Origin of the sequence: Acidovorax lacteus (genome assembly GCF_039540375.1) — a bacterium.
Taxonomy (GTDB): domain Bacteria; phylum Pseudomonadota; class Gammaproteobacteria; order Burkholderiales; family Burkholderiaceae_C; genus Acidovorax_G; species Acidovorax_G lacteus.
In genome coordinates, this window is the sequence record NZ_BAABEX010000029.1 from 1 (window position 1) to 56,814 (window position 56,814).

Genomic DNA, 56,814 nt, shown 5'->3' on the forward strand with positions numbered 1-56,814 from the left:
CGGATTCGCCGATCTGCTCGTAGCTTTTCTTGTTGATCATGATGGCCTCATTCTGGAAGGTGTTGCACTTCAGATTTGAGGGCGCCAAGCACGAGCAGCCCAAAACCCTCAGAGCCCCATGCCCTCCGGCGGCCCGCTCCACAAGTCCAGCGGCGGGTCTGCGGCCACGGCCCGCAGGATGTCGGTGCGTGAGATGAAGCCCGCCAGCACGCCGGCCTCGTCGGTCACGGGCAGGCCGGGCAGGCCGGTGGACAGCAGCACCCCCGCCACCCGGCGCAGCGCGGTGTCGGCCGCCACGGTGGGTACGGGCGAGACCATCACCTCGGACACCGGCCGCCGTGCGAGCGCAATGGCGTCCTTGATGGCCCCCGGTTCGGGCAGCAGGTCGAGCGGGGCCATGTCGGCCCGCAGCAGCAGGCCCACCACGCGGCCCAGGGTGTCCACCACCGGGGCCTGGGCCACGCCGTGTTCGGCCAGCGTCTGCCAGGCGTCGTTCACGCGGATGTCCGGGGGCACGCTCAGCCCGCCCGGGGTCATCACGTCCTGCACCCGCGACAGCGGCTCGCGCCGGGGCGCGGGGCCCGCAAGCGTCTGGGCGTAGGCTTGTACGGCCCCCAGCACGCGGCGGCTGACGGGCACCGGGGCCGCGGGCTCGGCGCTGGCTCCGGGCGCGCTGCGGGGCGGCAGGCCCGGGGCGTGGTGATAGGGCACTGGCGGGTCTTCCTCGGTGGCGCTGCGGGTGCGCAGCGCCTGCGGTCGGCCCGCGCGCCGCACGGGCGCGATCTTGTCGAGGTTTTCGGGCCCGCCCCGGTACATCTGGCCCGAAGGGCCGAAGACAAAGAACATGGCTGCGCCTCCTGATGGGGCCCGGCGGCCCGCTGTGCGTGTGTGGGGCGATGGTAGCGGCAGCCTGCATGCGCGGCCAGCGCCTACACTGCACACGCTCGCGTGCGGGCGTGCCTCCTGTTGTCGTCGGGGCGCGGGTGCGCTGGGCCGTTGCGCTGCGATTGTTTGCCAAGCTTGTTGCCATGACCCTCCAGATTCCAGACCGTACTCTCATCGCCCAGGCCCACCAGCGGCTGCAGGCGCAGCCCGGCTTTTTGCGTACCACCCCGCTGATGGCATTGCCGGGCGCCTTGCTGGGCGCTCCGGGCTGTGAGGTGTGGCTGAAGCTCGAGCACACGCAGGTGGGCGGCAGCTTCAAGGCGCGGGGCATGCTGTACCGCCTGCTTGCGCAGCAGCCGCTGCCGGCCAGCGGGGTCATCGTGGCCTCGGGCGGCAACGCGGGCATTGCCACGGCAGCGGCCGCGCGCGCCCTGGGCGTGCGCTGCGAGGTGTTCGTGCCCGAGGTCTCGCCCGAGGCCAAGCGCGCGCGCCTGCGGGCCCTGGGGGCTGAGGTGGTGGTGACGGGCGCGGTGTACGCCGATGCGCTGGCCGCCTGCCTGGAGCGCCAGCGCGCCACGGGTGCCTTGCTCACCCACGCCTACGACCAGACCGAGGTGGTAGCGGGCGCGGGCACGCTGGCGCTTGAATGCGAAGCCCAGGCGGGCTTCTTGCCGGACCAGTGGCTCGTCAGCGTTGGCGGCGGCGGGTTGATTGGTGGCGTGGCCGCCTGGGTGGACAGCCGCGCCCAGGTGGTGGCGCTGGAGCCCGAGGGCGCGCCCACCTTGCACGCTGCGCGCGCTGCGGGCGCACCGGTGGATGTGGCCGTGGGTGGCATCGCGGCCGATTCGCTGGGCGCACGCCGCATCGGCGACATTGCCTGGGCCGTGGCACAACAGCACGTGCACGCCAGCGTGCTGCTCAGCGATGCTGCCATCCGCCACGCCCAGCGCTGGCTGTGGAGCGAGTTGCACCTGGCTGTGGAGCCTGCCGCAGCGCTGGGCGTGGCCGCGCTGCAGACCGGGGCCGTGCGCCCGGCACAGGGGCAGCGTGTGCTGCTGGTGCTGTGCGGGGCCAATTGCGATCCCGCCAGCCTGGCCTGAGCACCGCCCCTGGCCGTCCAGACCGGCCGACGGAGTGCTGCGCCAACCCCTTGCAGGGTGCGTGCGGGGCGCTCTTCTAAAATCCCGCACCATGCTTGACATCCTTCTCCTCCGCAAAGACCTCGACACCGCCATCGCGCGCCTGGAAACCCGCAAGAAGCCCCAGGCCTTCCTGGACGTGCCCGCCTTCCAGGCGCTGGAGGCCGAGCGCAAAACCCTGCAGACCCGCACGGAGGAGCTGCAAGCGCAGCGCAACCAGCTGTCCAAGCAGATCGGCATGCTCATGGGCAAGGGCGACAAGGACGGCGCCGAGGCCGCCAAGGCGCAGGTGGCTGCGTCCAAGGTGGAGCTGGAGCAATCGGCCGCCCGCCTGGACCAGATCCAGGCGGAGCTTCAGGCCATGCTCGTGGCTGTGCCCAACCTGCCGCACGACAGCGTGCCCGTGGGCGGCGACGACAGCGGCAACGTGGAAGTGCGCCGCTGGGGCACACCGCAGACCTATGCGTTCGAGGTGAAAGACCATGTGGACGTGGGCACGCCGCTGGGGCTGGACTTCGACCTGGGCGTCAAGCTCTCGGGCTCGCGCTTTACCGTGATGAAGGGCCCGATCGCCCGCCTGCACCGTGCGCTCGCGCAATTCATGCTGGACGTGCAGACCCAGGAGCACGGCTACACCGAGTGCTATGTGCCCTATGCCGTCAACGCCGATTCGCTCAAGGGCACGGGCCAGCTGCCCAAGTTTGAAGGCGACCTGTTTGCCGCCAAAAAGGGCGGCCAGGACGGCGAGCCTGTGCCCGACAACGCCGCGCTCTACCTGATCCCGACCAGCGAGGTGCCGCTGACCAACTTCGTGCGCGACCAGGTGCTGGCCGAAGCCGACCTGCCCCTCAAGCTCACGGCCCACACGCCCTGCTTCCGGTCGGAGGCCGGCAGCTACGGCCGCGACACCCGCGGCATGATCCGCCAGCACCAGTTCGACAAGGTCGAGATGGTGCAGATCGTGCACCCCGAGCAGAGCTACGAAGCGCTCGAACAGATGACCGCCCATGCCGAGGCCATCCTGCAGAAACTGGGCCTGCCCTACCGTGTGATGCTGCTGTGCACGGGTGACATGGGCTTTGGCGCGGCCAAGACCTACGACCTCGAAGTCTGGCTGCCCGCGCAGAACACCTACCGCGAGATCAGCTCGGTCAGCAACTGCGAAGCCTTCCAGGCCCGCCGCATGCAGGCCCGCTTCAAGAACGCCCAGGGCAAGAACGAACTCGTGCATACGCTCAACGGCTCGGGCCTGGCCGTGGGCCGCACGCTGGTGGCCGTGCTCGAAAACTACCAGCAGGCCGATGGCAGCGTGGTGGTGCCCGAGGCGCTGCGGCCCTACCTGGGGGGGCTGGAGGTGCTGCGGGCCTGAGCGTGGCAACCCCAGCCGGCCTGCGGACACTGGCGTGCGCTGCACGCCAGGCCCGTACCATCCGCGCTCATCCGTTGTTGTTGGATTGTCTTCCATGCTTTTTCTGCGTCGCCCCTTGCTTGCCGCGTTGCTGACGGCTACCGTTGCTGTCCCAGCCCTGGCCCAGTCGTCCACCTGCCCGGCACCCGACAAGCCCGCGCGCGTCGCGCTTGAGAACGCCTCGTTCAATGTGGGCACCGACGGTGCCCCGGCCCAGTGGGTGGCCAAGGAGCACCGCGTGCGCGGCCACTACGAATTCGTCGCTGACGACAAGGCGCCGCTTACCGCGCCGGCCAGTGCCCGCATCCGCCAGGTCAAGCCCGAAGACTTTGGCGTGCTGGATCAGACACTGAAAGTGGCTCCGTGCTGGCAGGGGCAGCGGGCCCGCTTGTCGGGTCATCTGCGTACCGAAGACGCCAACGGCGTGGGCGCAGGCTTGGTGATGCAGGCCGTCGGCCCCGATGGCGCCATCCAGACCTGGAACCATATGAACGACGCTCGTGTGCGGGGCACCCAGGGCTGGAAGCGCTACCAGATCGAACTGCCCATCCCCGCCAACGCTGAGCGCCTGCGCGTGGGTGTGATGCTGGAGGAGCAGGGCACGCTATGGGCCGACGACCTGGCGCTGGAGATCGTCACAGCTGCGCCCTGAGCGGGGCCGCAGCCACCACTAAAAGCGCGTGGTGATCGCATCCACCACGTCGCCCGCCGCATTGACCACCGGCATCCAGCGCCACTTGTCGAAGGTGGTGCAGGGGTGCGACAGGCCCAGCACCACCCGGTCGCCCACGGCCGGGGGGGCGTCCTGGGCCGCCGGGTCGAAATGGAGGTACGCGTGCTGGTCGTTGAGCGCGCGAATCGTCCACGAGGCGGGTGCTTCCACGGCGTTGTGGGCGCCGCGCGGCAGGTGTCGTAAGGGCATCGGCATTTCGATGTCGTAGGAAATGTCCCGCCGCCCACAGGTCAGCAGCGCCAGACCCGGCTCGGGCACAGACTGCACGTGGGTCCATACCTCCAGCGCTGGCTGAAGGGAGTCTTGCAAGCCCTCGCGCTGTTCCACCTGCTGCAGCAGGCGGCGGTAGTGGCCGTGGTCGTGGGTGATGTAGCAGCCCGATCGCAACACGCCCTGCACCGGTCGGCGCAGCCCCTGCATCTGCAGCAACGGCAGCACCAGATCAAACACTGCGGAACCGCCAGCGCTCAGCATCACCGCACTGTCTTCCCACAGGTCGTGCGCGTCGGCCTCGCGCACCAGGGCCTGCGCGCGGCGTACCAGGTCGCTCACCGCAGCACTGTCGTGGGCGCTGTCGCAGCGTGCCAGGCCGCCTTCGTAGCATTCGACGCCGCCCAGTCGCACATGAGGCGACGCACGCAGCGCCTGCGCCAGGGCCATGGCTTGCTCGTGCGTGCGGCAACCCGTGCGCTGGCCAGCCACGCCCAGCTCCAGCAGCACGTCGAACACGCGCCCCTGGCCTTCGCGTTCGGCCCACTCCTCCACCAGCGCCAGCTGTGCATGTGAATCCACAAGGAACCACAACCGCAGGTCGTTGCGCGCACGCAGCAGGGCGTCCAGCAGGCGAAAGTCGGCATCGGCGACCACCTGATTGGCGATGATGATGCGGCGCGCACCGGCCTCGACCCCGACGCTTGCCTGATAAGCGGTGGCAAACGTTAGCCCCCACGCCCCTGCGGCAAGCTGGCGGGTAAACAGCTCGGGCGACATGGTGGTTTTGCCATGCGGTGCCAGCCACACGCCTTTGCGCCGGGCGTAGGCCTGCATCCACCGCAGGTTGTGGGCCAGTGCTTCCTCATGGAGCACGGCCAACGGCAGCGGCAGATCGCCGCGCAACAGGTTCCAGTCGTGGGGCGGGGCTTGCGGTGCAGGTGCGTGCAGGGCGGTGGCGGGCAGGCCTTTGGATGCAGGATGTGGCAGGGGCACGGCGGGCTGTCCTCGTCGGAATCAAGGACTTTGGAGCATACCGGGCCTTGGAGCCCCGGCCAGCGCGCAGTCGCAGCCTTGCGGATGCGTGGCGATTTGCTGCTACAATCGCAGGCTTCGACACGAATGCAGGAGAGGTGGCAGAGTGGTCGAATGTACCTGACTCGAAATCAGGCGTGGTGGCAACATCACCGTGGGTTCGAATCCCACCCTCTCCGCCAAAACGAAAGCCGCTTTGCAAATGCCTCAGGGCCCTGCAAAGCGGCTTTTTCTTTGGGCCAGGCCGAAGCCCCATCATGAGCTGCTGAAGCCCACCAACCATCGCGCGAAGCGCGCAAAGCCTTCTGCGCCCTCGGGCGCCAGCGTCCACCACCCGAGCGTGAGCGTGCTGCCGGCGCCGTGCACGGTCAGTTCCACATAGGCGCCATCACACACTGGCGGGCTTTCGGGCCATGCCGGCACGCGGCACCTGCGCAATTGCGCCAGATGCCGTTCGACCTCCTGGGCGTCCACGGCCACACGCCGCCGGGCCGGCCGGGGCACCCACGGGCTACGTTCCACGACCACGGCTGCAAAACGCGGGCCTCGCTGTTCCAGCGTGACCGTGGTGCTGGAAGGGCCCATGCCACAGGCCGGGGTCACGCGCAGCCGTGCCAGCACCCGCCGGGTGGGCGTTGCGCCTGGCTCGGCCGTGTCAGGGGCGGCGGTCAGGTGAGGCCTCGCTTACGCATTCAAAGACGATGCGATGTCCTTCGTCGCGAAGCACACGAGGGAAGAGCCCGACCTTGCTGCACTGGCGTTGCGCCGTCGCGTGGGCTTGTGCCTGTTGATTGCCGTACACCGGCACCGAGAACGTGCGGTCCTGGCCCGAGGCCATCGGGTAAGACGGGCGGCCGCTGGCGTTGCACGCGCTGAGCAGGGCGGCGGCGCCCAGCACAGCGGCCAGCAGGAAGGGGGAATGGGTCATGGGGGTCTCCTCGACAGGCACTTGATGTGGGTCGATTGAGTGTACGGCGCTCACCGCGGTGTGCCCACGGGCGCTTCCAGCAGTAGCCGAAAGCCCACGAGCGGATAGCGTGTGGAGGGGCTGTTCCAGTTGCGAAAGCCGCAGCGCGCATAAAACGCCCAGGTGTGCCACGAGCCGCCGCGCCGCACGCGCACGCCGCCGTCGGACGGGCCTTGGGGGTCGGTTCGATCGGCCGTGGTGTAGGCATGGTCGTCGTGCCAGTCCTGCACCCATTCCCAGGCGTTGCCCACCATGTCGTGCAGGCCCCAGGCGTTCGCCGGGTAGCTGCCCACCGGGGCGGTAAAGGCATGGCCGTCGTCGCCGGGCACGGCATGTTGGCGCCAGCGGGGCCACAGCGGGGCTGCGCGCTGGTCAAACAGGTTGGCATGTGCGGCCAGTACGGTGGGGTCGTCGCCATGGGGGTAGCGGCTGCGTGTACGGGCCCGGCAGGCGTATTCCCACTCGGCTTCGGTCGGCAGGCGATAGCGCCGCCCTTCGGTAGCGCTCAACCAGCGCGCCATGGCCTGGGCGTCGTTCCAGCTGACGTTGACGACCGGATGCTGGTCTGTTTGCGCAAAACCCGGATTGCGCCACGAGTAGCGTGGCGACCGGCCTTCGAAGGCGTCGCCGCGTGGCGTGGTGGTAGGGTCGTAGTTGGGGTTGTAGCCATAGCCTCCGGTGCCATCGGCTTCCGATTCGGGCCGGTGTCCAGACTGTTCCAGAAAGCGGCGGAACTGGCCGACCGTGACCTCGTGCTGTCCGAGGTAAAAAGCGCTGCGGATGTGCACCGTGTGTGGGGGGCCTTCGTCCTGTAGCTGCGCAAAGCGGGCGGGTTCCAGGCTGGGGTAGTCGCGGGCCAGTGATTCGGCCGATTCAATGCCCCCCATGGTGAAGCTGCCGGCGGGTACTCGTACAAACACCATACCCAGCGTGTTCGTCCAGTGTTCCGGCGCGGGCGTGCCGGTGGGCCGTGTGGCTGCGCAACCCGCCAGCGCCCACGCCAGGCAGGCCACTCCCGCCGCACGCCAGGACCGCTGAAAGCACAAGCGCATGGCAAGTCTGAACGATGTGTGCGTGCAGCTCAGGCGGCTGCCGCGTCTCGCATGGTCTGCAGTGCGGCCTGCACATCGGTCAGCGATACGCCTTGGCCCAGCGCGAGGCTGGTGGCCATCTCGGCCAGTGCGGCAGGCTCCTGCTGCAGCCGCGCAATGGTCTGGCCAGCGGCTTTGGGCTGTGCGAAGGCACCGCTTTGCAGCAGCACCCGGCCATGGCTGTCCACCAGCTTGAAGTAAAAGGCACCATCGGCTTCGCGGTACTGCTTGAAGCTGGGAAGCGAGGGCTTGCCCGCTTTGGGCGCTGCGGCGGTGGCCGTCCCCTGGCCCAGGTGACGCAGTCCGACCGCACGGCGCAACTCGCGCACAAAAGGCGTGGCGGTCTTGCGGGCGCGGTCTGCCCCCGCCTGCAGCGTGTCTTCAATGCGCTGGGGATGTGCGATCAGGTCCTCATAGCGGGCGCGCAGCGGTGCCATGTCGCGCTCCACACGCTCGAACAGCGCCTGCTTCACGTCGCCCCAGGCCACACCGTCTGCGTAGGCGCGGCGCATCTGCTCGGTTTCCTCAGGCGTGGCGAAGGCCTGGTAGATCTGGAACAGCGCCGAGCCTTCGGTGTCTTTGGCTTCACGCGGGGCACGCGAGTCGGTGAGGATGCCGCCAATGAGCTTGCGCAAACTCTCCCGCGGCGAGAACAGCGGGATGGTGTTGTCGTAGCTCTTGCTCATCTTGCGGCCGTCCAGGCCCGGAAGAATGGCCACATGCTCGTCCACCGCCGCTTCCGGCAGCGTGAAGTGCTCGCCGTACAGATGGTTGAAGCTCGACGCGATGTCGCGCGCCATCTCGATGTGCTGCACTTGGTCGCGGCCCACCGGAACCTTGTGGGCATTGAAGATCAGGATGTCGGCCGCCATCAGCACCGGGTACATGAAAAGCCCGGCGGTCACGCCGTCGTCGGTCTCGCGCCCGGCAGCTGCGTTTTTGTCCTGTGCGGCCTTGTAGGCATGGGCGCGATTGAGCAAGCCCTTGCCAGTGACGCAGGTCAGCAGCCAGGTCAGTTCAGGAATCTCTGGAATGTCGGATTGGCGGTAGAACGTGACATGTTCGGGATCGAGACCGCAGGCGAGCCAGCTGGCCGCAATCTCAAGGGTGGAACGCTGGATGCGTGCAGGGTCTTCACACTTGATGAGCGCGTGGTAGTCGGCCAGAAAGTAGAAGTTCTCAGTGCCTGCGCGGCGGCTGGCTTGCACGGTGGGGCGGATCGCGCCGACGTAGTTGCCCAGGTGAGGCGTGCCGGTGGTGGTGATACCGGTGAGAAATCGGGTGGTGCTCATGAGATCAAGCAAAAAACGGTGCAGCGCGTGGTGCGCAGATCGGTAGAGAGCGGCTCAACCCAGCAGCATGCGCAGCGGGGTGAGCAGCAGGCGGATGACTTCGTAGCCCACGCCCATCAGTGGGCGCAGCCACAGCGCGCCCACGACGCCTGCGATGACCAGGCCCATCACAATGAAAAAGCCATAGGGCTCGATGCGAGACACCCAGTACGCCTGTCGCCAGGGCAGCAGGCCCACCAGGATGCGACCGCCATCGAGTGGCGGCAACGGAAACAGGTTGAACGCCCACATCACCAGGTTGACCAGCACGCCGGCGCGGGCCATTTCCAGGAAGAAGCGTTCCTCCACTCCGACGCCCAGCAACACCAGCAGTAGCACGGCCCAGGCCACGGCCTGCACGAAGTTGGACGCCGGCCCCGCCAGCGCCACCCAGACCATGTCGCGCTTGGGATTGCGCAGGTTACCGAAGTTCACTGGCACCGGCTTCGCATAGCCGAACAGAAACGCGCCAGAGGTGGCGAAATACAGCAGCAGCGGCATCAGGATGGTGCCGACCGGGTCGATGTGCTTGACCGGATTGAGCGTGATGCGTCCCATCATGGAGGCGGTGTGGTCGCCGAATTGGCGAGCCGCATAGCCATGGGCGGCCTCGTGCACCGTGATGGCAAACAACACGGGCAGGGCGTAGATCAGAACGGTCTGGAAGATGTTGGCGAGGTCCACCGCGCCATTGTCTCAGAGCCGGGCGCAGGTCACCGGGCTGCGCGTCGGGGTCAGAGCCCCAGCGCGCTCAGGCTGCCGCGACCTTCTCGCAGCACTTCAGGGTCTCCACCCGTACCCATGGGCGTGAGGTCGAGCACGGTGGTGGGCTCCAGCGGGCATCCGCCAGCGTCGATCACGGCCGCCACGGCGTGCTGGTAGCGTTGGCGGATCTCCTCGGCGTCGTTCAGCGGCTCGGTTTCACCGGCCGGGATCAGTGTGGTGGCCAGCAGGGGTGCACCATGCTGGGCCAGCAGTTCAAGCAGCACCGGATGGTCAGGTACGCGCAGGCCGATCGTCTTGCGCGAGGGGTGGCTGACGCGGCGCGGGACTTCCTTGGTGGCTTCGAGCACGAAGGTGTACGGGCCCGGCGTGGCGAGCTTGAGCAGGCGGTACTGGCGGTTGTCCACGCGGGCGTAGCTGGCCAGCTCCGACAGGTCGCGGCACAGCAGCGTGAGGTGGTGGCGCTCGTCCACCTGACGGATGCGGCGCAATTGCTCTACCGCATCGCGGTCGTCCAGGTGGCAGACTAGCGCATAGCTCGAATCGGTGGGCGTTGCCACGACGCCGCCCTTGTGCAGCAGCGCCACCGCCTGTTTGATCAACCGCGGCTGCGGATTCTCGGGGTGAACTTCGAAGAGCTGCGCCATGCCCGCTCCGCTCAGACGGCCGGTTGGATACGGGCTTCGAGCAAGTCCCACACGGGTGTCAGACCACCCGGCAAGTAGGGCAGTGCGCCCAGGTCGGTGTGCGATTCGTCTGGACTGTGGAAGTCACTGCCGCGCGAGGCAGCCAGGCCGAACTCGCGCGCCATGTCGGCATAGGTCACGTACTCGGCTGCCGTATGGCTGCCGGTCACCACTTCCACTGCCTGGCCACCGTGCTCCTTGAACTCAGAGAACAGCGCGTATTCCTCGGTGGCGGTGAACTTGTAGCGTGCCGGGTGGGCAATCACGGCAATGCCACCCGCCTCTCGGATCCAGCGCACCGCATCGCCCAGCGCCGCCCAACGGTGCGGAACGTAGCCGGGCTTGCCCTCGGTGAGGTACTTGCGAAACACCTCGGGCGTGTCACGGCAGACGCCGCTTTCCACCAGAAAACGCGCAAAGTGGGTGCGGGAGATCAGTTCCGGGTTGCCCACGAATTTCAGTGCGCCCTCGTAGGCGCCGCGAATGCCCACCTGTGCGAGCTGATCGGCAATCTCGCGGGCGCGTTCCTCACGTCCGCCGCGGGTGGCCGCCAGGCCCTGGGCCAGCCGGGTGTCGCCGGCATCAAAACCCAGGCCCACGATGTGCACCGTGGTGTCGGCAAAAGTGACCGAGATCTCAGTGCCCGTCAGGTACGCCAAGCCATGCGTGCGAGCCGCCTGGGCTGCGCGGTGCTGGCCGCCGATCTCGTCATGGTCTGTGAGAGCCCACAGCTCCACCCCGTTGGCGCGGGCCCGGGCGGCCAGTGCTTCAGGTTCCAGCGTGCCATCAGACACAACAGAGTGACAATGGAGGTCTGCGTTGAGGTAAGTGGGCACGAGACCGATTCTACGGGTTTGTCCCATCCGGCGCAGGGCGCATCCTGGTGCCATGCTGGCGTAGGCTTTGGTCTGCGAAGGCTGTGGGCAGATTTCTCGCGGAGCGGGGCATCTTCAGGGTTCGCAGAAAGTCACAAGAGGTCACACCATGCAGTTAGACAATGTCCGCGTCGCCCGCAAGCTCTGGGGGGCATTCATCATCCTGATGATCGCGATGGTCATCCTGTCGGGCTTTGCACAGAACCGGGCCAACACGGCCATGGCAAGTGCCATCGACGAGGTGGTCGAGATTGAAGGCCGTATTTCCACCGCCATCCGTTGGCGCGGCTCTACGGAAACCGCGGTGAACATGGTGGTGGGATCGACCATCACCACCGATGCCGCGCTGGCGCAGCAGTACGACGCGCGGGTTCAGCAGATCATCGCCAGCATCTCCAAACTGCAGGAGCAAGTCACGGCAGCGGCGACCACGCCCGAAGAGAAGGCGGCCATTGAAAAGGTCGCCGCAGAGCGCAAGGCCGTGTTGGCCACCACTGCCAAAACCGGTCAGGTGAAGGCGGCAGGGGATGCCGCCGCCACCCAGCGCTATGTGGACGGCGAACTGATGCCGATGGTGGCGCGCTACCTACAGGCTCAGGACGACTTCGTGAAGGTGCTGGAGCAACGGCGTGAAGCCATTCGCGCCCAGGCAACGGCCAAGCGGGTGGAGTACGCCATCTGGGGCATCGTCACTTCCCTCCTGATCGTAGCGGTGGGATTGTTCATGGCGTGGCGGCTGGTGCACAGCATCAAAGATCCGCTCGACCAAACGGTGGCACTGGCCGAAGCGATCGCGGCCGGAGATCTCACGCGCGAGTTACAGACGGCCCGCAAAGACGAGTTTGGCGACATGCTGCGCGCGCTGGGCGCGATGACGCAGCGGCTGCGCAACGTGGTGACCGAGGTGCGTTCGGGCGTCGATTCGGTGTCCTCGGCGTCGGTCGAGATTGCCAACGGCAACCACGACCTGTCGGCGCGCACCGAGCAAACGGCGTCGAACCTCGAAGAAACCGCCGCCAGCATGGAAGAACTCACGGCCACGGTCACCCAGTCGGCCGACACCGCCCGCCAGGCCAACCAGCTGGCCAGCACCGCCGCCCAGGCGGCCGCGCGCGGCGGCGACGTGGTGGGCCAGGTGGTCACGAGCATGCAGCACATCACCGACAGCTCGCGCAAGATCTCCGACATCATCGGCGTGATCGACGGCATTGCCTTCCAGACCAACATCCTGGCCCTGAACGCCGCGGTGGAAGCGGCCCGCGCAGGCGAACAGGGCCGCGGCTTTGCCGTGGTGGCGGGCGAGGTGCGCACGCTCGCACAGCGCAGCGCCGAGGCCGCCAAGGAGATCAAGACGCTGATCAGCAAGTCGGTCGAGAACGTGGACTCGGGCTCGGCCCAGGTCGCCCAGGCCGGCCAGGCGATGGAAGAGATCGTCTCCAGCGTGCGCCGCGTGAGCGACCTGATCGGCGAGATCACCGCCTCGTCGGTGGAGCAGCGCGACGGCATTGCCCAGGTCAACCAGGCGGTGTCGCACCTCGACCAGATGACACAGCAGAACGCCGCGCTGGTGGAAGAATCCACCGCCGCCGCAGCCTCGATGCGCGACCAGGCGCAGCGCCTGGCTGAAGTGGTGTCCATGTTCAACGTGGGGGCCGCGGCCGCAGCCCCGCGTCCGGAGGCCGCGCCGCGTCCGGCGCAGCGTGCTGCTGCTCCAGCCGCCTTGCGTGCTTCCGCTCCGGCTCCGGCCCGTAGCCCGGCTGCTGCGCCCGCCGCCCGCATCGGTCAGTCGGCCTCTGCACCCCGACCTGCGCCTGCGCCCGCCCCCAAGGGCGGCGACGATGAGTGGGAGAGCTTCTGAGGCCCTGCCTCAGAGTGCCTGAACCAGGCCTGCTGTGTCACAACCCTCAACAGGGCCCTCACGGGCCCTTTTCCTTTTCGGGGCAGGCGGTCCGGTCAGCACGGCGAACACCCGCTGTCCACAGTGCGATGGTGTGCATCCAGCCTTCTGTCTGGGGCGTCATCGGAAATGGGTCGCACCGAGCACACCCTGAGGAATGCCGCGGTCCGCTCACGTGGGGGGCGGTCCGGCGCCGGGGCCGCAGCCGTAGCCGTTCCAGTGGATGGGCAGCGCGCGCAGGCGCGGGTTGCGATGCCTCCGCTCCTTGTCTGGGGCCCGGTCAGTCCGGTGAACCCATGGCACCGCAGTCGCGGATCAGACTGTTTTTTTGCCCGCCGGATGGAGATATCGGGCTCCGAACACCCGCGCGAAGGGTTCAGGAGATCCTGAAAGCGGAAACTGCCACACCGAGCTTTTCGGCGTTGTGCTGAAGGCTCTCCGAGGCCGCGGCGCTGCGCTCCACCAGGGCTGTGTTCTGAGCGGTGTCCTGATCGATCTTCGCCAGCGCAGCGCTGGCCATATCAATACTACGGGTTTGCGCGTCGCCGTTGTTGCTCATGTCAGAGAGCATCTGACTGACCATGTGCACCTGGCGCACGATTTCTTCCATGCGCTGTCCAGCGTCTTTCACCAGCTGATCTCCGTCGTCGATCTTGCTCACGCTCGCTGCGATCAGGGATCTGATTTCACGTGAGGCCTCTGCGCTTCGCTGTGCAAGAGCACGAACCTCCGATGCGACCACTGCGAAGCCCCGGCCCGCTTCGCCCGCCCGGGCTGCCTCCACCGCTGCGTTGAGCGCCAGGATGTTGGTCTGGAACGCGATGCTGTCGATGGTGCCGGTGATGTCGCTGATCTGCCGACTGCTGCCCTGGATTTCGCCCATGGTTGAGACAACCTTGCCCACGACCTCGCCACCGGCTTCCGCGGCCGCGCTGGCGGTCGCCGCCATCTCTACGGCATGCCGGGCGCTTTCGGAATTGGCGCGCACCGACTGTGTGATCTGCGCCATGGTGCTGGCAATCTGCTGCAAGCTGGCCGCCTGTCGCTCGGTGCGCAGGGCTAGATCCGCATTGCCCGAGGCGATCTGCCCAGAGGCGGAGGTGACGCTGTCCACTTCTGCATGCACGCTGGCGACCAGGCCCGTGAGGCCCTGTTGCATGGCGGCCAGCGCAGCCATGACGCTGCGCGTGTCCCCCGCACGCACAGGCACTTGCTGGACCAGGTTGCCGGCCGCGATCGCCTGCACGGCCTCCACGGCATCTCCAGGTTCACCGCCCAGCAAGCGCGCCAGATGCCGCGAAAATGCGAGTGCCAGCCCAATGCCCAGCAATGCCGTCAGAACGGCCACCACCAGAACCAGCCACTCGGTACGCGCACCGGTCGTCAGCGCCTTGGCATTGGAGGTCAGGAGCAGCTCCCGTTGCCATTCGCGCTGGTGCTCAATGGCCCCGAGAAACGCATTGCGTGCCGGGATGACCTTGTTGGTGAGCATGTCCACCGCTGGATCGACCTGACCCGCTCTGATCAGGGGGATGATTTGGCCTGCAGCCGCGAGGAACCCCTCTTTGCTGCGCTTGACGGCGTCTAACCGTTGTTTGCCTTCGGCGGTGCTCAGGTCGCGCTCCATGTCCGCGATGAGCTGCTCGGCCCGCTGAACCAGCCGATCAATCTCGGCAAGCGTTGCCTCTCGCTCCTGCGGGGTGCGCATCAGCATCGCGTGCCGTGTTTCAAGCGAGGCGCGGACGATGGTGACTTCCAGTTGACCGATGCGCTCCACCTGGGGGAACAGACGATCCGAGGCGTAGCGCAAGGAGTTGTCCATGCCACTGACGCTGAACCACACAACGGCTGCTTCCAGCAGCGTGATCAGACTGATGAGGCCAAAGCCCAGCAAAAGCTGGCGGGCGACCGGCATACGAGCGAGCATCCTGACTCCCTTCGCGTGGTACTGGGTGGCCACCTGTGCAGCTCCCATCGCACACCCATTCTGCGGGATATACCGGGGTCGGCCAATGCCTATACGTCCAATTCACCCACTCTGCGTCGGCACATGCCCAAGCGGGCAGCAAGCTAGCTACGCTCCCGCTGCGACCGCACCTTCCACCAGAAACTGCACTTTGCGCTCGCCACGCCATTCGTTCACGTCCAGCCGCCAGGCCAGCAGCACGCGGCCGGGCAGCGGGTCGGTGTGGCCGAACCAGATGGCGTCCACGGGTTGGCCCTGGTGCAGCAGCTTGAGCTGCAGGTGGTTGCGCCCTTCGCCCACCACGCGCTGGCTCAGCACCTCCACCTCGTCGCTGAAGGTGGGCGGCGCAAAGCCCTGGCCCCAGACCTCGCGGTGCAGCGTGTCCACCACCTCGGTGCGGCAGTACTCGGGCGGCAGCGGGCCGTCGGTTTCGATGCGGCGCGTGAGTGTGGCCGCATCCAGCCATTCGCGCGCGACCTGGGCCAGTCCTTGGGCAAACACCTCGAACTGCTCGCGTGCCACCGTGCAGCCCGCGGCCATGGCGTGCCCGCCAAACTTGAGCAGCACCCCCGGGTGGCGCTTGGCCACCAGGTCCAGCGCGTCGCGCAGATGAAAGCCCGGAATCGACCGGCCTGAGCCCTTGATCTCGTGCGCCTTGCCTGGCGCGCTGCTGGCCGCAAACACAAAGGCTGGGCGGTGCAGCCGGTCCTTGATGCGGCTGGCCACGATGCCCACCACGCCTTCGTGGAAGTCGGGGTCGAATACGCAGACGGCCGGCGGCGCGCTGGCTTCGTCCTCGAACAAATGCTCGGCCAGCGCAAAGGCCTGCTCGCGCATGCCGCCTTCGATGTCGCGGCGCTCGCGGTTGATGGCGTCCAGCGTGCGGGCCAGTTCCTGCGCGCGCGCCGGGTCGTCGGTCAGCAGGCATTCGATGCCCAGCGTCATGTCGGCCAGGCGGCCCGCAGCGTTGATGCGCGGGCCCAGCGCAAAGCCAAAATCGAAGGTGGTGGCGGCTTCGGGCCGGCGGCCTGCGGCCTCGAACAATGCCGCCATGCCTGCGGGCTGGCTGCCCGCACGGATGCGGCGCAGGCCCTGGGCCACCAGGCGGCGGTTGTGGGAGTCGAGGCGCACCACGTCGGCCACCGTGCCCAGCGCCACCAGCGGCAGCAGCGCATCAAGCCGCGGCTGTGCCGCTGCGCCAAACTGTCCGCGCTCACGCAGCTCGGCCCGCAGCGCCAGCAGCACATAGAACATCACGCCCACACCGGCCATGGCCTTGCTGGCAAAGGCGCAGCCCGGCTGGTTCGGGTTGACCAGCGCGTCGGCCTCGGGCAGCGCTGGCCCGGGCAGGTGGTGGTCGGTCACGATCACGGTCAGGCCCAGGCGGCGGGCCTCGGCCACGCCTTCGACGCTGGCGATGCCGTTGTCCACCGTCACCAGCACCTGCGCACCGCGGGCGTGCACGCGCTCGGCAATCACGGGCGTGAGGCCATAGCCGTCCACCACGCGGTCGGGCACCAGGTAGTCCACCTGGCGCGCGCCCAGCAGCCGCAGGCCGCGCACCGCCACGGCGCAGGCGGTGGCACCGTCGCAGTCGTAGTCGGCCACGATGCAGATGCGCTGGTCGGCGGCCATGGCGTCGGCCAGCAGCCGGGCGGCCTGATCGGCCCCCAGCAGATCGGCGGGCGGCAGCAGGCGCGCGAGGGAATCGTCCAGCTCGTCGTGCGTGGCCACGCCGCGCGCGGCGTACAGGCGCGCCAGCAACGGGTGCACGCCCGCCTGCTCCAGCGCCCAGGCCGCGCGTGGCGGCACGCTGCGGGGCACAATCTTCATAGGCCCGCCGCCACGGCTGGCCAGCGTGGCCCCTGCCAGCGCGCGGCCAGGCGCCGCCACCAGGGCTGGGGCGCGCTGGCCCAGGTCTGCGCGGCGCGCTCGCCGCCCAGCGTGATCTGCACACGCTGGCCTTGTGCAGCAGCGGCTTGCAGCGCGGCCAGCGGGCCGGCGTCCAGCGCCTGCCAGGCGCTGGCCCAGGCGCGTGCGTCACCGGCCAGGGCCGGGGCGCGCAGGCGCTCGTCCACCGTGGGGCCGGGCTGGGCTGCGTCCTGCCAGCGGCCCGCGCCATGCACCCAGAAGGCGTTGACGGGCGGCAGGCCGCGCGCGGCACGGGCGTCGTTGTAGGGGTGGGTGTAGAGCAGCATCTGCATTTCGCTGTGCAGGCGGTGCAGGGTGCGGGCCTGGCGGGCGTCGGGCATCCAGGGGCGCACGTCGCGGCGCAGCACGCGGTCAAGCGCGGCGGTGGCCAGCCCGTCAAACACCGCGCCTGCAGCCCACCAGCGCGTGGGCTGCTCGTAGTGCAGGGTGATGCCGTCTTCGGCAAACCAGGGGGCGAGCAACGCGAGCAGCTCGCGCGAGGCGGCTTCGTCCAGCTGCAACTGCTCGGGCGGGGCCAGCGTCACGTGGTCGGCCCCCACCTGCCACAGGCAGGGCGTGAGGTACGCCCAGGCGCTGTCGGCGGCGTCGGCATGGCCGGCCTGCGCGCGCGCCCAGGCGGCCCAGGGGATCTGCCCGTCGGCGTCGGGCAGGCCCAGCAGGCGGGCGTGCAGGCGCTCGTGCGGGGGGGAGAAGCTGTCTTCCGCCCCCTGCAGCGTGGCGGTGGGGGCCATGCGCTGCAGCAGGGCTTCAAGGTTCGGCAAGGCGGGCAGCGGGGGCTGCTGCGCGGCCTGGCCGGGGGTGGCCGGCGGCCAGGCGGCGTAAGGGATCAGCAGGTGCAGGGGATCGGGCATGGGTCGTATTTTCCGGGATGCCACAATCGCCCGGTGCCGGCCGGCCGACGGGGCGGGCCGCGAATGTCTTTTCCATGCAGATCCCTTACGAACTGGCCCTGGGCTGGCGCTACACGCGCGCAGGGCGCGCCACCCGGCGCAACGGCTTCATCTCTTTCATCTCGGGCGTGTCCATGCTGGGCATCGCGCTGGGCGTGGCCGCGCTCATCATCGTGCTCAGCGTGATGAACGGCTTTCAGAAGGAGGTGCGCGACCGCATGCTCAGCGTGGTCTCGCACATCGAGATTTTTGCGCCGCAGGGCGCGGCCCTGCCCGACCTGGCGCGCACGCTGGCCGAGGCACGCCAGCACCCGCAGGTGCTGGGCGCCGCGCCCTTCGTGGCCGCGCAGGCCCTGCTGGCGCGTGGCGAAGACATGAAAGGCACGCTGGTGCGCGGCATCGACCCGGCTGCCGAGGGCGACGTGACCGACCTGGCCGCCACCAGCGCCGAGGTGCTGCGCCAGCTCGTGCCCGGTGAATTCCGCGTGGTGCTGGGCGCACAGCTGGCGCGCAGCCTGGGCGTGGGCGTGGGCGATGCGGTCACGCTGGTATCGCCGGCCGGGCAGGTCACGCCTGCGGGCGTGGTGCCGCGCCTCAAGCAGATGACGGTGGCCGGCACCTTCGATTCGGGCCACTACGAATACGATGCGGCCCTGGTGATGCTGCACCACGAGGACGCACAGCGCCTGTTCCGCCTCGAAGGGCCCACGGGCATCCGGCTCAAGCTCAAAGACCTGCACCAGGCGCGCGCCGTGGCGTCGGACCTGGCGCGCAGCATGACCGGCCCGCTGCTGATTCGCGACTGGACGCAGCAGAACCGCACCTGGTTTGCCGCCGTGCAGCTCGAAAAGCGCATGATGTTCATCATCCTCACGCTGATCGTGGCTGTGGCGGCGTTCAACCTCGTCTCGACCCTGGTGATGACCGTGACCGACAAGCGCGCCGACATCGCCATCCTGCGCACGCTCGGAGCCAGCCCACGCAGCATCATGGGCGTGTTTGTGGTGCAGGGCGCGATGGTGGGCGTGATCGGCACCGGTGCGGGCCTGCTCCTGGGCCTGGGCATTGCCTTCAACATCGATGTGATCGTGCCGGCCATTGAGCGCGCGCTGGGCGCGACCTTCCTGCCGCAGGACATCTACCTCATCAGCCGCATGCCCAGCGACCCGCAGGGCAGCGACATCGTGCCGATCGGGCTCATCTCGCTTGCGCTGTCGTTTGCGGCCACCTTGTACCCGAGCTGGCGCGCCAGCCGCGTGAACCCGGCGGAGGCGCTGCGGTATGAGTAAGCAACACCCCCCTGAGACGCTTCGCGCCTTTCCCCCGCTATCGCATGGCTGTGCAACGCGGGCCCGGGGCCGAAGCCCACGCGGCGGGGCGGCCCTGGCGCGGCTGCCCCGGCCTGGTGAGCGACAGTTTCGTGCCGTGGACCACTGAGATGAACGCTGAAAAAAATGCCGTGGTGCTGGAAGCCCGCGGCCTGACCAAACGCTTCACCGAAGGCCGGCTCGATGTGACGGTGCTGCACGGCATCGACCTGCAGGTGCGCGCGGGCGAAACCCTGGCCATCGTCGGCGCATCGGGTTCCGGCAAGAGCACGTTGCTGCACCTGCTGGGCGGGCTGGACGCGCCCACCGCGGGCAGCGTGTGGCTGCAGGGCCAGGCGCTGCACAGCCTGTCGGCCACGCAGCAGGGCGCGCTGCGCAATGCGCACCTGGGCTTTGTGTACCAGTTCCACCACCTGCTGCCCGAGTTCAGCGCGCTCGACAACGTGGCCATGCCGCTGCGCATCCGCCGCGACACCCTGGCCGACGCCCGCGCCCAGGCGGCGCGCGTGCTCGAATCCGTGGGCCTGGCCGAACGCCTGCACCACCGCCCGGCCGAACTGTCGGGCGGCGAACGCCAGCGTGTGGCGATTGCGCGTGCGCTGGTCACCCGCCCGGCCTGCGTGCTGGCCGACGAACCCACCGGCAACCTTGATCGCAGCACGGCTGACGGCGTGTTTGCGCTGATGCTGCAGCGTGCGCGCGAACAGGGCACGGCCTTTGTGCTGGTGACGCACGACGAAAGCCTGGCGGCGCGGTGTGATCGGGTGCTGCGGCTGGTGCAGGGGCGGCTGGCGGGGGCTTGAGGTGTTTTGGGCTGCTTGTGCTTGTTTCTTGAGCACGAGCAGCTATCAAATTAATAGCAATTGTCTCGGTTGGGCTGGTTGGCGGTGGTTGTCCGCTGTTCTTGTGCTGTGTTCCGGAGCCTGGATGTGCGCCCGGCGGCGCAGTGACTTTCTTTTGGGTCGCCAAAAGAAAGTCACCAAAGAAAAGGCGACCCTACAGGCTGCGACCCCAGACGCACGGGAGTGCGTCTGGGGCAACCTGCGGTGCTCGCGCCTGGGGTGCGCCGCATAACTCACTGCGCGCCTGCAGCGCTGCGTTCGGACAAATGCGGCGAGTCAGTTGACGAAGCCTGCGTGTCCTTCGGCACGCAGGCCACCCCAGGCGCTGCGCTCCTCGGCGCATCCTGAAGGGGGTGGGGAGACGGGCCATCGCTGCGCTCGGCCCAACGAGGGCATCACCGCTGTGGGCCTATGCATCGGCAGGGCGGCTGCGCCGCCCGGGAGTCGGCGTCACTGCGCAGCAGCAGCCGACCCCTCTGGCCCCTCGGCTGCGACGAGGAGCGCAAGGCGCGGGGCGCGCGGGTGTGCCGCAGGACACACCCGCATCGTGGTCTGGCTTGCTGCGGTTGTCCGAGCGGAGCGCGATCAGCGCGCAGCGAGTTCCGCAGCACGCCCCGCGACCGAGCACCGCAGGGTGCCCACAGCGAAGCGCAGGGACGCAGACGTGGGGTCGCCTTTTCTTTGCCTTCTTTCTTTTGGCGACCCAAAAGAAAGAAGGTGCGCCGCCGGGCGCACATCCCGGCCTCAGACCACAGCACAAGCAATCGGCAAACTAACGCCACCAACAACCAAATGCTACGAATTTAATAGCTGCTCGTGCTTGTCAAATAAGCACAAACACCCCGAAACGCTGCTTCTTCTTGATGGACAGGCACAAGCAGCTATCAAAAAAATAGCGTCCAGTCCTGTCCTATCAGGCCACCCGCCCAAACCACCACAGCGACAACCCGCCAGCCATCAGCACCAGCAACGCCCCGGCCAGCGCAAACAGCCCCGAGACCTCCGTCTCGCGCTTTTCCACTGTCAGGCGGGTGCTCAGGGTTTCGTACACCTTGCGCAGGTCGGCCGCCGTGGCGGCGTGGAAGTACTCGGCCTGCGTGCGCACAGCGATGGCCTTGAGGGTTTCTTCGTCCAGCCGCACGCGCATGGACCAGCCCTCGAATCCGATGGTTTCGCCCTGCAGCGTGCCCACGCCCACGGTGTACACGCGCACGCCGCGGTCGGCGGCCCATTTGGCGGCTTCGAGCGGGTCCACACCGGTGGTGCGCTGGCCGTCGGTCAGCATGATGATGGCGGCCGAGGTGTACGAGCCCGGCTCCACCGGCTTGAAGCCTTTGGCGGCGTCTTGCTGCAGCACTTCGTCCATCGACCGGGGGCGCATGGACTGCCGCCCGCCCAGGGCGGCGATGTCAATGCCTGCGTCGGGGAACAGCGTGGCCAGCGACAGCATGATGCCGTTGCCCGTGGCTGTGCCTCGCTGCAGCTGGAAGCTGTCGATGGCCTTGACCAGGTCTTCGTGGTTTTGCGTGGGCAACTGGGCCAGTTGGGCGCTGCCGGCAAACGCGACGATGCCCACCTTCACATGGCGCGGTAGCTCGGCAATGAAGGCCTTCGCCGCCTCTTGTGCGGCGGTGATGCGGTCGGGCTGCACGTCGGTGGCGCGCATGCTGCCCGACACGTCCATGGCCAGGATCACGGTCTGGTCGCGCGAGGGCAGGGTGATCACGGCCATGGGCCGGGCCGCGGCCAGCAGCAGCGCCACCAGGGCCAGCCACAGCAGCAGCGGCGGCACATGCCGGCGCCAGGGGCGCGATGCGTCCAAGGCTTCGCGCACCAGCGCCAAGTGCGAATACGCCACCGCCGCCTGCTTGCGCCGCCGCAATAGCCACACGTACAGCAGCACCAGCAGCGGGGCCAGGCACAGCAGCCAGAGCAGGGAGGGCCAGAGGAACACCATGGTCGGTCTCCGAAGATAGGGCGCTCAGGCAGGCGCTGCCTGGACGGCGGGGGTGGCCTGGGCGACCGGGGCGTTGGGCCAGGGCCGGCCTGCAGGCCAGCGCGGGCCGCCGCCACGAGGCAGGGGTTTGCGCCGCCGCAGCTCCATGAAGCGCAGCAGCGCGTCGGTCAGGTCGTCGGCGGTCGAGAGTTCGAGCGTGTCGGCCCCGGCGCGCGCCAGGCGCTCGCGCAGCGCGGTGTCACGGGCCTCGGCCAGCGCTGCAAAGCGCTGGCGCAGGCGGGTGTCCTGCGTGTCCACCGTCAGCAGTTCGCCGGTTTCGGCGTCGCGCAGCGTGAGCAGGCCCACGTTGGGCAGCGCCTGCTCGGTGGGGTCGAGCACGCGCACGGCCACCACGTCGTGCCGCTCGACCAGGCGGGCCAGCAGCGGCTCCCAGCCCGGACGGCTCAAAAAATCGGACACCACAAACACGGTGCTGCGCCGCTTGACGGTGGCCAGGCCCGCGCGCAGCAGCACGGCCAGGTCGGTGCCGGCTTCGGTGGCCGGTACCGGTGCCGGGGCCGGTGCGGTGGCGTTGCGGCCAAACCAGCGGCGCAGGGCCGTAGCGCGGGGGCTGGCGGGGGCCATGGGCCCGCTCGGCGCGTCGGCTTGCAGGCGGTGCAGCAGTTGCAGCACCTGCGCACGCCCGCTGCGCGGCGGCAGGCTGCGGTCGAGCGCACCAGTGGCCGCACGGGCCGCGTCGGCCCCATACAACAGCGCCCCCACGCGGTTGCCGTGGCGCGTGAGCAGGCGGGCGAGCACGCCCACAAAGCCGGTCAGCACATCGTGCTTGTCGTGCCCGGCCGGACCAAAGCGCACCGAGGCGCTGACATCCAGCAGAAACCAGGCCGCCATCTCGCGGTCTTCGCTGAACACGCGCACATGCGGCTGCTGCAGCCGTGCGGTCACGTTCCAGTCGATGTGGCGCACGTCGTCGTGCGGCTGGTATTCGCGCAGGTCGGCCAGGTCGAGGCCGCTGCCGCGCATCAGCGTGCGGTAGTCGCCCTGCAGCAACCCGTCCAGACGCCGTATCACGCGCCATTCGAGCCGGCGCAGCAGGCGCTCGGCCCGCGCCGACGCGCTGGGCATGGGGCCGTCAGGCGGCGCGCTGGGCGGTGTCATGGTGCAGGGGCCGCGCGGGTGCGGGCAGGTGGGCCAGCAGGCGGGCCAGCACGGCGTCGGCGTCCAGCCCTTCGGACAGGGCTTCGTACGACAGCGACAGCCGATGGCGCAGCACGTCGGGAGCCAGGTCGGTCAGGTCTTCGGGCAGCACATAGGTGCGCCCACGCATCAGCGCCAGCGCCTGCGCACCTTCGGCCAGGTGGATGGTGGCGCGCGGGCTGGCGCCGCAGGCTATGCGCGGGGCCAGGTCGGGCAGGCCGCAGGCGCGCGGGTCTCGTGTGGCGGCCACCAGGCGCACCACGTACTGGAGCAGCGATGGGTCCACGTACACCGCCCGGCGCGCCGCCTGCAGGGCCGCCAGTTGCGCCATGCTGGCCACGGCGGCCACTTCCACCGCGGGTTCCAGTGCGCGCTGCGCGATCACGAACTCTTCTTCCTCGCTGGGGTAGCCGATCAGCACCTTCATCATGAAGCGGTCCACCTGCGCTTCGGGCAGCGCGTAGGTGCCTTCGGTTTCGATGGGGTTTTGCGTGGCCATCACCAGAAAGGGCTCGGGCACGCGGTGCGTTTCGCCGGCAATCGTCACCTGGCGCTCCTGCATCACCTCCAGCAGCGCGCTTTGCACTTTGGCAGGCGCGCGGTTGATCTCGTCGGCCAGCAGCAGGTGTGCAAACACCGGGCCCAGCGTGGTGCTGAACTCGCCGGTGCGCGGGTGGTAGATGCGCGTGCCCACCAAATCGGCGGGCACCAGGTCGGGCGTGAACTGGATGCGCTTGAACTGGCCCTGCAGCGTGCGCGCCAGCGTCTTGATGGTGAGCGTCTTGGCCAGCCCAGGCACGCCCTCGACCAGCAGGTGGCCCTGGGCGAGCAGTGCCACCATCACGCGTTCCAGAAAGCGGTCTTGCCCCACCACGACGCGCTTGACCTGGAACAGCACCTGTTCCATCAGCGCAGCCGTTTCGGCCGGGGTGGGCGTGGGTGACAGCGGGGCGGTGGGTGTGGTCATGGGGCTCCTTGTGCGCTGGGCGAAGGGGAAGGGCGGTCAGAACGGCGGCATGCCGGCGGCCGAGGCGGCGTTCTCGATGGGCACGGCAAACCCGATGCCAATGAACGTGCGGGCCGGCGTGGGGTTGAGGATGGCGGTGACGATGCCCACCACCTCGCCGTCCATGGTGACCAGCGGTCCGCCCGAATTGCCCGGGTTGGCTGCCGCGTCGAACTGGATCAGGTTGCTCATCTGCCGCTTGCCCTCGGGCGAGGTGAATTCGCGCTGCAGGCCCGACACCACACCGGACGACACCGAGGGCCCAATGCCGAACGGAAAGCCGACGGCCACCACCTGGTCGCCGGGCTGCAGGTCTTGCGTGCTGCGCATGGTGGCGGCCTGCAGGTCGTCGGGCAGTTTGTGGGCTTGCAGCACCGCCAGGTCGTTCTCGGGCTGCGCGCCGGTGATGCTGGCGGTGGATTCGGTGCCGTCGTGGAAGGTCACCAGCACCCGGTCGGCGCCAGCCACCACATGCAGGTTGGTGAGGATCACGCCCTTGTCCACAATCACCACGCCGGTGCCGATGCCGCGCTCTTCCTCCTTGTCGCCCTTGCCTTTGCCCATGCCGACCACCCGCACCACCGAGGGCATCACGGCTTCGGCGGCCCGCGTGGCGGCCGAGGGCAGGGTTTGGGTCTGCAGCGTGCGCAGCACGGCGGCGTCGATCGCCTCCTGGCTGGGCATGCGGGCATTGCCGGCAGGTGCGCGCAGCAGGCTGGCACTCAGCAGGGCTGCCAGTGCCAGCACCGCCAGCCACAGCCACCGGTCGGGCCGCTGCCAAGGGGCTTGCGAAGCACCACGGGGCGAGGCATCGGCAGCGGCCGATGGCGCTGCGGGTGCGGTGGCCGGTGCGGCAGTGTCCGCGGGCGCAAACGCATCGGCCGCAGCGGGGGGCGCAGCACGGCGGGAGGGGCTGTAGCGGGCGGGCCGGGGCATCGAACACCTCGATCGCGGTAACACCTCAAAAACCCCGCGACATGGCCGCAAGGCGCTGCGTGCAATCGGCCGCCCCGACACGCCGGCCCGTGCAAAGGCCGGGCACCCCGGCGACCAGAGTGCGCGTGGATTTGAAGGTAGCACGGATCGCGCCAGTGCGCACCTCCGTCGGGCGGGCGTCTGACCGCAGCGCGGGGGCTTGGCAGGCGGGGCGGCGGGGCTGGAGATTGCGGCATCATCCCGCCATGCCGCTGTGGATCGATACGCACTGCCATCTGGACGCCCCCGAGTTCGACGCCGACGCCGCACAGGTGCGCGCGTCGGCCCGGGCCGCCGGGGTACACCACTGCGTGATACCGGCTGTTGAGCGCGCCAATTGGCCTGCCGTGCAGGCCCTGGCCCATGCGCAGGGCGACAGCTATGCCCTGGGCATCCATCCGCTCTACACGCCACGGGCGGCCATGGAAGACCTGGACCGTCTGCAGCAGGCACTGCAGGTCGCGCGGAATGACCCGCGTCTGGTGGCGGTGGGCGAAATCGGCCTGGACGGGTTTGTGTCCGGCCTGGACTGGGCGCGGCAGGAGCATTTCTATGCCGCACAGCTGCGGCTGGCGCGCGACGCTGGCTTGCCCGTGATCCTGCATGTGCGCAAGTCGGCCGACGGGCTGCTCAAGCATCTGCGGCGCATGGCGGTGCCCGGGGGCATTGCCCATGCCTTCAATGGCAGTCTGCAGCAGGCGCGCGCGTTTGTGGACATGGGCTTCAAGCTCGGCTTTGGTGGTGCCGTGACGTTTGACCGTGCGCTGCAGTTGCGCCGTCTGCTCGAGTGGCTACCGGCCGATGCGCTGGTGCTGGAAACCGATGCCCCCGACATCCCGCCCCATTGGCTGTATGCCACCGCTGCCGCGCGCACGGCCGGGCAACCGCAGGGGCGCAACACCCCGGCGGAGCTGCCCCGTATTGGTGCGGTGGTGGCGGCGCTGCGCGGCGAATCGGTCGATGCCCTGGCCCGCCAGACCACCGCCAATGCCTGCGCGGCCTTGCCCCGGCTGCAGGCCTTGCTGAACACGTCCGGGGTCGTGGAGGCCGCCGCATGACAGCCCGTCGGCCCCCGGAGGCTGCACCCACTGCCGGCCCCCGCCTGGTGGGGCTTGCGCCGGTGGTGGCGCAGCACACGCGCGTGCTGGTGCTGGGCAGCTTTCCAGGGGCGGCGTCGCTGCGCCAGCAGCAGTACTACGCCCATCCGCAGAACCATTTCTGGCGCATCCTGCAGTCGCTGTGGCCCCAGCACCCGTTGCCGGGCGCTGACCAGTACCCGGCCCGCTGCGCCTGGCTGCTGGACCGTGGCCTGGGCCTGTGGGACGTGTATGCAGCCTGCGAGCGCGAGGGCAGCCTCGACAGCGCGATCCGCGCGGCCGAAGTCAACGACTTTGCGATGCTGCGGCAGGTATGCTCGGAGCTTTGTGCGGTGGCCCACAACGGAGCCGAGAGCTTTCGCCATGCGCCGCGTGTGCTGCAATCGCTGGGGGCCGGTGGCGCGCAGCCCGCGGTGGCCTCGGTGCGACTGCCGTCCACCAGCCCGGCCAATGCGTCCTGGAGCTTCGAGCGCAAGCGCCAGGCCTGGGCCGAATGCATGGCGCAACACGGCCTTTTGCCGACACCCAACGCCTGACCGCACCGTTTTACGGCTCCGCAAGGGCCCTCACGCATCTATCCATGGCAACACGCAAGAAACCAGCGCGCGACGGCACACGAGCGCTGCCCGAGGTCAGCATTTCCGAAGACGGCGACGTGCGCCACCTGCACCTGGGCACGCCCTGGATCCAGGGCTCCATGCGACTGGACGATCCGGTCGCGCTCGAACTGGAATACATACAGCGCATGATGGCCTGGCTGCTCTTTGTCGAGCCCGACACGGTGGCCGAGCGCCATGCCATGCAACTGGGCCTGGGGGCCGGGGCCATCACCAAGTTCTGCCACCGCACCTTGGGCATGTGCACCACCGCAGTAGAGCTGAACCCGCAGGTGGTGGCGGTCTGCCGCCAGTGGTTCCGCCTTCCGCCCGACGGCCCCATGCAACGCGTCGTATTGGCCGATGCCGCCGAAGAAATCCGCTCGCCGGAATGGACGGGCACGGTGGACGCGCTGGCGGTGGATCTGTACGACCACGAGGCCGCTGCGCCGGTGCTTGACAGCCCGCAGTTCTACGGCGACTGCCGCGCCGCACTCAGCGACGAAGGCTGCATGACCGTGAACCTGTTCGGCCGTTCGTCCAGCTACGCGCGCAGCGTGCAGTCTTTGGCCGAAGCCTTTGGGCCGGATGCGCTCTGGGCCTTCAAGCCCACCCGCGAGGGCAATACCGTGGTGCTGGCGCAGCGCACGCCGCGCCGCCCGAGCCGCGCGGTGCTGCAGGCACGTGCCGACGCGATCCAGGCCCGCTGGGGACTGCCTGCGGTCAAGTGGCTGCGCGGATTCAAGCCCGTGGACTGAATCGCTGGACAACGCAGCCGGCGCTGCGGTGCCCGAACCCGCTACGATGCCGTGGCGCATCCCCGCCAGCGTCCGCCGCTGCGGGGGGCGCTGCCTCTGGGAGACCTCGATGAACGCCATCACCAACGCCCCCGCGCACCGCGCCGCTGCACTGCCCTACATCGGCCCGCTGGACTGGCGCCGCGTGGTGGAGTGGCTGGCGGCCGACCGTGTGATTGCGCCCGAAGAAGCACAGCGCACCATTGCGCGCTGCGCCCAGGCCGAAAGCCGACAGCACCCCCTGGTGCGGCTGGCCAGCGTGGCCATGACGCGCGCCAGCGACGGCAAGCCGCTGGACATCGAGACGCTCACCGAATATGTGGCCCAGCGTGCCGGGCTGCAGTACCTGCGCATCGACCCGCTGAAGGTGGACGTGGGCCGTGTGGCCGACGCCATGAGCGCCACCTACGCCGAACGCCACAAGGTACTGCCTGTGCAGGTCACGACCAAAGAGGTGGTCGTGGCCACGGCCGAGCCCTTCATCGACGACTGGGTGGCCGAGGTGGAGCGCCAGTCGCGCCGCCCGGTGCGCCGTGTGGTCGCCAATCCGCAGGACATCACGCGCTATACGGCCGAATTCTTTGCGCTGGCCAAGTCGGTGCGCGCCGCCCAGAAGGCGGGAGGCAGCACGGGCGGCAGCAGCTTCGAGCAACTGGTGGAACTGGGCCAGACCAACCGGCAGCTCGACGCCAACGACCAGGGCGTGGTGCGCGTGGTCGACTGGCTGTGGCAGTATGCGTTTGACCAGCGCGCCAGCGACATCCACCTGGAGCCACGGCGCGACCAGGGCGTGATCCGCTTTCGCATCGATGGTGTGCTGCACCCGGTTTATCAGATGCCCATGGGCGTGCTCAATGCCATGGTGTCGCGCATCAAGTTGCTGGGCCGCATCGACGTGGTGGAAAAACGCCGCCCGCAGGACGGACGCATCAAGACCCGCAACCAGCGCGGTGACGAGGTGGAAATGCGCCTGTCCACGCTGCCCACGGCCTTTGGCGAGAAGATGGTCATGCGCATCTTCGATCCGGACAACACCGTGAAGGACCTGGACGCACTGGGCTTTGCGCAGCACGATGCACAGCGTTGGGAGGCTCTGGTGCGCCGTCCGCACGGCATCATCTTGGTGACGGGGCCCACGGGTTCGGGCAAGACCACCACGCTGTACTCCACCCTCAAGCGTGTGGCCACCGAAGAGGTGAACGTGAGCACGGTGGAAGACCCGATCGAGATGATCGAGCCCAGCTTCAACCAGACGCAGGTGCAGCCCCAGCTCGACTTCAATTTCGCCGAGGGCCTGCGCGCGCTGATGCGCCAGGACCCGGACATCATCATGGTGGGCGAAATCCGCGACCTGGAGACCGCTGAGATGGCCGTGCAGGCCGCGCTGACCGGGCATCTGGTGTTCTCGACCCTGCACACCAACGACGCGCCTTCGGCCATCACGCGCCTGATGGAGCTGGGCGTGCCCGCCTACCTGATCAATGCCACGCTGCTGGGGGTGCTGGCCCAGCGCTTGGTGCGTACTCTGTGCAGCCAGTGCCGTCAGCCCGACCCTGAGGCACGCCTCGAAACCCTGACCGACGCGGTGCGTCCCTGGAAGCTGCAAGGTGGCTACCAGCCCTACCGTCCCGTGGGCTGTGTGGACTGCCGCATGAGCGGCTACCGCGGCCGTATGGGCTTGTACGAACTGCTCACCGTGACGGAGGCGTTGCGCGAAAAGATCAACCAGTCCCCGTCGATGGAGCAGTTGCGCCGCCAGGCTGTGGCCGACGGCATGCGCCCGCTGCGTCTGGCCGGTGCGCTGCGGGTGGCAGAGGGCGTGACCACGCTCGAAGAGGTGGTGGTCGCAACGCCGCCCATCGAATAAGGCGCGGCGTTCCAGGCGGGCTTTGCGCGGCTCTGTCGCCTTGGTGACCCGCGCTGTGCGTCCCGGCCTCGGCTGCGGTTGTCGCGTAGGTGGAATCCACATCCGGAGCAGGGATGCGTGGCCCCACAATCGCGCATCGGTATTCCGCCAAGGAGACACATCGTGAGAATCAAAAGTCAAAAAGACTTCTTCTCCGGCCTCATGTTCATGGGCGTCGGAGGCGCGTTTGCCTGGGGGGCAACGCAATACAACATCGGCACCGGCGCCCGCATGGGCCCTGGCTACTTCCCGCTGATGCTGGGCATCCTGCTCGCGGTGATCGGTGCCATCATCACCGTCAAGGCGACCATCACCGAGACGGCCGATGGCGACAAGATCGGCAAGTGGGCATGGCGGCCGCTGATTTTCGTGCTCGGAGCCAACGTGGCCTTCGGCATTCTGCTGGGCGGAATCCCGAGCCTGGGCATTCCGGCCATGGGTCTGATCGTGGCGATCTACGCGCTCACCTTCATTGCCAGCCTGGCAGGCAGCCAATTCAAGGCCCTGGAGGTCTTCATCTTGGCCACCGTTCTGGCGGTGGGCAGTTATGCGGCCTTCGTGCTGGCGCTCAAGCTCCAGTTCCCGGTGTGGCCCAGTTTCATTGCCGGCTGATCGGGGAGCACGACCATGGACTTGATTCAGAACCTGGCGACCGGTTTCGGCGTCGCCTTCACCTTCCAGAACCTCATCTACTGCTTCATCGGCTGCCTGCTGGGCACGCTGATCGGGGTGCTGCCCGGCATCGGTCCGGTGGCGACCATTGCCATGCTGCTACCGGCCACCTATGCGCTGCCCCCGGTGGCTGCGCTGATCATGCTGGCGGGTATCTACTACGGCGCCCAGTACGGCGGTTCCACCACGGCCATTCTCGTGAATCTGCCGGGCGAGTCCTCGTCGGTCGTCACGGTGATCGATGGCTACCAGATGGCGCGCAATGGGCGAGCGGGGCCAGCACTGGCCGCGGCAGGCCTGGGCTCGTTCTTTGCAGGTTGTGCGGGCACGCTGATCCTGGCCGCGTTCGCGCCGCCGCTGACCGAGGTGGCCTTCAAGTTCGGCCCGGCCGAGTATTTCTCGCTCATGGTGCTGGGCCTGATCGGCGCTGTGGTGCTGGCCTCCGGCTCGCTCCTCAAGGCGGTGGCCATGATCGTGCTGGGCCTGCTGCTGGGGCTGATCGGCACCGATGTGAACTCGGGCGTGGCCCGCTACAGCTTTGACATCCCGGAACTCACCGACGGCATCGGCTTCGTGGTGATTGCCATGGGCGTGTTCGGTTACGGCGAAATCATTGCCAACCTCTCGCGCCCGGATGACGAGCGTGAGGTCTTCACTGCCAAGGTGCAGGGTCTGCTGCCCACCAAGCAAGACTTCATGCGCATGGTGCCGGCGGTACTGCGTGGCACGGCGCTGGGTTCTGCGCTGGGCATTCTGCCGGGCGGCGGTGCGCTGCTGGCGGCCTTTGCGGCCTACACGGTCGAAAAGAAGACCAAGCTCAAAGCGGGCGAAGTGCCGTTTGGCAAGGGCAACATCCGCGGTGTGGCGGCGCCCGAGTCGGCCAACAACGCTGGTTCGCAGACCTCGTTCATTCCGCTGCTCACGCTGGGCATTCCGCCCAACGCGGTGATGGCGCTGATGGTGGGGGCCATGACCATCCACAACATCCAGCCGGGCCCGCAGGTGATGACCAGCAACCCCGAGTTGTTCTGGGGCCTGATCGCCTCGATGTGGATCGGCAACGCCATGCTGGTGATCCTGAACCTGCCGCTGATCGGCCTGTGGATCAAGCTGCTGACGGTGCCCTACCGCTGGCTGTTTCCGTCCATCGTGCTGTTCTGCGCCGTGGGCGTGTATTCGACCAACAACAACACCTGGGACGTGTGGATGGTGGGCCTGTTCGGCCTGATCGGCTACATCTTCCACAAGTTGGGTACCGAGCCCGCGCCGCTGCTGCTCGGCTTCATCCTGGGCCCGATGATGGAAGAGAACCTGCGCCGTGCATTGCTGCTGTCGCGCGGCGACTGGAGCGTGTTTGTCACGCGCCCGCTCTCGGCCGGCCTGCTGGCGGCGGCGGCCCTGTTGCTCATCATCGTGCTGCTGCCGGCGGTGAAGAACAAACGCGAAGAAGCCTTCGTCGACGACTGACCGCCGCTTGGGGGCCGAACGGCCCGGCGCATGCAAACGGCACCCTGCGGGGTGCCGTTTTTCATGGTGGGTGCCACGGGTCGCATCGGCTCTGGGGAGCGCTCTCGGGCCCTGTGCTGTCGGCTGCGTACACAATGGCGGGCCGCGCCCCGCCCGGGGCGCCCGAGCCGACTGCCCGCATGAACCTGCCTGTCCGTCCCGCACAGCACCCGCAACGGGCGCTGCTGCACAACGAGATCCACGCCCGCCCGCCCGAAGCGCTGAGCGCGCCACTGGCCATCGCCCACATCGTGATGCTGACCGACGCTGCAGGGCGAGAGGCCAGCCGCGCCCATGTGGCTGCGCTGCTGCGCGACCACCACATGGCGCCGCCGGATGCGCAAACCACGCACCTGCGCACCGACCTCGGGGCCTTCCGCCTGCGCTGGGAACTGCACACCGAGTTCGTGTCGTGGACCTTCAGCGTGCCGCTGCAGGACGCAGGCTTTGGCGAGCGTGCGCCGCCCAGCGCCATCGACGCCGTGCCCCGCGACTGGCTGGCCGCGCTGCCCGGACAGTGCCTGTGCAGCCTGAACCTGTGGGTGCTGCCCACGAGCCGCTTTGGCTCGGGCTCGCTGGTAGGCCATGTACTGCATGAGGACACGCTGGTCGCATCCACCGTGGCCGATGGGCACGGCGAGGTGTACACCGACTTCGCCATCCATGCCGACGGGTTTTCGCGCATGGTGCTGCTCACGGGCGGCATGACGCCGCGCCGCCTGGGCCGTCTGGTGCAGCGCCTGCTCGAAATCGAAACCTACCGCATGGCCGCGCTGCTGGGCCTGCCCGCCGCGCGCGAGGCTGCGAGCGTGCTGGCCTCGGCCGAGCGCGAACTGGCCGAGCTGGCCGAAGCCATCCGCAGCGCCAACCGCGACGCCGAGCCCGTGCTGCTCGACCGCCTCACGCGGCTGGCGGGCCAGGTCGAGAGCCAGTACGCAGCCACGCATTCGCGTTTTTCGGCCAGCAGCGCGTACTTCGAACTGCTGGACCGCCGCATCCAGGACATTGCCGAGTCGCGCCTGGCGGGCCTACAGACCATCCGCGAATTCATGGACCGCCGCCTGACCCCGGCGCGCAGTACCTGCGAATGGGCGGCACGGCGGCAGGATGCTCTGTCGCAGCGCGTCTCGCGCATGAGCAACCTGCTGCGCACGCGCGTCGAGATCGAGCAGCAGCAAAGCAGCCAGGCGCTGCTGGCCACCATGAACCAGCGGCAGGACCTGCAGCTCAAGCTGCAGTCCACCGTGGAAGGCTTGTCGGTGGCCGCGATCACCTACTACATCGTGGGGCTGGTCAGCTACCTGGCCAAGGGTGCGCAGGGCCTGGGCTGGCCGCTGTCGCCCGAGACGACGGCCGCCATCGCGATTCCCGTGGTGGCGGCGGGTGTGTGGTGGTCGCTGCGGCGGCTGCACCAGCGCATGTTCCACCGCGCCTGAAGCCAGGCTGGACGCGGCCTGGCGGCCCGCACTCGGGTTTGGCGTGGGGCGCTGCGCGTTGGCGGTGTGCGGCCCATAATGGCCGCATGGACTTCCGCTACGCCACGCCTTACGCGAGCCTGCGCCTACCGGTGTTCGCGCGCAACCTGGTTGCCACCTCCCACCCGCTGGCCGCGCAGGCCGGGCTGCGCATGTTGCAGCAGGGCGGCAATGCGGTCGATGCGGCCATTGCCGCCGCCGCCGCCATGACCATTTGCGAGCCCGTGAGCAACGGCCTGGGCAGCGATGCGTTCTGCATCTTGTGGGACGGGCAGCATTTGCACGGGCTCAACGCCTCGGGCCGCGCGCCTGCGGCCTGGACGCCGGCCTACTTCCACCATCGCTATGGCCGTGCCCCGACGCCGCCGCGCCGGGGCGTCGATTCGGTCACGGTGCCCGGGGCGGTGAGCGCCTGGGCCGCACTGTCGGAGCGCTTTGGCCGCCTGCCCTTTGCCGACCTGATGGAGCCCGCCGCCGAGATTGCCGAGCGCGGCTACGCCGTGCCCGTGGTGGTGCAGCAGAAGTGGGCCGCAGCCACGCCTGAGCTGCAGGCCCAGCCTGGCTTTGCGCAGAGCTTTCTGCCCTGGGGCCGTGCGCCGCAGGTGGGCGAGCGCTTTGCATTCCCGGCCGCCGCCCGCGCGCTGCGCAGCATCGGGGCCACGCGCGGCGAGTCGTTTTACCGCGGCGAGATTGCGCAGGCCATGGCACGCTTCATCCAGCAGCACGGCGGCAGCCTGACCACGGCCGATTTGGCCGCGCACGCGCCCGAGTGGGTCGCGCCGATTGCGCGCCGCTACCGCGGCTATGAGGTGCACGAGATTCCGCCCAATGGCCAGGGCATTGCGGCGCTGATGGCACTGGGCATGCTCGAGCGCTTTGATCTGGCCGCGCTGCCGCCCGATGGCGTGGCCGCGCAGCACCTGCAGATCGAGGCCATCAAGCTCGCGTTTGCCGACCTGTACCGCTACGTGGCCGAGCCCGCGCGCATGGAGGTCACGCCCGCGCAGTTGCTGGACGATGCCTACCTCGCGTCGCGCGCGCGGCTTATTGACCCGCGCCGCGCCCAGGCCTTTGGTGCGGGCAACCCAGTGCGTGGCGGCACCATCTACCTCACGGCAGCCGATGCGCAGGGCATGATGGTGAGCTTCATTCAGAGCAACTACGCGGGCTTCGGCTCGGGCTGTGTGGAGCCGCAGTTCGGCATCAGCCTGCAAAACCGCGGCCACGGCTTCAGCACCGACCCGGCCGGCCCCAACCCCGCCAACCTGGTGGCTCCAGGGCAGCGGCCGTTTCACACCATCATCCCGGCTTTCGTGACGCAGGGGGGCGCACCGGTGATGAGCTTTGGCGTAATGGGCGCCAACATGCAGCCGCAAGGCCATGTGCAAACGCTGGTGCGCATGCTCGACCACGCGCAGAACCCGCAGACGGCGTGCGATGCGCCGCGCTGGCGCTTCAACCAGGGCCTGGCGCTCAATGTGGAGGCCCAGATGCCCGCCGACACCGTGCAGGGCCTGGCGGAGCTGGGCCACCAGCTCGAGGTGCTGCAGGACCCCTACCAGGACTTTGGCGCCGGCCAGTTCATCTGGCGCCTGGGCGACCCGGCGGTGGAGGGCTACGTGGCGGCCAGCGACCCGCGCCGCGATGGCCTGGTGGCGGGGTGGTGAGCACCCGTGGCCAAGGATTTCATGCCAAATCGGGCTGAGAACCAGCAAAGTCAAGCACGACTAGCTCCTAAAAGCATAGCGTCTGGGCTGGTGCTGGCGCTGCTCGGGTCGATTGCGTTCAGCGGCAAGGCCATCATCGTCAAGCTGGCCTACCGCTATGGCGTGGATGCGGTCACGCTCATCATGTACCGCATGCTCTTTGCGCTGCCGATCTTTGCCACCATGGCCTGGTGGGCCAGCCGGGGCAAGCCGCCCTTGTCGAGGCGCGACTGGCTGGGCGTGCTGGGCCTGGGGGTGACGGGCTACTACCTGGCGAGCTTTCTGGACTTTGCGGGGCTGGCCTACATCAGCGCCAGCCTGGAGCGGCTGATCCTGTACCTCAACCCCACGCTGGTCATGCTGCTGGGCTGGCTGCTGTACGGGCGGCGGCTGTCCATGCAGCAGGCGCTGGGCATGGCCATCAGCTACGCCGGGGTGGTGCTGGTGTTCGGGCACGAGGCTTCGTTCACCGGCGGGCACACCGCCTGGGGTGCGCTGCTGGTGTTCCTGAGTGCGGTGAGCTACGCCATCTACCTCGTCTACAGCGGCGAGATGGTGCAGCGCCTGGGCTCGCTGCGCCTGGTGGGGCTGGCCACCACCGTGGCCTGTGGGCTGTGCCTGCTGCAGTTTGTGCTGCTTCGGCCGCTGTCGGCCGCCGTGGTGGCGCCCGAGGTGCTGTGGCTGTCGGTGCTCAACGCCACACTGTGCACCGCTGCGCCGGTGTTGATGGTGATGATGGCGATCGAACGCATTGGCGCGGGCCTGGCTGCGCAGGCCGGCATGGTGGGGCCGTTGTCCACCATCGCCATGGGCATCGCCATTCTCGGCGAGCCCTTCACCGCCTGGGTGGCGGCCGGTACGGCCCTGGTGCTGGTGGGCATCACCGTGTTCACCCGCGCTGCGCGCTGAGCCTGCGGCTCAGGCCGCAGCGGTGGGGCCGCTTGGGGCCCGGGGCGGTATCGGCACCGCGCCCAGGTCGGCGTGGCGGCGAGGAGGTATGGCGGCGTTACGAGGCCTTGTCCTTCTTTTTGGGCGGCGGCGCGGCTTTGCGTGCCGGGGCGGCCGCCGGTGCCGGGGCGGCTTGTGGGGCGGCCAGTGCGGGCTCTGCCGCTGGTTTGCCCGACAGGCGTTGCGCCACCGTCACCGGTGCTACCGGCGCCAGCGTGTCGAACGAACGGCCCATGGCCGCCTCCAGGTAGTCGAGCCGCGCCTGGGCGGGTGGGTGGGTGGACAACGCCAGCGCGAAAGCCGGGTTGTCTTGCGCTGCGCCACGCAGCTGCTGCACCGCGGCCACCAGGCCGTACGGATCGAAGCCTGCGCGGGCGGCAAGGGCCACGCCGTTGCGGTCGGCGTCGTGCTCGTCGGCCTGATCCAGCCCGCGCGCATACAGGTTGCGCGCCAGCGCCAGAAACTGCGACGCCACCAGGTTGCCCACGGCATTGCTTCGCACCTGCGACGCCACCAGCTGCGTGAGCACGCCCGACTGCGCCGTTTTGCGCATGGCGTGCAGGTGGTGCTTGGCGGTCACGTGCGTGATCTCGTGGGCCAGGATGCCGGCCAGCTCGGATTCGTCGGCACAGCGGTCCACCAGCCCCTTGGTGATGAACACATACCCGCCGGGGGCGGCGAAGGCGTTGTAGCCCGGGTCGTCCAGCACGGCGAACGTCCAGGGCAGGTGCGGGCGCGAGGACTGCAGGCTGATCCACCGGCCCAGCTGGTTCACATAGCGCTGCAGCGCCAGGTCGGGGTGCAGCGGTTTGCTGCCCAGCAGCACGGCGGCAAGCTGGCGGCCGATCTCGATCTCGCGGGCTTCGTCGATGTTGTCCACCGAGCGCGTGAGCAGGCTGATCAGATCGTCGCCCTGGGCCGGGGCGGCGGTGTTGCCGCCGGTCACGGCCCCGAGCAAACCGCCGCCCGAGCTGCCGCCGCCCAGCGAATTGAGCAGGTTGAGCACGTTCTGCGCCGCAGCCGGGGCGGGCAACAGCAAAGCGGTACAGGCCGCCAGGGCGGCCACAGGCGCGGCAGCGCGCCGCAGGAGGGCAGAGGTCATGGCCATGGGCACCTCGTCAGTTCGGGCTGAAGTTGGGGTCGGACGGGTTGGAGCCACCCGCCGGGCTGCTGCTGGTGCCGCCGCCCGCAGCAGGGCGGGGCGGCTCGGCCAGCGGCGGCACGTCGCGGCTGCGCAGTGCGGCGCTGCCAGCAAAGCGGCGGGCCTCTTCAGGGCCCGCGCGCAGCGCCTCGGCGCGGCCTACCGCCGCAGGGTTGGGCTGTGCGTTGGCAATGTCCTCGGCACCCAGACCGCGAATGCCCGCGGTGGACGTGGCCGTGGTGGTCTGGCCTGCACTGCCGCCCAACAGGCTGCCCAGGCTCCGTGCGCCGCTGGTGGCCGCGTTGCCGCTGCCTGCTGCGCTGCCCGATGCCGGGCTCAGGTCGAACATGTGCACCCAGCCGCTGGCGCCCTGGGGTGTGCGCACTTTCACCCAGGCCCCCTTGCGTTCCGGCGTGCGGGTCACGCCAGACTGCGCGGGCAGCGGCGCCACGCTGGGCGCGGTGTCGGACGGGGCGTCGCGCAGTTCGGTTGCGCGTTTGAGCACCGCGGCGTCCTGCGCCTGGGCCTGCGCAGCCAGGCCGCCGCAGGCCCAGACCAGGGCGAGCGCGCGCCAGAAAAAGCGTGGCATGGGGGTTCCCTCACTCTGTGGTGGTTGGTATCCCCATGATTGTTGCGGATTTCCCGCGCGTGCCCGCGCGCGGCCTCGCGGCTGTTGTGGCGGGGTGTGATGGATTTCCGCATTCGGTCGACGGATGCCAAGGCCGTTCCAAGTCCGTTCATGCCGCCCCGGAATCGCGCGCACCCCAGCATCCGGTTGTGAGGCTCCCTATCATGCGGGCGACGCTGCGGCAGCCATCTTGCTGCACATCACCATCAACACCGCACGGGAACACACGCATGGATTTAGGAATTGCAGGCAAATGGGCGCTGGTCTGCGGCGCCAGCAAGGGGCTGGGACGTGGCTGCGCGCAGGCGCTGGTGCGTGAGGGCGTGAACCTGGTCGTCAACGCACGCGGGCAGGAGGCGCTGGAGCAGGCGGCCCGCGCTCTGGCGGCCGAAGGTGCCGCCGCTGCGCATGCGCGGGGCAGCGTTGCCCCCCAGGTGCTGGCGGTGGCCGCCGACATCACCACCGCTGCAGGGCGTGATACCGTGTTCGGCGTGGCCGGCGGGCCGGGCCGCGCGTTCGATATCGTGGTCACCAACGCCGGTGGTCCTCCGCCCGGAGACTTCCGCCAGTGGGACCGCGATGCCTGGCTGCGCGCCGTGGACGCCAACATGCTCACGCCCATCGAGCTGATCCGCGCCACGGTGGACGGCATGGCCGAGCGAGGCTTCGGGCGCATCGTCAACATCACCTCAAGCGCCGTGAAGGCGCCCATCGACATCCTGGGGCTGTCCAACGGCGCGCGCAGCGGGCTGACGGGGTTTGTGGCCGGCGTGGCGCGCAGCCCTCTGGCCCGCCAGGGCGTGACGCTCAACAACCTGCTGCCCGGCAAATTCGACACCGACCGCCTGGCGGGCACCATGAGCGCCGCCGCCCAGCGCAGCGGCAGCACGCTGGAGGCCGTGCGCAGCGCCCACCAGGCCCAGATTCCCGCAGGTCGCTTTGGCACACCCGAAGAGTTTGGCGCCATCTGCGCCTTCTTGTGCAGTGTGCATGCGGGCTACATCACGGGCCAGAACGTACTGGCCGATGGCGGAGCCTTCCCGGGCACGTTCTGATGGCAGGCGGTGCCTACCGCCACGCCTGCAATGGCCGTACCGCTTGTGTGGTGGCCTTGCTGCAAGCTTGCAACGCGACCGCACGGCTTTGTCGAACAGTGGCCCGAAGGTGCACAATCGGGTCCACCAAAACGGTCGCGCCCTGGGCGCACGCAAGCGGTTGTAGGGGTAGCTGCCTGAGCGCTGCGCCCTGCGACCATGGCTACGGAGTGCAGGATGCTGTTGTCGCATGGCGGAGGGTGGAGGACATGGCTGCGTTGTGCCGCAGGCCTGCTGGGCCTTGCCTGGTGTCTGAGCGCTGGCGCCCGAACGGCCACTGAGCCTTACACCTTGCGCATCGTTGGCGGTCTGGCAACCCTCAACCAATACACCCGGCAGGAAGAACCCTTTTGGACGCGTGAACTGCCCAAGCTCAGCAACGGGCGCTATCGCGCAGAGATCGTCCCCTTTGACCGGGCCGGGGTTCCCGGCACTGAGATGCTGAGTCTGCTGCAACTGGGTGTGGTGCCTTTTGGCACCGTGCTCATGAGCTCCTTCACAGCCGACCACCCGGAATACACCGCCCCGGATCTTGCGGGCCTCAACCCCGATGTGGCGACGCTGCGCAGCACGCTGGCGGCGTTTCGGCCGCATCTGGAGCAGTCGCTGCGCGAGCGTCTGAACGTGCAGGTGCTGGCCATCTACACCTACCCGGCGCAGGTGGTGTTCTGCAAGCGGCCCCTGGGCGCGCTGACCGACTTGCGCGGGCGGCGGGTGCGGGTGTCGTCGTCCACGCAGGCCGATTTTGTGGGAGCGCTGGGGGGCACTCCCGTCCTGACCAGTTTTTCGCAGATCGTGCCGAACCTGCAGTCCGGCGGCACCGAATGCGCGATCACCGGCACCATGTCGGGCAACATCCTGGGGCTGCACACCCTCACGAGCCATCTGCATGCCTTGCCGCTCACCTGGGGGCTGGCCATCTTCGGGGCGCATCTGCCCACCTGGGAGGCTTTGCCCGCCGATCTGCGCGAACTGCTGCAGCGCGAGCTGCCCAAGCTGGAGCGGGCGGTGTGGGCGGAGTCTGAACGAGAAACCGCCGACGGCATTGCCTGTAACCAGGGGGCACCTGCTTGCGCAGCAGGGCGCAAGGGTGCGATGTCGGTGGTGCCGGTCAGTCGCCAGGATGAGATCAGCCGGCGCGAAATCCTGGAGACCCATGTCCTGCCGCGCTGGGTACAGCGCTGCGGCAACGCTTGTGCGCAGCTGTGGAACCAGACCATTGGCCCGGTGCGGGGTCTGACAGCGCGCCCTGCCCGATGAACGCACTCCGGCCTTCGCGTTTGCGTCTTTTTGTCTGGGTGGGGGCGGCCTTGTTCACCATGGCCGTGCTGGCGGTGGCCCTGGTGCTTGCCCTCAACGCACGCGAGGCCGCGCTTGCGCAGAACGCCACCCGGGCGATGCGTTTCGTCGATGGCGCGGAGGCCACGTTGAACCGCACCCTGCTCGCGGTGGATGTGATGCTGTCCAGCCTCGCCGAGCGCGATGTGGTGCCCAGCAACGGCACCGATGCCCCCGACTGGAGCCTGGCGCGCAAGCGGCTGCAGACGGCAGCGCGGCTCAATCTGATGGTGCGTTACGTGGCCCTGCTGGACCCGGATGGGCGTGTGCTGGTCTCGTCGGACACGCCTGAGCGGGACGCACAGTTCGAGCTACCGCCTGGCTTCGCTCAGCGCGTGCTCGAACCGCCGGTGTCCACGCTGATGATCAGTTCCCCTGTGGTGAGCTTCATCAGTGCAGAAAAGGTCTTGTATGTAGCCCGGCATTTGCGTGTGGGCCCCCCGCCTGGGCGGCAGGTGCTGGCGGTGACGGAGCTGCCGCTGTCCCAGATGACTGCCGTGCTGATGCAGGGCACGGATATCACCGGGCTGCAGGTGACGTTGGAGCGCGCGGGCGGTCAGTTGCTGCTGAGCCTGCCGAGCCGCGAAGATGCAGTGGCCCCGGTGCTCAGTCCGCGTCTGGACGAGATGTTGGACTCGGGCAACCACTGGCAGGCCGCCGCGCGGCTGACGGGCGAGCCTGCCCTGGTGGTGGCGCGGCCGATCCTGTTCCATGACCTGCGCATCGCCGCGAGCATGCCGTTGCAGGCGGCTTTGCTCGGTTGGCGGGGCGAGCGCAATGCCATCGTCGCTGCGGCGCTGGGGTTTGTTTCCATGGTGCTGGTGGCGGCCGTACTTACCCTGCGGTCGATCCAGCGACTCACGGAGGCGCGCGCAGCCATCGCTGCCTCGAAGAACACGCTCGACCAGGCCCTGGAGTCCATGGTGAGCGGCTTTGTGCTGCTCGACAGCCGCCTGCGCCTGGTGCAGTGGAATCGGCGTTTTGAGGACATCTTTCCCTGGCTGTCCAGCCGGCTGCGGCCCTGGATGCCGTTTCGCGAGGTGCTGGAAGCCAAGGCCCGCCATCACCTGCCGGACGCGTCTGACGCTGAGGTCGAGCGCTGGGTGCAGCACCGTATGTCGCTGCAGCTCCAGCCCCAGGGACCGCACGAGCAGGTGCAGCCCGACGGCCGGGTGATCCAGATCACGGAGCGACTGACGCCTGACCATGGGCTGGTGATCACCTACCACGATGTGACCGAGCTGCGCCGTGCCAGCGCCGAGATCGAGAACCTCGCGTTCTACGATCCCCTGACCAACCTGCCCAACCGCCGTCTGCTCATGGACCGCATCCAGCAGGCCTGTGCCACCAGTGCGCGCAGCGGTCAGTTTGGCGCCTTGTTGTTTCTCGACCTGGACCACTTCAAAACGCTGAACGATACCCTGGGCCATGAGGTAGGCGACATGCTGCTGCGCCAGGTGGCCCAGCGCCTGAAGGCCTGCGTGCGCCGCGAGGACACGGTGGCGCGCCTGGGCGGAGACGAGTTCGTCGTCATGCTCCAGGAGCTGTCGCACAACAGTGAGGTGGCGGCTGCGTATGCCCGCCGCGTGGGCGAAAAGATCCTGCGCAAACTCAACGTGCCCTACACGCTGGGTCAGCACGCGCATCACAGCACGCCCAGCATCGGCGCAACGCTGATGGGCGGTGACATGCCGGCCGATGTGGACTGGCTCAAGCAAGCCGACATTGCGATGTACCAGGTCAAGTCGCAAGGCCGCAACGGCCTGTGCTTCTTTGACCCCCAGATGCAGGTGGCTATCAGCCAGCGTGCGCAACTCGAAAACGACCTGCAAGTGGCGCTCAGCGGTCGGCAGTTTGTGCTGCACTACCAGCCGCAATGGCACCTGGATGGTCATATGGTCGGGGCCGAGGCGCTGATCCGCTGGCAGCACCCCCAGCGCGGGCTGGTGGGGCCGGGCAACTTCATCGCGGTGGCAGAGGACAGTGAACTCATCGTGCCGCTGGGCCACTGGATTTTGCGCACCGCCTGCGAACAGCTTGCGCGCTGGCAGGACGCACCGGCCACGCGCCACCTGCAGCTGTCAGTGAATGTGAGCGCGCGCCAGTTCCGCCAGCGCGACTTCGTCGCCCGCGTGGTCGAGGTGCTGCGGGAAACCGGCGTGCGACCTCACCTGCTCAAACTGGAACTGACCGAGTCGCTGGTGCTGGACGACGTGGCCGATACCATCGCGAAGATGGAGATGCTCAAGACCAAGGGCGTGCGCTTTTCCGTGGACGACTTTGGCACCGGGTATTCCTCGCTGGCGTATCTGACGCGGCTGCCGCTCGACCAGCTCAAGATCGACCAGTCCTTCATCCACAACATCGGTGTCAAGCACACCGACGACGTGATCGTGCAGACCATCATTGGCATGGCCCAGAACCTGCAGCTTGATGTGCTGGCCGAAGGCGTCGAGACCGAGGCGCAGAAGGACTTCCTTGCGCTGCACGGCTGTCACTTCTACCAGGGCTATCTGTTCGCGCGGCCCATGCCGGCGGCGCAGCTCGAGGCTTTGCTGGAGTCGGTGCCGGCCGATCCGACGGCCTGAACGCCTCCAGCCCTTGGGGAGTGCGTGCACAGGCACTGCCGCAGGGCTGGTGCGTGATGGGCGCCCCGGGTGCGCCGTCGGTCAGCGCCGCGACGACACCACGATGCCGCCCACGATCAGCCCGAACGCCAGCGCGTGGTACAGCCGGGGTGTGTCGCCCAGAAAGGCGGCCGACAGCACGGCAGCGAACAGCGGCGTGAGGTTGGAGAAAAAGCCGGCGATCGCCGGGCCCGCGCGCTGCACACCCACCCCCCAGCAGCGGTAGGCGACCACCGCAGGGCCGATGGCAATGAACGCCAGCGCCGCAGCCAATGGCCAGCCCCAGACAATGGCGGTGCGTCCGCTGGCCCATTCCACCGCCGCAAAACTGCCCGACCAGCCCAGGCCGAACACCATCTGTGCCATCAAAAACGCCGCCCAGTCGGCGCGTACCGACGCAGGCTCCTGGGTGCGTGCAAGCAGCCAGCTGTAAAACGCCCAGGAGATGGTGGCCAGCAGCATGAACACATCGCCCGGCACCAGGCGCAGCGCCAGCAACTGCGCCCACTCGCCGCGGCTGAGCACCAGCAGCACACCGCACATGGACAGCAGGGCCCCCGTGAGTTGCCGCCGCGTCACGGGCGCCTGGAAGAACAGCGCCCCCACCGCCAGCATCCACACGGGCATGCTCGACCCCACCAGCGTGACGTTGATCGGAGTCGAGGTCTGCAGCGCCAGGTACTGCAGGGCGTTGTACAGGCCGATGCCCAGCAGCCCCAGCACGGCATAGCGCCGCCAATGAGCCCAGACCGGGTTGTCTGCGCGCAGCACGCCGTGGGCCAGCGGCAGCAGCAGTGCAAAGGCCAGCACCCAGCGCAGAAAGTTCAGGGTGATCGGCGGTACCAGATCGTGGACCAGGCGGCCGACCACGGCATTGCCGGCCCACAGCAGCGGCGGCAAGGTCAGCAGGGCTGCCGTGCCGGGCGAGAGTCGTTGCGTCATGCCGCCACTGTAGCGGCGCGCGTCCAGCAAGGCTTGCAGATTCATGGCACGATGCCCGCGTTCCCGTCACCCAAGAGACCCAGGAGACCTGATCCATGAGCCTTGCCATCCAGATCCGCCAGCACGGAGGCCCCGAAGAACTGCAGATCGTCGATGTGGACGTCGGCGAGCCTGGCCCTGGCGAGATCCGCATTCGCCACCATGCCGTGGGACTGAACTTCATTGACGTGTACCACCGCACCGGCCTGTACCCGCTGGCCATGCCCGCCACCATCGGCATGGAGGCTGCGGGCGTGGTCGAGGCTGTGGGCGAGGGCGTGACGCACCTGCAGGTGGGCGACCGCGCCGCCTATGCCAGCCAGCCGCCCGGCGCGTACTGCGAGCGCCGCGTGATGCCCGCCAAGTGCGTGTGCAAGCTGCCCGATGCGATCAGTTTTGAGACCGGCGCGGCCATGATGCTCAAGGGCCTGACGGCGCAGTACCTGCTCAAGAAAACCCTGCCTGTGGAAGGCCTGCAGCCCGGCGACCATGTGCTGTTCCATGCCGCGGCGGGTGGCGTGGGCCTGATTGCGTGCCAGTGGGCCCGCGCGCTGGGCCTGCAGCTGATCGCCACGGCGGGCACCGATGCCAAATGCCAGCTGGCGCTGGCCAATGGCGCGGCCCATGCGATCAACTACCGCACCGAAGACTTCGCGGCCCGCGTGAAAGAGATCACCGGCGGCAAGGGCGTGAAGGTGGTGTATGACTCGGTGGGCAAGGACACCTGGGACAAGTCGCTCGACTGCCTGCGCCCGTTTGGCCTGATGGCCAGCTTCGGCAATGCCTCGGGCCCTGTGCCCGCGTTTGCCCCCGGCGCGCTGGGCCCCAAGGGCTCGCTGTACCTCACGCGCCAGACACTGTTCACCCACATCGCCACGCGCGAGAGCACGCAGGCCATGGCCGACGATCTGTTTGCTGTGGTCCAGAGCGGGCAGGTGAATATCCACATCGACCAGCGTTACGCGCTGCGCGATGTGCAGCAGGCGCACCGCGACCTGGAAGCCCGCCAGACCACGGGCTCGACCATTCTCACGCTCTGATGGCAGGCACAGACGGCGCGGCCTTTGGTCAGTGGCTGGCGCAGGCACGTTCCCAGGCCCGGCAACCCCCTGCAGCGGCGCGCGAGCCGTTCTGGGTGGCCGGGCGCTGCGTGGGTTCGGTGCCGTCTGAGGTGATGCATGAAATACGAGGCTTGTGCTTGTCCCCGCTGAATAGTTTGCTCACATTTCAGGAGCAATCGTCCCGCGGCTGGCATTTGCAGTGCACGCCCGGCGATGCCACGGGCGCGCTCAATCTGCTGGCCCGTGCCTTGCAGGCCGCGGGCCGCTGCGGGCCGTGGCGCGACGAGCAACTGGCGGTGCTCGACGCACAAGGTCTGCGGCTGGCCACGGTAGAGCGCGGTGCGGTGCGCGTGCTGGGTCTGGCCACCCAGGCCGTGCACCTGGTCGGCACCGCACCCGATGGCCGCATGTGGGTACAGCAGCGCGCCTTCACCAAGCCCAACGATCCTGGCCTGTGGGACACGCTCATGGGCGGCATGGTGGCCGCCAGCGACACGCTGGAGCTGGCGGTGGCGCGCGAGACCTGGGAAGAGGCCGGCCTGCAGGTACAGGCGCTGGCCAGCCTGCGCCATGGGGGCTGTGTCGAATTCAGCCGACCGAGCCACGAGGGGGGCGGTGCAGGCTACATGCGAGAGCGCATCGAATGGTTCCACGCCGTGGTGCCCGCGGGCATGGCGCCGTGCAATCAGGACGGCGAGGTGGAGCGTTTTGACCTGCTGGCCCCCGAGAGCCTGCGCGAGCAGGTAGCCCAGGGCCGGTTCACCCTCGAGGCGGGCCTCGTGATCGCCGCGTTTTTCGGCCACTGAACGGCCTTCGTTCGCCGGCCCGTGGGCATGGCGGCGCTGCTGGCAGGGTTTACCGCCTTGCGACTGGAAAGTGCAGCGGCTGGCAGGTTCTCGCGGCCCCAATGGCCCGGTCGTCAGCGTCCGGGCGCTCATCCGGTCCCCGTCTGGTGGGCTCTGTCTCCGACAAAAGTGCTCAAGTTCAGGCGCGGCGGTGCCGACATCATGCCTACAGACAAGGTGTGGAACCCCTCGGGGTGCGCCTTGTGCGGCAATCCTTCCCACCGACGTACGCGACGTGCCCTCGACCATCAACACCAACGTGGCATCGCTCACGGCCCAGCGCAATCTGGGCGTGAGCCAGTCTTCGCTGGGCACCTCCATCCAGCGTCTGTCGTCGGGTCTGCGCATCAACAGCGCCAAGGACGATGCCGCGGGTCTGGCCATTTCCGAGCGCTTCACCAGCCAGATCCGGGGCCTGAACCAGGCGGTGCGCAACGCCAACGATGGGGTGTCGCTGGCCCAGACGGCCGAGGGTGCCCTCAAGGCCTCGGGCGACATCCTGCAGCGCGTACGCGAACTGGCCGTGCAGTCGGCCAATGCCTCCAACAGCGCAGGCGACCGCCAGGCCCTGCAGCGGGAGGTGGGGCAGCTGGTGTCCGAGTTGGGGCGGATCTCGCAGACCACGGAATTCAATGGGGCCCGGCTGCTGGATGGCACCTTTGGCACCCAGCAGTTCCAGGTGGGAGCCAATGCAGGCCAGACCATCGTGGCGAGCACCTCTGACATGCGCATCCAGAACTACGGCTCCAACAAGCTGGTGGGCGCCATGATCGACACGGCGGTGTCGCCGTCCTACACCGCTGCTGCGGTCACCGTGCAGGGCTATCGCGGCACGGCCTCGGTGACGACCGCGACCACGGATTCAGCCGCTGCTGCGGCCGAGCGGTTCAACGCCGTGAGTGCTTCGACCGGCGTGACGGCCAGCGCCAAGACCACGGTGCGCTTTGACTTTGGCACGCCAACCGCCAGCTTCAGCATCACGGGCAACAACGGCAAGACCGCCAACTTCAGCGTCAAGGTGCCCAATGCCGACACGGTGGAAGGGTTGTCCGAGGCGGTGGACGCCATCAACGCCCAGTACGCCGTGACGGGCGTGAGCGCCCGCGTGGTCAAGGCCGGAGAGCCGCTGTCGGCCAACAACACGGCCATCATTCTGGAAAACCAGACGGGCGAGAACATCACCGTGACCAGCACTTTCGCGGGCGGTCTGTGGTTGCAGGCGGTGAACGCTGAAACGGGCGCCATCGGCACGCTGAACAACACTGGCGCGGGCGGGTCTCTGACGGCGCTGGGGCAGGTCACCTTGCGGTCCGAAAAGAGCTTTGCCGCCACCAGCGCATCGGCGTCTTCGGTGCTGGGCGCCACCTCGGCCAGCTCCACGCTGCAATCGGTGTCCTCGCTGGATGTGTCCACCGTCAAGGGCTCCAACGATGCCCTGTCGATCGTGGACGCCGCGCTTTCCTACATCGGTGGCGAGCGCGCCAAGCTTGGGGCGTTGCAGTCGCGATTTGAAACCGCCATCGGCAACCTGCAGGTCACGTCCGAGAACCTCTCGGCATCGCGCGGGCGCATCCTGGACGCTGACTTTGCCGCTGAAACTGCCAACCTGTCGCGCTCGCAGATCCTGCAGCAGGCTGGTACGGCCATGGTGGCCCAGGCCAACCAGTTGCCGCAGGGCGTACTGGCTTTGCTGCGCTGACGCTCGACGCTTCTCAGGCCTGGTCGGACAGGTTGCGCAAACGGCTGGGGGCCAGCGCACCGGCCGACTCCAGGATCGGGTACGCCACCGAGCACAGCAGCGAATTGATGCGCTTGAGCTCGCTGATCAGGTCGATGTGCAGCGAACTGGTCTCGATACTCTGCACCGTGTTGTCCGACAGCCGCGCCAGGTGCGTGGCCGAATAGGCACGCTCCAGATCGCGAAAGCGCGCTTTTTCTTCCAGCAGCTTTTGCGCGTCGCGCACATTGCCGTTGAGGAACACGCTCATCGCCAGGCGCAGGTTGTCCACCAGGCGGGCGTGCAGCTCGTTGATCTCTTCCATGCCCGCCTCGGAGAACTGCCGGCCTTTCTTGATCTTCTTGTCCTCGATGTCGATCAGCACGCGCTCGATGATGTCGCCGATCTGCTCCATGTTGATGGTGAAGCTGATGATGTCGGCCCAGCGGCGGCCTTCGCGTTCGTCCAATGCCTCTCGCGAGATCTTGGTCATGTAGTACTTGATCGCCGAGTACAGGCCGTCCACCTCGTCGTCGAGCTTTCGCAACTGTTCTGCCAGTTGCAGGTCGTCGGTGCGGATGACCTGGTGCATGCCCAGCAACATGGATTCGACCACGTCGGCCTGGTGCAGCGCTTCGCGGGCCGCACACGAAATCGCCAGCGAGGGCGTGGCCAGCGCAGACGGGTCGAGATGCCGGGGGCGCATGCCCGCCTGTTTGGCCGTGTCTTCCTTGGGCAGCAGCCGCTCCACCAGCTTGGCCACGGGGCCGGTCAGGCCAATGCATACCACCCCCACCACCGTGTTGAATGCAAGGTGGAACAGGACTACCAGGGTGGCCGTTTCCGGCACGATGGGGCGTACATGTGTGAGCCACAGGCCCGTGGCAGGCGCCATCAGTACCACGCCGATGATCTTGAAAAACAAGTTGCCCAGGGGTACCTGACGCGTCTGCACGTTGGCGCGCATGGTGGTCAGCACCGCCAATAAACCACTGCCGAGGTTGGCGCCCAGCACCAGGCCCAGCGCCACGTCGGCCGGAATGCCACCCGAGCCTGCAAGCGCCGCCGTGAGCAGCACGGTGGCGAGGCTCGAATACGCGACGATGGCCAGCACCGCACCGGTGAAGATCTCGAGCAGCATGTCGCTGGTGAGCGCGCCCAACAGCGTGCGCACCGTCGGCGACTGCGTGAGCACGGTGGTGGATTCGGTGATCAGCCGCAGGGCCAGCAGCATCAGTCCCAGGCCGATCAGCACACGGCCCACACGGCCCACCGCGGTGTCCTTGCGCGAGATGAACAGCACCACGCCCACAAAGATGAACAGCGGCGACAGCCAGGACAGATCCAACGAAAACACCACGGCCATCACGCTGGTGCCCACATCGGCACCCAGCATCACGGCCAGAGCGGCTGGGAGCGCCACAAGGCCCTGCCCCACGAACGACGACACGATCAGCGCGGTGGCCGTGCTGGACTGCACCAGGGAGGTGACCCCGATGCCTGATAGCACGGCGGTGGCGCGCGTGCTGACACTGCGGGCGATGATCTGGCGCAGGTTGGCGCCAAAGACACGGAGGATGCCGGTGCGCACCAGGTGGGTGCCCCAGACGAGCAGCGCGACAGCTGCCAAGAGATTGAGGAGATGCTTCATGAATTGAGCGACCGACTATAAACCTGTACAGGCAGGTTCATCAGTCATGTCCGCGTCGGAAGCAGGGGTCGTGCCCGGCCTGAGCTGGCCGGGTTGTTCAGCGACTTTGGCGTACGCGCAGCAACTCGTCCAGGATCAGGCAGACAGCGCCCACCGTGATGGCACTGTCGGCCAGGTTGAACGCTGGGAAGTGCCAGCCTGCCCAGTGGAAGTCGAGAAAGTCCACCACATAGCCGTGCATCAGCCGGTCTACCACATTGCCCACGGCTCCGCCCAGGATGCTAGACAGTGCAAAGCAGAACAGCTTCTGCCCCGGGTGGGCGCGCAATTGCCACACGATGAACACCGTGGCCACGACACCGATGCCGGTGAACAGCCAGCGCTGCCAGCCCCCGGCATCGGCCAGGAAAGAAAACGCAGCGCCCGGGTTGTGGGCGCGCACGATGTTGAAGAAGCTGGTCACATAAGTCGCATCGCCCAGGCGGTAGTAGCCCAGGATCAGCGTTTTGGTGAACTGGTCGGCAATCAGCAGCAGGGTGGCCCAGGCGAGCCAGGGCCACATGCTGGGGCCTGCGGCGCGGGTGCTGCGGGCCATCAGGCGCAGGTCCGGCTCTCACCGGCTCCGAAGAGGTTGCTGGTGCAACGGCCGCACAGCGTGGGATGGGCCGCATCGTGGCCGACGTCCTCGCGGTAGTGCCAGCAGCGCTCGCACTTGGCGTGGGTGGTGGGGCTCACGGTGGCGGCCAGCGCCTCGCCTTCGGCCACCTGGGCGGTCGAGGTGATGAGGACGAACTTGAGATCCTCGCCCAGGCTGCGCAGGGCTTCCAGCAGGTCGCCGCTTGCGGTCACGGTGACTTCGGCCTGCAGCGATGCGCCCACCTTGCCGTCGGCACGCAGGGCCTCGATTTCCTTGTTCACCACTTCACGGGCGGCGCGGATGGCATCCCACTTCGCGAGCAGCGCCGTATCGGTGGTGCCGAAGTCCCAGAACTTCTCGACAAAGATGGTTTCGGATTGGCCGAACACCTTCCACGCCTCTTCGGCCGTGAACGAGAGGAACGGGGCCATCCAGCGCAGCATGGCGTGGGTAATCTGGTACAGCGCGGTCTGCGCGCTGCGGCGGGCCAGGCTCTTGGGTGCCGTGGTGTAGAGGCGGTCCTTGAGCACGTCGAGGTAGAACGCGCCCAGGTCTTCCGAGCAGTAGACCTGCAACTTGGACACCACGGGGTGGAATTCATACACCTGATAGTGCGCCAGGATGTCTGCCTGCAGCTGGCTGGCGCGGGCCAGGGCGTAGCGGTCGATCTCCAGCAACTGGTCGGCAGGCACGCTGTCGGTGACGGGGTCGAAGTCGCTCACGTTGGCGAGCAAAAAGCGCAGCGTGTTGCGGATACGACGGTACGCATCGACCACGCGGGCCAGGATCTTGTCGTCGATTGCCAGGTCGCCCGAGTAGTCGGTGGAGGCGCACCACAGGCGGATGATTTCCGCGCCCAGCTTGCCGCTCACCTCTTGCGGCGAGACGGTGTTGCCCAACGACTTGCTCATCTTCTTGCCCTGGCCGTCCACGGTGAAGCCATGCGTCAGCAGGCCGCGGTAGGGTGCGCGGCCAAAGATGGCGCTGGCCAGCAGCAGCGAGCTGTGGAACCAGCCGCGGTGCTGGTCGTGGCCTTCCAGGTACAGGTCGGCCTCGGGGCCGGTTTCGTGGTGCATGGTGCCGTGCGTGCCACGCATCACATGCCAAAAGGTGGAGCCGGAGTCGAACCACACTTCGAGGATGTCGGTGCTCTTGGTGTAGTGCGGCGCGTCGTCCGCGCCCAGAATTTCCTCGGCCGTCACGCGGCTCCAGGCTTCGATGCCGCCCTGTTCCACAATGGCCGCAGCTTGGTCGATGATCTCCATGGTGCGTGGGTGCAGTTCGCCCGAATCCTTGTGCAGGAAGAAGGGCAGGGGCACACCCCAGCTGCGCTGGCGCGAGATGCACCAGTCGGGTCGGCCCGCGATCATGTCGCGCAGGCGGCTTTTGCCGTTTTCGGGGTAAAAGCTGGTCTGCTCAATGGCCGCCAGGGCTGTCTGGCGCAGCGTGCCGGGGGCCTTGTCGGTGGTGAACACGCCTTCGCCTTCGTCCATGCGCACGAACCACTGGGCGGCGGCGCGGTAGATCACGGGCGTCTTGTGGCGCCAGCAGTGCGGGTAGCTGTGGACGATGTCCTTGGTGGCCATCAGGCGGCCCGCATTGCGCAGGGCTTCGATGATGACGGGGATGGCCTTCCAGATGTGCTGGCCGCCAAACAGCGGGAAGTCGGCCGCATAGGTGCCGTTGCCCTGCACGGGGTTCAGGATGTCGTCGTACTGCATGCCGTGCGCTACGCACGAGTTGAAGTCGTCCACACCATAAGCGGGCGAGGAGTGCACGATACCCGTGCCGTCGGTGGCAGTGGCGTAGTCAGCCAAGTACACGGGCGAGAGGCGGCGGTAGCCGTAGCTGCCGTCTGCGCTGGCCACGTCGTACAGCGGGTGTTCAAACTCGATGCCGCCCAGCTTCTCGCCCGGCACAGTGGCCAGCACCTTGCCTTGCAAGCCCCAGCGCTCCATACAGGCAACCACCAGGGTTTCGGCCATCACGTACAGGCCGCGCTCGGTTTGTACCAGCGAATACGGCAGTTCGGGGTTCAGGTTCAGCGCCTGGTTGGCGGGAATGGTCCAGGCCGTGGTCGTCCAGATCACGGCAAACGCGTCTTGCGTGAATGCTGGCACGCCAAAGGCTGCCGCCAGTGCGGCCGGGTTGTGGGCCTTGAAGGCCACGTCCAGCGTGGTGCTCTTCTTGTCCTGATATTCGATTTCGAACTCGGCCAGCGAGGAGCCGCAGTCAAAACACCAGTACACGGGCTTCAGGCCGCGGTACACATAGCCGCGCTCCATCACGCGCTTCAAGGCCCGCAGCTCGCCAGCCTCGTTGGCGTAGTTCATGGTCTTGTAGGGGTGGTCCCAGTCGCCCAGTACGCCCAGGCGCTTGAAGTCGGCCATCTGCTGCGCGATCTGCTCGGTGGCAAAGGCGCGGCTCTTGGCCTGCATTTCGTCGCGTGGCAGGTTGCGGCCATGCAGCTTTTCGATGGCGTTTTCGATCGGCAGGCCATGGCAGTCCCAGCCGGGCACGTACAGCGCGTCAAAGCCTTCCAGCTGGCGCGCCTTGGTGATCATGTCCTTGAGGATCTTGTTGACCGCATGGCCGATGTGCAGCTGGCCGTTGGCGTAGGGCGGGCCATCGTGCAGGATGAACTTGGGCGCCCCGTGACGCGCCTCGCGCAGTTTTTTGTAGATGCCTTTGTCGTCCCATTCCTTGACCCAGGCGGGTTCGCGCTTGGGCAGGTCCCCGCGCATGGGGAACGGCGTGTCGGGCAGGTTCAGCGTGGCGCGGTAGTCGGTGGTGGGCGCCGCGGCGGTGGAGGGGGTGTCGGACATGAGGGGACCTTGGCAACAGGGGCTTGCGGGCGCGTGCCGTATGGGGCGCCGCAACGAACACAGGAGGGGAGCCGGGCCCCAAGGCCCGGCCGACGCAAAGGCGCAACAGGCCGCGTCAAATTCGGTCGCGCGTGGTCTGGCGGCGGGTTTCGGCGTGGGTGGATGCGAAGTACGTGCGCGCGTCTGCGCAGTCGCGCGCGATGCCCTCGGTCAGGGCGTCGAGGCTTTCGTACTTGCGTTCGTCGTGCAGTTTGTGCAGCAGTTCCACGCGCACGATTTTACCGTAGGCCCCTTCAGGCCCCAGGGAGGCCGGCCAGTCGAAGCAATGCGTTTCGAGCAACACCCGCCCACCGTTGACGTCATCGGGGTCGAGCGAGGGGCGCACCCCCAGGTTGGCCACGCCTTCCAGAGGGGCTGCACCCAGTCCGTGTACCCGGACCGCGAAGATGCCGCTGGCCGCGGGCTTCCAGTGCGCAAAGCGCAGGTTGAGCGTGCGAAAGCCGTCGCCCGCATCGGGTGTGCTGGCGCCCAACGCCCGGCCCAGCTTGCGGCCATGCACCACATGGCCTGAAATGGCATAGGGTCGGCCCAGCAGGCGCGCGGCCGTGTCCATGTCGCCTGCGGCCAGTGCTTGGCGCACAGCCGAGCTGGACACGCGCAGTCCGGGGCTGCCGACCTGTCGAACCGATAAGGAGGCTGCTCCCTCGGCTGTTTGCAGCGCCGCAGAGGGCGATGCGTGCGGGAGGGAGACCTCGTAGCTGTTCATGCGTGCCACATCAAAACCCTGCTCGCGGCCCAGCGCATCGAGCAGGGCATAGTCGCCTGCGCGGCGCGCGCCGAAGCGGAAGTCGTCGCCTACGAGCACGTAGCGTGCTCCCAGCCCGCGCACCAGCACCTGGTCCACGAAAGCCTCGGGCGAGAGGCTGGCCAGCCGGGCGTCAAAGGGCAGCACCACCGTCTGCTGCACGCCGCAGCGGGCCAACTCGGTGAGCTTGTCGCGCAGTGTGCCCACCCGCGCCGGGGCCAGCTCCGGCTTGCGCTGCACGGCGGCAAAGTGGTCGCGCGGGTGTGGCTCGAAGGTCAGCACGCAGCTCTCCAGGCCCCGGTGCGCGGCCTCGTTGTTCAGCAGCGCCAGCATGGCTTGGTGGCCGCGGTGCACGCCGTCGAAGTTGCCGATGGTCAGCGCACAGGCGCTGGCTACGCCCGGATGGTGGAAACCGCGAAAGATCTTCATCGGGTTGTTATGGTTTTGATAGCAGCCCGCCCAGCGCCAATAAGCACAAGCCGCCAATATGTCATGGAGTCGGAGTATATTGTGCGGCAGGCGGACCCGTGCCCGGGCTCCGCGCGAGACACCGTCGTTCCGTTCCTTGAGTTCTTGGTAGTTCAGGAGGTGCGTTTTGAAGGTCTTGAAGCTGTCAGCCCAGGGCCTGCCCCAGTCGTGGATCACGCTGGAGCAGGCGGTGGTTCACTATGCCGCTGGTGAGGTGCGCTGGGAAGCGGGTGCGCAGATTGCGCGCTTTCGCGGCGGTCACAACGCCCGCACGGGCGAGCAGTCGGTGATTGCGATCAACAGCATCATCGGCACGCGCGGGGTTCCCCGCATCAACCCGTTTGAGCTCAAGCCCGGCCTGACCAACAGCAAGCTGTTTGCGCGCGACCGCAACGTGTGCGCCTACTGCGGTGGCCAGTTCCACGAGCACGAACTGACGCGCGAGCACATCGTGCCCTACGCGCGGCAGGGGCAGGACCACTGGATGAACGTGGTCACCGCCTGCCGGCCGTGTAACCACCGCAAGGGCCCGCGCACGCCCGAGGAAGCGCGCATGCCATTGCTGTACGCGCCCTACGTGCCCAGCCTCTGGGAAGACTTCATCCTGCGCAACCGGCGCATCCTGGCCGACCAGATGGAGTTTTTGAAGGCGCACGTGCCGCGTTCGTCGCGCCTGCTGGTGTGAGGCGGGGTGGTGGCGCAGGGCCTGTGCGGCGGGGCCCCGGCCTCAGTGCGCTGTGTCCGGGCGGCGTGCCCAGACCACAAAGCCCTGTACGGGATTGCGGTTCTCTTCGTACAGCGGCCCGTCGGTGATTTCGATCGCCTCGAAACCGGCGGCCTCGCACAGCGCCTGGACATGGCTGCGCTTGTGCGCAAATCGCCCGCCTGCATGCAGCACGCGGTCCGGCCCAGCCTCGTCGGCGGCCTCGCAGGAGAGCACCAGCCAGCCGCCCGGTGCCAGCACCCGGCGCGCATGGGGAATCGCATCGGTCAGGTCGCCGGCGTACGGAAACACATCGAGCGCAGCCACGACCTGGTACAGCCCTTCAGGCGTTTCGCGCAGCGCGTCGTGTACGTTCACGGTGTGGAAGCGCTCGTACACCTTGTGCCGCGCGGCCTGCGCGATCATGTTGCGCGAGTAGTCCACGCCGATCAGGAAGCCTTCGACCGGCTTGCCCAGGCACACGCCCAGCAGGCCCGTGCCGCAGCCCAGGTCCAGCACGTTGAAGCGGCGGTCGGGGAACATGGCGAGCAGACGGTCGGCCACTTGCTTGGGCAATTGGTACTTCAGCGAGCGCACCATGTGCATGTCGTACAGCTCGGCCATGCCGTCGAACAGTTCGGTCATCAGCGCGGCCGGCTGCTCGCTGGGGGTGCGGCCCTGGGCCAGGTCGTCGTAGTAACGGAACAGCGCCTCGTCCGGGGCTTCGGCCAGCAGGGCCTGGGTGTCGGGCAAGGCCTCGGCCACACGACCCGCGGCCATCAGGGCGCGCACGCGGCCCACGCGGTTCGCCGCTTCGGGCGACTGCTCGACCAGACCGCTCCACAGCGCCAGCGATTCGTCGTGCTGGCCGAGCTGGCTCAGGTCGCGTGCGAGCAACTGGCGCAGCATCGGGTCACCCGGCACGAGTTCGAGGCCGCGGCGCAGGTGGCGCACTGCCATCTCCAGATGGCCTGCACGGTGGGCAATGTCCACCACCCCGGCCAGCACCTGCAGGTTCTTGGGTTCGAGCGTGGCCACCTTCTCGGCCTTCTCCATGGCTTCAGCAAACTGATTCTGACGGGCCAGCAGCAGCGCCAGCTCCAGCAGGCCTGGGCCCCAGTCGGGCGCCAGGGCCACGGCTTTGCGCAGCGACTGGAACGCGCCATCGAGGTTGCCTGCCTTCTCGGCCATCAGTCCACCGAGCATGTGCACGCGCGGGTCCTGCGGCCACTTCTGGTTGGCCTTGTTCAGCGTCTGCGCCGCCTTCTGGAGGTCGCCCTTGGCGATCAGCTCGCGGGCCTGTTGCAGGTGTTGAAGGTTCGGATCGGGTGCGTTGGCGCTCATGACGGTTCCTGGAATGCGGCAGCGCCCAGGCTGCCCGCGGGCCGCGCGCCCCATGGCGACGGCAAAGCCCGGGATTATCCGGGATTTGCCGCTGCAGCCGAGGGGCTTGCGGGACCGCTCAGCGTGTGATTTCGAGCAGCACCACCCGGTTGTCGCGCGCAGCCCAGGTCTGGCCGACCACCACTTCGCTGTGGAACTCGGCGCGCACCGGGCGCTGGGGGCCGGTGGGCTTGATCTTGGCCGAGGCCACGCCTGCGCCCGGGGGCACGCCGGCCGGTGCGGCGCCGTCCAGGCGCATCGGGTCACGCTGCGGGTCGAGGTAGCCGCGCGGACGGGTGAGCGTGACCACCGAGTCGGCATCGCGGTCGGCTGCCGCCAGGCGCTCGGCGCGCAGGTGCACGATGCTGCTGCTGCGCGGAAAGCCGCTGCGGTAGATGTGCGTGGTGGCGTAGCCCGGCGCAGCCACCTCGAATTCGACGGGGGCGTTCACGGGCACGGTCACCGGGCCCCAGCGGCCGTCGGCGGCCACCGTCTTGCCGGCCAGCGGCTCGCCGCGGCGGGCTCCGGTGGCAGGGTCCACGGCAAACACGCGCACGGTGGCACCGGGCACGGGCAGGTTGTTGCTGAAGCTGCCGGTGGCCGGGTCGAGCGGGTTCACGCCCAGGCCGGTGACTTTGCCGTCAATCACTACCGGGGCCGATTGCGGCACGGTGTCGCGGTGCTGTGGCGCGCGCCCGGTGATGAAGCGGTAGGTGGCCTCGAAGGCGGCGGGCGAGTACGAGGTCTCGCGGTGGTCGATGCTCGCGATCACGACGTTGGTCGCGCCTTTGAGCTCGGGGCCAGCCGCCGTGACATTGGTGGCCATGCCTTTTTGCCCGATCCACAGCCCGTCGGGCTGGGCGAACTTGTCGTTGTTGTCCGAACGGATCGTCATCCAGCGCACCGGGCCCGCCACCTCGTCGCCTGCGGCGTTCTTGGGGGCGTTCAGTCCGCGCAAGAAGGGGCCGGTCCCCGAAAACTCATTGCCCTCGCGCCAGCCCGGTACGGCCCACACCCCGTGGTTGGGTGTGCCGCCCAGCACGGCATGGCTCACCTGCGCGGCGCCTCCGCCGTTGTAGACGTAGTTGCGGATGGCATTGCCACCGCGCGAGTTGCCCACCAGCACGACCTGCT

At 68.2% G+C, this 56,814-nt stretch carries 47 protein-coding genes and 1 tRNA gene (1 of these 48 only partly in view); 23 read left to right on the forward strand and 25 right to left on the reverse strand.

From position 1 onward, the window contains the following. Positions 1-108: 108 nt before the first annotated feature. Positions 109-846 carry a CBS domain-containing protein gene (locus ABD866_RS12880; protein ID WP_345065725.1) on the reverse strand — a complete coding sequence of 246 codons (738 nt, stop codon included), beginning with the start codon at positions 844-846 and terminating at the stop codon, positions 109-111. A 194-nt stretch (positions 847-1,040) separates the two neighbouring features. On the opposite strand from ABD866_RS12880, the gene ABD866_RS12885 reads away from it, so the two are divergent. From ABD866_RS12885 to ABD866_RS12895, 3 genes are all read left to right on the forward strand, one after another. After that, on the forward strand, positions 1,041-1,985 hold the full coding sequence (locus tag ABD866_RS12885; RefSeq protein ID WP_345066832.1) for a threonine/serine dehydratase: 945 nt from the start codon (positions 1,041-1,043) through the stop codon (positions 1,983-1,985). A 91-nt stretch (positions 1,986-2,076) separates the two neighbouring features. Continuing rightward, positions 2,077-3,393, forward strand: coding sequence for a serine--tRNA ligase (serS, locus tag ABD866_RS12890; RefSeq protein WP_345065728.1), 1,317 nt, complete (start codon positions 2,077-2,079; stop codon positions 3,391-3,393). A 94-nt stretch (positions 3,394-3,487) separates the two neighbouring features. Then, positions 3,488-4,084 carry a hypothetical protein gene (locus ABD866_RS12895; RefSeq protein WP_345065731.1) on the forward strand — a complete coding sequence of 199 codons (597 nt, stop codon included), beginning with the start codon at positions 3,488-3,490 and terminating at the stop codon, positions 4,082-4,084. 18 nt (positions 4,085-4,102) lie between these two features. Here ABD866_RS12895 and ABD866_RS12900 read toward each other — a convergent pair whose 3' ends face one another. Beyond that, positions 4,103-5,371, reverse strand: a complete 1,269-nt coding sequence (locus ABD866_RS12900; protein ID WP_345065734.1) for an amino acid deaminase — start codon at positions 5,369-5,371, stop codon at positions 4,103-4,105. Positions 5,372-5,502: 131 nt separating this feature from the next. Here ABD866_RS12900 and ABD866_RS12905 point away from each other — a divergent pair. After that, positions 5,503-5,592 (forward strand) — tRNA-Ser (locus ABD866_RS12905). A gap of 73 nt (positions 5,593-5,665) precedes the next feature. Here the strand turns inward: ABD866_RS12905 and ABD866_RS12910 are convergent. From ABD866_RS12910 to ABD866_RS12940, 7 genes are all read right to left on the reverse strand, one after another. Beyond that, the gene (locus ABD866_RS12910; protein WP_345065737.1) at positions 5,666-5,995 is read right to left on the reverse strand and encodes a hypothetical protein; all 330 of its coding nucleotides are present in this window, start codon (positions 5,993-5,995) and stop codon (positions 5,666-5,668) included. Between the two features lie 70 nt (positions 5,996-6,065). After that, positions 6,066-6,338 (reverse strand): hypothetical protein, encoded by a 273-nt coding sequence (locus tag ABD866_RS12915; RefSeq protein WP_345065739.1) that lies wholly within the window; start codon positions 6,336-6,338, stop codon positions 6,066-6,068. A gap of 50 nt (positions 6,339-6,388) precedes the next feature. After that, positions 6,389-7,300: a formylglycine-generating enzyme family protein gene (locus tag ABD866_RS12920; protein WP_345065742.1), complete on the reverse strand. Its 912-nt coding sequence runs from the start codon at positions 7,298-7,300 to the stop codon at positions 6,389-6,391. Between the two features lie 158 nt (positions 7,301-7,458). Then, positions 7,459-8,760, reverse strand: coding sequence for a tryptophan--tRNA ligase (locus ABD866_RS12925; RefSeq protein ID WP_345065745.1), 1,302 nt, complete (start codon positions 8,758-8,760; stop codon positions 7,459-7,461). A 54-nt stretch (positions 8,761-8,814) separates the two neighbouring features. After that, a complete protein-coding gene (locus ABD866_RS12930; RefSeq protein ID WP_345065748.1) occupies positions 8,815-9,483 on the reverse strand; it encodes a site-2 protease family protein in 669 nt (222 codons plus the stop codon). 50 nt (positions 9,484-9,533) lie between these two features. Beyond that, the gene (locus tag ABD866_RS12935) at positions 9,534-10,169 is read right to left on the reverse strand and encodes an L-threonylcarbamoyladenylate synthase (protein ID WP_345065751.1); all 636 of its coding nucleotides are present in this window, start codon (positions 10,167-10,169) and stop codon (positions 9,534-9,536) included. 11 nt (positions 10,170-10,180) lie between these two features. After that, positions 10,181-11,044: a 3',5'-nucleoside bisphosphate phosphatase gene (locus ABD866_RS12940; protein WP_345065754.1), complete on the reverse strand. Its 864-nt coding sequence runs from the start codon at positions 11,042-11,044 to the stop codon at positions 10,181-10,183. 148 nt (positions 11,045-11,192) lie between these two features. On the opposite strand from ABD866_RS12940, the gene ABD866_RS12945 reads away from it, so the two are divergent. Continuing rightward, positions 11,193-12,941, forward strand: coding sequence for a methyl-accepting chemotaxis protein (locus ABD866_RS12945; protein ID WP_345065757.1), 1,749 nt, complete (start codon positions 11,193-11,195; stop codon positions 12,939-12,941). A 415-nt stretch (positions 12,942-13,356) separates the two neighbouring features. On the opposite strand, the gene ABD866_RS12950 is transcribed toward ABD866_RS12945, so the two are convergent. The 3 genes from ABD866_RS12950 to ABD866_RS12960 all read right to left on the reverse strand — a co-directional run bounded on the left by ABD866_RS12950 (position 13,357) and on the right by ABD866_RS12960 (position 17,729). Next, positions 13,357-14,940 (reverse strand): methyl-accepting chemotaxis protein, encoded by a 1,584-nt coding sequence (locus tag ABD866_RS12950; protein ID WP_345065759.1) that lies wholly within the window; start codon positions 14,938-14,940, stop codon positions 13,357-13,359. Between the two features lie 114 nt (positions 14,941-15,054). After that, the gene (gene recJ, locus ABD866_RS12955) at positions 15,055-16,779 is read right to left on the reverse strand and encodes a single-stranded-DNA-specific exonuclease RecJ (protein ID WP_345065762.1); all 1,725 of its coding nucleotides are present in this window, start codon (positions 16,777-16,779) and stop codon (positions 15,055-15,057) included. Beyond that, positions 16,776-17,729 carry a phosphoglycerate mutase gene (locus ABD866_RS12960; protein ID WP_345065765.1) on the reverse strand — a complete coding sequence of 318 codons (954 nt, stop codon included), beginning with the start codon at positions 17,727-17,729 and terminating at the stop codon, positions 16,776-16,778. The genes recJ and ABD866_RS12960 overlap by 4 nt, the downstream gene beginning before the upstream one ends. 74 nt (positions 17,730-17,803) lie before the next feature. Here ABD866_RS12960 and ABD866_RS12965 point away from each other — a divergent pair, with 74 nt between their 5' ends. Next, complete coding sequence (locus tag ABD866_RS12965) at positions 17,804-19,057, forward strand: lipoprotein-releasing ABC transporter permease subunit (RefSeq protein ID WP_345065768.1); 1,254 nt, start codon at positions 17,804-17,806, stop codon at positions 19,055-19,057. A gap of 149 nt (positions 19,058-19,206) precedes the next feature. Beyond that, entirely contained in the window at positions 19,207-19,899 is a 693-nt protein-coding gene (lolD, locus tag ABD866_RS12970) for a lipoprotein-releasing ABC transporter ATP-binding protein LolD (protein ID WP_345065771.1), read from the forward strand. A gap of 952 nt (positions 19,900-20,851) precedes the next feature. Here the strand turns inward: lolD and ABD866_RS12975 are convergent. From ABD866_RS12975 to ABD866_RS12990, 4 genes are read right to left on the reverse strand one after another with little or no spacing between them, the layout of a single operon-like run. Then, positions 20,852-21,895 carry a VWA domain-containing protein gene (locus ABD866_RS12975; RefSeq protein ID WP_345065774.1) on the reverse strand — a complete coding sequence of 348 codons (1,044 nt, stop codon included), beginning with the start codon at positions 21,893-21,895 and terminating at the stop codon, positions 20,852-20,854. A gap of 24 nt (positions 21,896-21,919) precedes the next feature. Continuing rightward, the gene (locus ABD866_RS12980; protein WP_345065777.1) at positions 21,920-23,020 is read right to left on the reverse strand and encodes a DUF58 domain-containing protein; all 1,101 of its coding nucleotides are present in this window, start codon (positions 23,018-23,020) and stop codon (positions 21,920-21,922) included. A 7-nt stretch (positions 23,021-23,027) separates the two neighbouring features. After that, positions 23,028-24,059 (reverse strand): AAA family ATPase, encoded by a 1,032-nt coding sequence (locus ABD866_RS12985; RefSeq protein ID WP_345065780.1) that lies wholly within the window; start codon positions 24,057-24,059, stop codon positions 23,028-23,030. A 36-nt stretch (positions 24,060-24,095) separates the two neighbouring features. Next, the gene (locus tag ABD866_RS12990) at positions 24,096-25,034 is read right to left on the reverse strand and encodes a S1C family serine protease (protein WP_345065783.1); all 939 of its coding nucleotides are present in this window, start codon (positions 25,032-25,034) and stop codon (positions 24,096-24,098) included. Positions 25,035-25,279: 245 nt separating this feature from the next. On the opposite strand from ABD866_RS12990, the gene ABD866_RS12995 reads away from it, so the two are divergent. From ABD866_RS12995 to ABD866_RS13035, 9 genes are all read left to right on the forward strand, one after another. Beyond that, on the forward strand, positions 25,280-26,131 hold the full coding sequence (locus tag ABD866_RS12995) for a TatD family hydrolase (protein ID WP_345065786.1): 852 nt from the start codon (positions 25,280-25,282) through the stop codon (positions 26,129-26,131). Further along, entirely contained in the window at positions 26,128-26,706 is a 579-nt protein-coding gene (locus tag ABD866_RS13000; protein ID WP_345065789.1) for a DNA-deoxyinosine glycosylase, read from the forward strand. The genes ABD866_RS12995 and ABD866_RS13000 overlap by 4 nt, the downstream gene beginning before the upstream one ends. A gap of 44 nt (positions 26,707-26,750) precedes the next feature. Further along, a complete protein-coding gene (locus ABD866_RS13005) occupies positions 26,751-27,524 on the forward strand; it encodes a class I SAM-dependent methyltransferase (protein WP_345065792.1) in 774 nt (257 codons plus the stop codon). A 109-nt stretch (positions 27,525-27,633) separates the two neighbouring features. Continuing rightward, positions 27,634-29,430, forward strand: a complete 1,797-nt coding sequence (gene tfpB, locus ABD866_RS13010; protein WP_345065795.1) for a type IV pilus assembly ATPase TfpB — start codon at positions 27,634-27,636, stop codon at positions 29,428-29,430. A 162-nt stretch (positions 29,431-29,592) separates the two neighbouring features. Continuing rightward, positions 29,593-30,081: a tripartite tricarboxylate transporter TctB family protein gene (locus ABD866_RS13015; RefSeq protein WP_345065797.1), complete on the forward strand. Its 489-nt coding sequence runs from the start codon at positions 29,593-29,595 to the stop codon at positions 30,079-30,081. Between the two features lie 15 nt (positions 30,082-30,096). Further along, positions 30,097-31,608 (forward strand): tripartite tricarboxylate transporter permease, encoded by a 1,512-nt coding sequence (locus tag ABD866_RS13020; protein ID WP_345065799.1) that lies wholly within the window; start codon positions 30,097-30,099, stop codon positions 31,606-31,608. 179 nt (positions 31,609-31,787) lie between these two features. Beyond that, entirely contained in the window at positions 31,788-33,083 is a 1,296-nt protein-coding gene (locus tag ABD866_RS13025) for a DUF3422 family protein (RefSeq protein ID WP_345065801.1), read from the forward strand. Positions 33,084-33,169: 86 nt separating this feature from the next. Continuing rightward, positions 33,170-34,789: a gamma-glutamyltransferase family protein gene (locus ABD866_RS13030; protein WP_345065804.1), complete on the forward strand. Its 1,620-nt coding sequence runs from the start codon at positions 33,170-33,172 to the stop codon at positions 34,787-34,789. A 21-nt stretch (positions 34,790-34,810) separates the two neighbouring features. Further along, complete coding sequence (locus tag ABD866_RS13035; RefSeq protein WP_345065806.1) at positions 34,811-35,737, forward strand: DMT family transporter; 927 nt, start codon at positions 34,811-34,813, stop codon at positions 35,735-35,737. A gap of 97 nt (positions 35,738-35,834) precedes the next feature. On the opposite strand, the gene ABD866_RS13040 is transcribed toward ABD866_RS13035, so the two are convergent. Continuing rightward, positions 35,835-36,878 carry a M48 family metalloprotease gene (locus ABD866_RS13040; protein WP_345065809.1) on the reverse strand — a complete coding sequence of 348 codons (1,044 nt, stop codon included), beginning with the start codon at positions 36,876-36,878 and terminating at the stop codon, positions 35,835-35,837. Between the two features lie 16 nt (positions 36,879-36,894). After that, entirely contained in the window at positions 36,895-37,506 is a 612-nt protein-coding gene (locus tag ABD866_RS13045) for an SH3 domain-containing protein (protein WP_345065812.1), read from the reverse strand. 269 nt (positions 37,507-37,775) lie between these two features. On the opposite strand from ABD866_RS13045, the gene ABD866_RS13050 reads away from it, so the two are divergent. From ABD866_RS13050 to ABD866_RS13060, 3 genes are all read left to right on the forward strand, one after another. Beyond that, positions 37,776-38,600 carry an SDR family oxidoreductase gene (locus ABD866_RS13050; RefSeq protein ID WP_345065815.1) on the forward strand — a complete coding sequence of 275 codons (825 nt, stop codon included), beginning with the start codon at positions 37,776-37,778 and terminating at the stop codon, positions 38,598-38,600. A gap of 216 nt (positions 38,601-38,816) precedes the next feature. Next, entirely contained in the window at positions 38,817-39,899 is a 1,083-nt protein-coding gene (locus ABD866_RS13055; RefSeq protein ID WP_425549592.1) for a TRAP transporter substrate-binding protein, read from the forward strand. Further along, the gene (locus tag ABD866_RS13060) at positions 39,896-42,565 is read left to right on the forward strand and encodes a bifunctional diguanylate cyclase/phosphodiesterase (protein WP_345065818.1); all 2,670 of its coding nucleotides are present in this window, start codon (positions 39,896-39,898) and stop codon (positions 42,563-42,565) included. Before ABD866_RS13055 ends, ABD866_RS13060 begins: the two co-directional genes overlap by 4 nt. A gap of 81 nt (positions 42,566-42,646) precedes the next feature. On the opposite strand, the gene ABD866_RS13065 is transcribed toward ABD866_RS13060, so the two are convergent. Then, positions 42,647-43,546: a DMT family transporter gene (locus tag ABD866_RS13065; protein ID WP_345066838.1), complete on the reverse strand. Its 900-nt coding sequence runs from the start codon at positions 43,544-43,546 to the stop codon at positions 42,647-42,649. A 95-nt stretch (positions 43,547-43,641) separates the two neighbouring features. On the opposite strand from ABD866_RS13065, the gene ABD866_RS13070 reads away from it, so the two are divergent. The 3 genes from ABD866_RS13070 (at position 43,642) to ABD866_RS13080 (ending at position 47,190) form a co-directional block, all read left to right on the forward strand. Next, entirely contained in the window at positions 43,642-44,625 is a 984-nt protein-coding gene (locus tag ABD866_RS13070; protein WP_345065821.1) for a quinone oxidoreductase family protein, read from the forward strand. Beyond that, positions 44,625-45,452 (forward strand): NUDIX hydrolase, encoded by an 828-nt coding sequence (locus ABD866_RS13075; protein ID WP_345065824.1) that lies wholly within the window; start codon positions 44,625-44,627, stop codon positions 45,450-45,452. Before ABD866_RS13070 ends, ABD866_RS13075 begins: the two co-directional genes overlap by 1 nt. 274 nt (positions 45,453-45,726) lie before the next feature. Next, positions 45,727-47,190, forward strand: a complete 1,464-nt coding sequence (locus tag ABD866_RS13080; protein ID WP_345065827.1) for a flagellin — start codon at positions 45,727-45,729, stop codon at positions 47,188-47,190. Positions 47,191-47,203: 13 nt separating this feature from the next. Here ABD866_RS13080 and ABD866_RS13085 read toward each other — a convergent pair whose 3' ends face one another. From ABD866_RS13085 to ABD866_RS13100, 4 genes are all read right to left on the reverse strand, one after another. After that, positions 47,204-48,859 carry a Na/Pi cotransporter family protein gene (locus tag ABD866_RS13085; RefSeq protein WP_345065830.1) on the reverse strand — a complete coding sequence of 552 codons (1,656 nt, stop codon included), beginning with the start codon at positions 48,857-48,859 and terminating at the stop codon, positions 47,204-47,206. A gap of 97 nt (positions 48,860-48,956) precedes the next feature. Beyond that, positions 48,957-49,454: a signal peptidase II gene (lspA, locus tag ABD866_RS13090; RefSeq protein WP_345065833.1), complete on the reverse strand. Its 498-nt coding sequence runs from the start codon at positions 49,452-49,454 to the stop codon at positions 48,957-48,959. Then, positions 49,454-52,321 (reverse strand): isoleucine--tRNA ligase, encoded by a 2,868-nt coding sequence (gene ileS / locus ABD866_RS13095; RefSeq protein ID WP_345065836.1) that lies wholly within the window; start codon positions 52,319-52,321, stop codon positions 49,454-49,456. The genes lspA and ileS overlap by 1 nt, the downstream gene beginning before the upstream one ends. 115 nt (positions 52,322-52,436) lie before the next feature. After that, entirely contained in the window at positions 52,437-53,555 is a 1,119-nt protein-coding gene (locus tag ABD866_RS13100) for a bifunctional riboflavin kinase/FMN adenylyltransferase (protein ID WP_345065839.1), read from the reverse strand. A gap of 166 nt (positions 53,556-53,721) precedes the next feature. Between ABD866_RS13100 and ABD866_RS13105 the strand changes: the two genes are divergently transcribed. Then, entirely contained in the window at positions 53,722-54,279 is a 558-nt protein-coding gene (locus ABD866_RS13105) for an HNH endonuclease (protein ID WP_345065842.1), read from the forward strand. Positions 54,280-54,321: 42 nt separating this feature from the next. On the opposite strand, the gene ABD866_RS13110 is transcribed toward ABD866_RS13105, so the two are convergent. Next, a complete protein-coding gene (locus ABD866_RS13110; RefSeq protein ID WP_345065844.1) occupies positions 54,322-55,641 on the reverse strand; it encodes a tetratricopeptide repeat protein in 1,320 nt (439 codons plus the stop codon). Positions 55,642-55,759: 118 nt separating this feature from the next. Beyond that, a protein-coding gene (locus tag ABD866_RS13115; protein ID WP_345065847.1) for an alpha/beta fold hydrolase crosses the window boundary here: on the reverse strand, positions 55,760-56,814 show its 3' portion. It continues 349 nt past the right edge of the window; the window shows 1,055 of its 1,404 coding nt (coding positions 350-1,404); its start codon lies off the right edge, out of view — the gene reads right to left on this strand; it ends in the stop codon at positions 55,760-55,762.

What these genes read in the sequence shown, in the direction of transcription:
- ABD866_RS12880 (WP_345065725.1), bottom strand. Translation starts at nt 846, where the DNA reads ATGTTCTTTGTCTTCGGCCCTTCGGGCCAGATGTACCGGGGCGGGCCC.
- serS (WP_345065728.1), top strand. Translation starts at nt 2,077, where the DNA reads ATGCTTGACATCCTTCTCCTCCGCAAAGACCTCGACACCGCCATCGCG.
- ABD866_RS12895 (WP_345065731.1), top strand. Translation starts at nt 3,488, where the DNA reads ATGCTTTTTCTGCGTCGCCCCTTGCTTGCCGCGTTGCTGACGGCTACC.
- ABD866_RS12910 (WP_345065737.1), bottom strand. Translation starts at nt 5,995, where the DNA reads ATGGGCCCTTCCAGCACCACGGTCACGCTGGAACAGCGAGGCCCGCGT.
- ABD866_RS12915 (WP_345065739.1), bottom strand. Translation starts at nt 6,338, where the DNA reads ATGACCCATTCCCCCTTCCTGCTGGCCGCTGTGCTGGGCGCCGCCGCC.
- ABD866_RS12920 (WP_345065742.1), bottom strand. Translation starts at nt 7,300, where the DNA reads ATGGTGTTTGTACGAGTACCCGCCGGCAGCTTCACCATGGGGGGCATT.
- ABD866_RS12925 (WP_345065745.1), bottom strand. Translation starts at nt 8,760, where the DNA reads ATGAGCACCACCCGATTTCTCACCGGTATCACCACCACCGGCACGCCT.
- ABD866_RS12935 (WP_345065751.1), bottom strand. Translation starts at nt 10,169, where the DNA reads ATGGCGCAGCTCTTCGAAGTTCACCCCGAGAATCCGCAGCCGCGGTTG.
- ABD866_RS12945 (WP_345065757.1), top strand. Translation starts at nt 11,193, where the DNA reads ATGCAGTTAGACAATGTCCGCGTCGCCCGCAAGCTCTGGGGGGCATTC.
- recJ (WP_345065762.1), bottom strand. Translation starts at nt 16,779, where the DNA reads ATGAAGATTGTGCCCCGCAGCGTGCCGCCACGCGCGGCCTGGGCGCTG.
- ABD866_RS12960 (WP_345065765.1), bottom strand. Translation starts at nt 17,729, where the DNA reads ATGCCCGATCCCCTGCACCTGCTGATCCCTTACGCCGCCTGGCCGCCG.
- ABD866_RS12965 (WP_345065768.1), top strand. Translation starts at nt 17,804, where the DNA reads ATGCAGATCCCTTACGAACTGGCCCTGGGCTGGCGCTACACGCGCGCA.
- lolD (WP_345065771.1), top strand. Translation starts at nt 19,207, where the DNA reads ATGAACGCTGAAAAAAATGCCGTGGTGCTGGAAGCCCGCGGCCTGACC.
- ABD866_RS12975 (WP_345065774.1), bottom strand. Translation starts at nt 21,895, where the DNA reads ATGGTGTTCCTCTGGCCCTCCCTGCTCTGGCTGCTGTGCCTGGCCCCG.
- ABD866_RS12980 (WP_345065777.1), bottom strand. Translation starts at nt 23,020, where the DNA reads ATGCCCAGCGCGTCGGCGCGGGCCGAGCGCCTGCTGCGCCGGCTCGAA.
- ABD866_RS12985 (WP_345065780.1), bottom strand. Translation starts at nt 24,059, where the DNA reads ATGACCACACCCACCGCCCCGCTGTCACCCACGCCCACCCCGGCCGAA.
- ABD866_RS12990 (WP_345065783.1), bottom strand. Translation starts at nt 25,034, where the DNA reads ATGCCCCGGCCCGCCCGCTACAGCCCCTCCCGCCGTGCTGCGCCCCCC.
- ABD866_RS12995 (WP_345065786.1), top strand. Translation starts at nt 25,280, where the DNA reads ATGCCGCTGTGGATCGATACGCACTGCCATCTGGACGCCCCCGAGTTC.
- ABD866_RS13000 (WP_345065789.1), top strand. Translation starts at nt 26,128, where the DNA reads ATGACAGCCCGTCGGCCCCCGGAGGCTGCACCCACTGCCGGCCCCCGC.
- ABD866_RS13005 (WP_345065792.1), top strand. Translation starts at nt 26,751, where the DNA reads ATGGCAACACGCAAGAAACCAGCGCGCGACGGCACACGAGCGCTGCCC.
- tfpB (WP_345065795.1), top strand. Translation starts at nt 27,634, where the DNA reads ATGAACGCCATCACCAACGCCCCCGCGCACCGCGCCGCTGCACTGCCC.
- ABD866_RS13020 (WP_345065799.1), top strand. Translation starts at nt 30,097, where the DNA reads ATGGACTTGATTCAGAACCTGGCGACCGGTTTCGGCGTCGCCTTCACC.
- ABD866_RS13025 (WP_345065801.1), top strand. Translation starts at nt 31,788, where the DNA reads ATGAACCTGCCTGTCCGTCCCGCACAGCACCCGCAACGGGCGCTGCTG.
- ABD866_RS13030 (WP_345065804.1), top strand. Translation starts at nt 33,170, where the DNA reads ATGGACTTCCGCTACGCCACGCCTTACGCGAGCCTGCGCCTACCGGTG.
- ABD866_RS13035 (WP_345065806.1), top strand. Translation starts at nt 34,811, where the DNA reads ATGCCAAATCGGGCTGAGAACCAGCAAAGTCAAGCACGACTAGCTCCT.
- ABD866_RS13040 (WP_345065809.1), bottom strand. Translation starts at nt 36,878, where the DNA reads ATGACCTCTGCCCTCCTGCGGCGCGCTGCCGCGCCTGTGGCCGCCCTG.
- ABD866_RS13045 (WP_345065812.1), bottom strand. Translation starts at nt 37,506, where the DNA reads ATGCCACGCTTTTTCTGGCGCGCGCTCGCCCTGGTCTGGGCCTGCGGC.
- ABD866_RS13050 (WP_345065815.1), top strand. Translation starts at nt 37,776, where the DNA reads ATGGATTTAGGAATTGCAGGCAAATGGGCGCTGGTCTGCGGCGCCAGC.
- ABD866_RS13055 (WP_425549592.1), top strand. Translation starts at nt 38,817, where the DNA reads ATGCTGTTGTCGCATGGCGGAGGGTGGAGGACATGGCTGCGTTGTGCC.
- ABD866_RS13060 (WP_345065818.1), top strand. Translation starts at nt 39,896, where the DNA reads ATGAACGCACTCCGGCCTTCGCGTTTGCGTCTTTTTGTCTGGGTGGGG.
- ABD866_RS13065 (WP_345066838.1), bottom strand. Translation starts at nt 43,546, where the DNA reads ATGACGCAACGACTCTCGCCCGGCACGGCAGCCCTGCTGACCTTGCCG.
- ABD866_RS13070 (WP_345065821.1), top strand. Translation starts at nt 43,642, where the DNA reads ATGAGCCTTGCCATCCAGATCCGCCAGCACGGAGGCCCCGAAGAACTG.
- ABD866_RS13075 (WP_345065824.1), top strand. Translation starts at nt 44,625, where the DNA reads ATGGCAGGCACAGACGGCGCGGCCTTTGGTCAGTGGCTGGCGCAGGCA.
- ABD866_RS13085 (WP_345065830.1), bottom strand. Translation starts at nt 48,859, where the DNA reads ATGAAGCATCTCCTCAATCTCTTGGCAGCTGTCGCGCTGCTCGTCTGG.
- lspA (WP_345065833.1), bottom strand. Translation starts at nt 49,454, where the DNA reads ATGGCCCGCAGCACCCGCGCCGCAGGCCCCAGCATGTGGCCCTGGCTC.
- ileS (WP_345065836.1), bottom strand. Translation starts at nt 52,321, where the DNA reads ATGTCCGACACCCCCTCCACCGCCGCGGCGCCCACCACCGACTACCGC.
- ABD866_RS13100 (WP_345065839.1), bottom strand. Translation starts at nt 53,555, where the DNA reads ATGAAGATCTTTCGCGGTTTCCACCATCCGGGCGTAGCCAGCGCCTGT.
- ABD866_RS13110 (WP_345065844.1), bottom strand. Translation starts at nt 55,641, where the DNA reads ATGAGCGCCAACGCACCCGATCCGAACCTTCAACACCTGCAACAGGCC.